Source organism: Pseudomonas sp. NY15437 (assembly GCF_048068435.1).
GTDB lineage: Bacteria > Pseudomonadota > Gammaproteobacteria > Pseudomonadales > Pseudomonadaceae > Pseudomonas > Pseudomonas nitroreducens_B.
This window is the reverse complement of record NZ_JBLUQC010000025.1, coordinates 1-57150: the sequence shown is the minus strand read 5'-3', so window position 1 is coordinate 57150 and position 57150 is coordinate 1. Positions and strand designations below refer to the sequence as shown.

Annotated in this window: 48 protein-coding genes (1 of these 48 only partly in view); 18 read left to right on the top strand and 30 right to left on the bottom strand. The window is 67.4% G+C overall.

Annotated elements, in window-relative coordinates:
• Positions 1-153, top strand: the final stretch of a protein-coding gene (locus ACNFIA_RS31255; protein WP_090268397.1) for an acyl-CoA thioesterase. The gene continues 252 nt to the left of window position 1, outside the view; 153 of the gene's 405 nt are visible here — the last part of the coding sequence; the start codon falls outside the window, past its left edge; its stop codon occupies positions 151-153.
• A 52-nt stretch (positions 154-205) separates the two neighbouring features.
• Here the strand turns inward: ACNFIA_RS31255 and betA are convergent, their stop codons facing one another.
• The 3 genes from betA to betI form a co-directional block, all read right to left on the bottom strand.
• Complete coding sequence (gene betA, locus ACNFIA_RS31250) at positions 206-1888, bottom strand: choline dehydrogenase (protein ID WP_259758118.1); 1683 nt, start codon at positions 1886-1888, stop codon at positions 206-208.
• Positions 1889-2016: 128 nt separating this feature from the next.
• Entirely contained in the window at positions 2017-3489 is a 1473-nt protein-coding gene (gene betB, locus ACNFIA_RS31245; RefSeq protein ID WP_416790912.1) for a betaine-aldehyde dehydrogenase, read from the bottom strand.
• Between the two features lie 46 nt (positions 3490-3535).
• Positions 3536-4129, bottom strand: a complete 594-nt coding sequence (gene betI, locus ACNFIA_RS31240; protein WP_259758120.1) for a transcriptional regulator BetI — start codon at positions 4127-4129, stop codon at positions 3536-3538.
• Between the two features lie 360 nt (positions 4130-4489).
• Here betI and ACNFIA_RS31235 point away from each other — a divergent pair, with 360 nt between their 5' ends.
• From ACNFIA_RS31235 to ACNFIA_RS31225, 3 genes are all read left to right on the top strand, one after another.
• Complete coding sequence (locus ACNFIA_RS31235; RefSeq protein ID WP_259758121.1) at positions 4490-6025, top strand: BCCT family transporter; 1536 nt, start codon at positions 4490-4492, stop codon at positions 6023-6025.
• A gap of 217 nt (positions 6026-6242) precedes the next feature.
• The gene (locus tag ACNFIA_RS31230) at positions 6243-6803 is read left to right on the top strand and encodes an HdeD family acid-resistance protein (RefSeq protein WP_416790911.1); all 561 of its coding nucleotides are present in this window, start codon (positions 6243-6245) and stop codon (positions 6801-6803) included.
• On the top strand, positions 6796-6966 hold the full coding sequence (locus ACNFIA_RS31225; RefSeq protein WP_416790910.1) for a hypothetical protein: 171 nt from the start codon (positions 6796-6798) through the stop codon (positions 6964-6966). The genes ACNFIA_RS31230 and ACNFIA_RS31225 overlap by 8 nt, the downstream gene beginning before the upstream one ends.
• A 1-nt stretch (position 6967) precedes the next feature.
• Here ACNFIA_RS31225 and ACNFIA_RS31220 read toward each other — a convergent pair whose 3' ends face one another.
• Positions 6968-8179, bottom strand: coding sequence for a YeeE/YedE family protein (locus ACNFIA_RS31220; protein WP_416790909.1), 1212 nt, complete (start codon positions 8177-8179; stop codon positions 6968-6970).
• A gap of 303 nt (positions 8180-8482) precedes the next feature.
• The gene (locus ACNFIA_RS31215) at positions 8483-9937 is read right to left on the bottom strand and encodes a PLP-dependent aminotransferase family protein (protein WP_416790908.1); all 1455 of its coding nucleotides are present in this window, start codon (positions 9935-9937) and stop codon (positions 8483-8485) included.
• A 117-nt stretch (positions 9938-10054) separates the two neighbouring features.
• Between ACNFIA_RS31215 and ACNFIA_RS31210 the strand changes: the two genes are divergently transcribed.
• The 3 genes from ACNFIA_RS31210 to ACNFIA_RS31200 all read left to right on the top strand — a co-directional run bounded on the left by ACNFIA_RS31210 (position 10055) and on the right by ACNFIA_RS31200 (position 12190).
• A complete protein-coding gene (locus ACNFIA_RS31210; RefSeq protein WP_416790907.1) occupies positions 10055-10504 on the top strand; it encodes a GNAT family N-acetyltransferase in 450 nt (149 codons plus the stop codon).
• 12 nt (positions 10505-10516) lie between these two features.
• A complete protein-coding gene (locus ACNFIA_RS31205; RefSeq protein WP_416790906.1) occupies positions 10517-11197 on the top strand; it encodes a GNAT family N-acetyltransferase in 681 nt (226 codons plus the stop codon).
• Between the two features lie 81 nt (positions 11198-11278).
• Positions 11279-12190 carry a D-hexose-6-phosphate mutarotase gene (locus ACNFIA_RS31200; protein WP_416790905.1) on the top strand — a complete coding sequence of 304 codons (912 nt, stop codon included), beginning with the start codon at positions 11279-11281 and terminating at the stop codon, positions 12188-12190.
• 530 nt (positions 12191-12720) lie between these two features.
• On the opposite strand, the gene ACNFIA_RS31195 is transcribed toward ACNFIA_RS31200, so the two are convergent.
• From ACNFIA_RS31195 to purE, 4 genes are all read right to left on the bottom strand, one after another.
• Complete coding sequence (locus tag ACNFIA_RS31195) at positions 12721-13263, bottom strand: DUF3299 domain-containing protein (RefSeq protein ID WP_259758131.1); 543 nt, start codon at positions 13261-13263, stop codon at positions 12721-12723.
• Positions 13264-13348: 85 nt separating this feature from the next.
• On the bottom strand, positions 13349-13594 hold the full coding sequence (locus tag ACNFIA_RS31190) for a GlsB/YeaQ/YmgE family stress response membrane protein (protein ID WP_259758133.1): 246 nt from the start codon (positions 13592-13594) through the stop codon (positions 13349-13351).
• A 202-nt stretch (positions 13595-13796) separates the two neighbouring features.
• Positions 13797-14882: a 5-(carboxyamino)imidazole ribonucleotide synthase gene (locus ACNFIA_RS31185; protein WP_259758134.1), complete on the bottom strand. Its 1086-nt coding sequence runs from the start codon at positions 14880-14882 to the stop codon at positions 13797-13799.
• Positions 14883-14890: 8 nt separating this feature from the next.
• Positions 14891-15382: a 5-(carboxyamino)imidazole ribonucleotide mutase gene (purE, locus tag ACNFIA_RS31180; RefSeq protein ID WP_017521570.1), complete on the bottom strand. Its 492-nt coding sequence runs from the start codon at positions 15380-15382 to the stop codon at positions 14891-14893.
• Positions 15383-15711: 329 nt separating this feature from the next.
• On the opposite strand from purE, the gene adhP reads away from it, so the two are divergent.
• Positions 15712-16746: an alcohol dehydrogenase AdhP gene (gene adhP, locus ACNFIA_RS31175; protein WP_416790904.1), complete on the top strand. Its 1035-nt coding sequence runs from the start codon at positions 15712-15714 to the stop codon at positions 16744-16746.
• 346 nt (positions 16747-17092) lie between these two features.
• Here adhP and ACNFIA_RS31170 read toward each other — a convergent pair whose 3' ends face one another.
• From ACNFIA_RS31170 to ACNFIA_RS31155, 4 genes are all read right to left on the bottom strand, one after another.
• Complete coding sequence (locus ACNFIA_RS31170; RefSeq protein ID WP_416790902.1) at positions 17093-19519, bottom strand: TonB-dependent siderophore receptor; 2427 nt, start codon at positions 19517-19519, stop codon at positions 17093-17095.
• A gap of 115 nt (positions 19520-19634) precedes the next feature.
• Complete coding sequence (locus ACNFIA_RS31165; protein ID WP_416790901.1) at positions 19635-20639, bottom strand: FecR family protein; 1005 nt, start codon at positions 20637-20639, stop codon at positions 19635-19637.
• Positions 20636-21223 (bottom strand): RNA polymerase sigma factor, encoded by a 588-nt coding sequence (locus tag ACNFIA_RS31160; RefSeq protein WP_416790900.1) that lies wholly within the window; start codon positions 21221-21223, stop codon positions 20636-20638. Before ACNFIA_RS31160 ends, ACNFIA_RS31165 begins: the two co-directional genes overlap by 4 nt.
• A gap of 126 nt (positions 21224-21349) precedes the next feature.
• Positions 21350-22264: a LysR substrate-binding domain-containing protein gene (locus ACNFIA_RS31155; protein ID WP_259758141.1), complete on the bottom strand. Its 915-nt coding sequence runs from the start codon at positions 22262-22264 to the stop codon at positions 21350-21352.
• 210 nt (positions 22265-22474) lie between these two features.
• Here ACNFIA_RS31155 and ACNFIA_RS31150 point away from each other — a divergent pair, with 210 nt between their 5' ends.
• The gene (locus ACNFIA_RS31150) at positions 22475-23899 is read left to right on the top strand and encodes an aspartate ammonia-lyase (RefSeq protein ID WP_259758142.1); all 1425 of its coding nucleotides are present in this window, start codon (positions 22475-22477) and stop codon (positions 23897-23899) included.
• Between the two features lie 558 nt (positions 23900-24457).
• Here ACNFIA_RS31150 and ACNFIA_RS31145 read toward each other — a convergent pair.
• The 9 genes from ACNFIA_RS31145 to gbcA form a co-directional block, all read right to left on the bottom strand.
• Complete coding sequence (locus tag ACNFIA_RS31145; RefSeq protein WP_259758143.1) at positions 24458-24754, bottom strand: cell division protein ZapA; 297 nt, start codon at positions 24752-24754, stop codon at positions 24458-24460.
• Entirely contained in the window at positions 24751-24981 is a 231-nt protein-coding gene (locus ACNFIA_RS31140; protein ID WP_259758144.1) for a hypothetical protein, read from the bottom strand. Before ACNFIA_RS31140 ends, ACNFIA_RS31145 begins: the two co-directional genes overlap by 4 nt.
• Before the next feature lie 293 nt (positions 24982-25274).
• Entirely contained in the window at positions 25275-26051 is a 777-nt protein-coding gene (locus ACNFIA_RS31135) for an electron transfer flavoprotein subunit beta (RefSeq protein ID WP_416790899.1), read from the bottom strand.
• A gap of 98 nt (positions 26052-26149) precedes the next feature.
• On the bottom strand, positions 26150-27382 hold the full coding sequence (locus tag ACNFIA_RS31130) for an electron transfer flavoprotein subunit alpha/FixB family protein (RefSeq protein ID WP_416790898.1): 1233 nt from the start codon (positions 27380-27382) through the stop codon (positions 26150-26152).
• A 133-nt stretch (positions 27383-27515) separates the two neighbouring features.
• Positions 27516-29483 (bottom strand): dimethylglycine demethylation protein DgcB, encoded by a 1968-nt coding sequence (gene dgcB / locus ACNFIA_RS31125; protein WP_416790897.1) that lies wholly within the window; start codon positions 29481-29483, stop codon positions 27516-27518.
• Positions 29484-29665: 182 nt separating this feature from the next.
• Positions 29666-31726, bottom strand: coding sequence for a dimethylglycine demethylation protein DgcA (gene dgcA, locus ACNFIA_RS31120; RefSeq protein ID WP_207888181.1), 2061 nt, complete (start codon positions 31724-31726; stop codon positions 29666-29668).
• Between the two features lie 73 nt (positions 31727-31799).
• Positions 31800-32330, bottom strand: a complete 531-nt coding sequence (locus ACNFIA_RS31115) for a 4-vinyl reductase (RefSeq protein WP_259758148.1) — start codon at positions 32328-32330, stop codon at positions 31800-31802.
• Between the two features lie 176 nt (positions 32331-32506).
• Positions 32507-33484 (bottom strand): dipeptidase, encoded by a 978-nt coding sequence (locus ACNFIA_RS31110; protein WP_416790896.1) that lies wholly within the window; start codon positions 33482-33484, stop codon positions 32507-32509.
• A 544-nt stretch (positions 33485-34028) separates the two neighbouring features.
• Positions 34029-35318 carry a glycine-betaine demethylase subunit GbcA gene (gene gbcA, locus ACNFIA_RS31105; RefSeq protein ID WP_259758151.1) on the bottom strand — a complete coding sequence of 430 codons (1290 nt, stop codon included), beginning with the start codon at positions 35316-35318 and terminating at the stop codon, positions 34029-34031.
• Between the two features lie 403 nt (positions 35319-35721).
• Here gbcA and gbcB point away from each other — a divergent pair, with 403 nt between their 5' ends.
• Complete coding sequence (gene gbcB, locus ACNFIA_RS31100; RefSeq protein ID WP_259758152.1) at positions 35722-36822, top strand: glycine-betaine demethylase subunit GbcB; 1101 nt, start codon at positions 35722-35724, stop codon at positions 36820-36822.
• Between the two features lie 235 nt (positions 36823-37057).
• Here gbcB and fusA read toward each other — a convergent pair whose 3' ends face one another.
• Together fusA and ACNFIA_RS31090 are read right to left on the bottom strand one after the other, a co-directional pair.
• Positions 37058-39106 (bottom strand): elongation factor G, encoded by a 2049-nt coding sequence (gene fusA / locus ACNFIA_RS31095; RefSeq protein ID WP_416790895.1) that lies wholly within the window; start codon positions 39104-39106, stop codon positions 37058-37060.
• Between the two features lie 470 nt (positions 39107-39576).
• Positions 39577-39753, bottom strand: coding sequence for a hypothetical protein (locus ACNFIA_RS31090; protein WP_416790894.1), 177 nt, complete (start codon positions 39751-39753; stop codon positions 39577-39579).
• 260 nt (positions 39754-40013) lie between these two features.
• Here ACNFIA_RS31090 and ACNFIA_RS31085 point away from each other — a divergent pair, with 260 nt between their 5' ends.
• A complete protein-coding gene (locus ACNFIA_RS31085) occupies positions 40014-40331 on the top strand; it encodes a heavy metal-binding domain-containing protein (protein WP_017521552.1) in 318 nt (105 codons plus the stop codon).
• A gap of 295 nt (positions 40332-40626) precedes the next feature.
• Here the strand turns inward: ACNFIA_RS31085 and ACNFIA_RS31080 are convergent, their stop codons facing one another.
• The 3 genes from ACNFIA_RS31080 to ACNFIA_RS31070 all read right to left on the bottom strand — a co-directional run bounded on the left by ACNFIA_RS31080 (position 40627) and on the right by ACNFIA_RS31070 (position 43050).
• Positions 40627-41670 carry a low specificity L-threonine aldolase gene (locus ACNFIA_RS31080; RefSeq protein ID WP_259758154.1) on the bottom strand — a complete coding sequence of 348 codons (1044 nt, stop codon included), beginning with the start codon at positions 41668-41670 and terminating at the stop codon, positions 40627-40629.
• Between the two features lie 106 nt (positions 41671-41776).
• Complete coding sequence (locus ACNFIA_RS31075; protein ID WP_259758155.1) at positions 41777-42457, bottom strand: hypothetical protein; 681 nt, start codon at positions 42455-42457, stop codon at positions 41777-41779.
• Positions 42458-42522: 65 nt separating this feature from the next.
• Entirely contained in the window at positions 42523-43050 is a 528-nt protein-coding gene (locus ACNFIA_RS31070) for a hypothetical protein (protein ID WP_416790892.1), read from the bottom strand.
• 239 nt (positions 43051-43289) lie between these two features.
• On the opposite strand from ACNFIA_RS31070, the gene glyA reads away from it, so the two are divergent.
• From glyA to fdhA, 7 genes are all read left to right on the top strand, one after another.
• Positions 43290-44543, top strand: a complete 1254-nt coding sequence (gene glyA, locus ACNFIA_RS31065; RefSeq protein WP_416790891.1) for a serine hydroxymethyltransferase — start codon at positions 43290-43292, stop codon at positions 44541-44543.
• 125 nt (positions 44544-44668) lie between these two features.
• Complete coding sequence (locus tag ACNFIA_RS31060; RefSeq protein WP_259758158.1) at positions 44669-45919, top strand: sarcosine oxidase subunit beta; 1251 nt, start codon at positions 44669-44671, stop codon at positions 45917-45919.
• A gap of 196 nt (positions 45920-46115) precedes the next feature.
• A complete protein-coding gene (locus ACNFIA_RS31055; RefSeq protein ID WP_259758159.1) occupies positions 46116-46442 on the top strand; it encodes a sarcosine oxidase subunit delta in 327 nt (108 codons plus the stop codon).
• Positions 46442-49462: a sarcosine oxidase subunit alpha gene (locus ACNFIA_RS31050; protein WP_259758160.1), complete on the top strand. Its 3021-nt coding sequence runs from the start codon at positions 46442-46444 to the stop codon at positions 49460-49462. Before ACNFIA_RS31055 ends, ACNFIA_RS31050 begins: the two co-directional genes overlap by 1 nt.
• A gap of 171 nt (positions 49463-49633) precedes the next feature.
• A complete protein-coding gene (locus ACNFIA_RS31045) occupies positions 49634-50269 on the top strand; it encodes a sarcosine oxidase subunit gamma (protein ID WP_416790890.1) in 636 nt (211 codons plus the stop codon).
• Between the two features lie 95 nt (positions 50270-50364).
• Positions 50365-51222 (top strand): formyltetrahydrofolate deformylase, encoded by an 858-nt coding sequence (locus tag ACNFIA_RS31040; RefSeq protein WP_416790889.1) that lies wholly within the window; start codon positions 50365-50367, stop codon positions 51220-51222.
• 477 nt (positions 51223-51699) lie between these two features.
• Positions 51700-52899: a formaldehyde dehydrogenase, glutathione-independent gene (fdhA, locus tag ACNFIA_RS31035; protein ID WP_259758163.1), complete on the top strand. Its 1200-nt coding sequence runs from the start codon at positions 51700-51702 to the stop codon at positions 52897-52899.
• A 428-nt stretch (positions 52900-53327) separates the two neighbouring features.
• On the opposite strand, the gene ACNFIA_RS31030 is transcribed toward fdhA, so the two are convergent.
• From ACNFIA_RS31030 to ACNFIA_RS31020, 3 genes are all read right to left on the bottom strand, one after another.
• The gene (locus tag ACNFIA_RS31030; RefSeq protein WP_416790888.1) at positions 53328-54440 is read right to left on the bottom strand and encodes a class II histone deacetylase; all 1113 of its coding nucleotides are present in this window, start codon (positions 54438-54440) and stop codon (positions 53328-53330) included.
• Complete coding sequence (locus ACNFIA_RS31025) at positions 54437-55828, bottom strand: purine-cytosine permease family protein (protein ID WP_416790887.1); 1392 nt, start codon at positions 55826-55828, stop codon at positions 54437-54439. Before ACNFIA_RS31025 ends, ACNFIA_RS31030 begins: the two co-directional genes overlap by 4 nt.
• A 66-nt stretch (positions 55829-55894) precedes the next feature.
• Positions 55895-56935: an ABC transporter substrate-binding protein gene (locus ACNFIA_RS31020; RefSeq protein WP_416790913.1), complete on the bottom strand. Its 1041-nt coding sequence runs from the start codon at positions 56933-56935 to the stop codon at positions 55895-55897.
• Positions 56936-57150: the final 215 nt, after the last annotated feature.

Genomic DNA, 57150 nt, shown 5'->3' with positions numbered 1-57150 from the left:
GAAGTCGGCCGCAGCTCGATCCGCATGCTGGTCGAGGTCTGGAGCGACGACCCGCTCTCCAGCGAATGGCGCAAGGTCACCGAGGCAGTGTTCGTCTTCGTGGCCATCGACGGCAGTGGCCGAACCCGCCCGGTTCCTCCGCGTCGTGGCTGATAAATGAAAACGCCGGCTCTCCTGCCGGCGTTTTCGTCTTCGCGTTTGCGAATCAGCGCAGCGGTTTTCCGCGCACCGGCGCACCTTCGGCCTTGTAGTAGGCCGCGGTGCTGCGCGGCAGTGCCGGGCGACCGCGTACCTTATCGGCGAGCTTCTCGGCCATCATGATGGTGGTGGCGTTGAGGTTGCCGGTGATGATCAGCGGCATGATCGACGCATCGATCACCCGCAGCCCTTGCATGCCGTGCACGCGGCCTTCGCCATCGACCACCGCCATGTCGTCCTCGCCCATCTTGCAGGAGCAGGACGGGTGGAACGCGGTTTCCGCATGTTCCCGCACGAACGCGTCGAGCTCGGCGTCGCTCTGCTTGTCCAACCCCGGGCTGATCTCGCGGCCGCGGTAAGGGTCCAGCGCCGGCTGGTTCATGATCTCGCGGGTGATCCGGATGGCGTCGCGGAACTCCTGCCAGTCCTGCTCGCAGGACATGTAGTTGAACAGGATGCTCGGATGCTTGCGCGGATCGCGGGAGGTCAGGTTGATCCGCCCGCGGCTGGGCGAGCGCATGGAGCCGACGTGGGCCTGGAAGCCGTGCTCGCTGACTGCGTTGCTGCCGTTGTAGTTAATGGCGACCGGCAGGAAGTGGTACTGGATGTTCGGCCACTCGAACTCCGGACGGCTGCGAATGAAACCGCCCGCCTCGAACTGGTTGCTCGCGCCCAGGCCGGTACCGAGGAACATCCACTCAGCACCGATCTGCGGCTGGTTCCACCATTGCAGTGCCGGGTACAGCGACACCGGCTGTTTGCAGGCGTACTGCAGGTACATCTCCAGGTGGTCCTGGAGGTTCTGGCCGACGCCAGGCAGGTCATGCACCACGTCGATGCCCAGGTCGCGCAGCAGCGATGCCGGGCCCACGCCGGAGCGTTGCAGCAGTTGCGGCGAGGCGATGGCGCCGGAGCACACCAGGACTTCGCGTCGGGCGCGGACTTCCTTCAGGGCGTTGTCGTTGCCATGCAGGTAGGTCGCCCCGATGGCGCGCTTGCCGCTGAAGAGGATGCGGTCGGTCAGCGCGTGGGTGACGATGGTCAGGTTCGGCCGCTCGCGGGCCTGGTCCAGGTAGCCACGGGCGGTACTGGCGCGGCGACCCTGCGGGGTGACGGTGCGGTCCATCGGACCGAAGCCTTCCTGCTGGTAGCCGTTGAGGTCCTCGGTACGCGGGAAGCCGGCCTGCACGCCGGCCTCGACCATGGCGTGGAACAGCGGGTTGTTGCCGGCCTTGGGCGTGGTGACGCTCACCGGGCCGTTGCCGCCGTGGTAGTCGTTGGGGCCGATGTCGCGGGTCTCGGCCTTGCGGAAGTACGGCAGGCAGTCGAGGTAGGTCCAGTCTTCCAGGCCCTTTTCCTGCGCCCAGCCGTCAAAGTCCATGGCGTTGCCGCGGATGTAGCACATGCCGTTGATCAGCGAGGAGCCGCCCAGGCCCTTGCCGCGCCCGCACTCCATGCGGCGGTTGTTCATGTGCGGCTCGGGGTCGGTCACATAGGCCCAGTTGTAGCGGCGACCCTGCAGCGGGTACGCCAGCGCCGCCGGCATCTGCGTGCGGAAGTCGGCGCGGTAGTCCGGGCCGCCGGCCTCGAGCAGCAGCACGCTGACGTCGGCGTCCTCGGTCAGGCGGGTAGCCAGTACGTTACCGGCGGAACCGGCACCGATGATGATGTAGTCGTATTCCTGGGACATGCAGGCCTTCCTCTTTTTCAGGCACGACACCGCCCGCGACGCGTGCGCGCCGGTGTCTGCGTGTTGGGGATGGCCGGTGGTCAGGGAGTCATGCCTGCGACCGGCCTTTCATGGCTCGATCGCGGCGATCAGAACACCGAGGTGTAGTCGCCCAGCTCTACCTGTACGGATTTGATGCGAGTGTAGTGAGCCAGGGTGGTCAGGCCGTTCTCACGACCGACACCCGATTGCTTGTATCCGCCAACCGGCATCTCGGCCGGCGACTCGCCCCAGGTGTTGATCCAGCAGATGCCCGCTTCCAGGCGGTGGATCGCCCGGTGCGCGCGGGCTAGGTCCTGGGTCACGACGCCGGCGGCGAGGCCGTACTCGGTGTCGTTGGCGCGGCGGATGGCCTCGTCTTCGGTGTCGTAGACGAGGATGCTCATGACCGGCCCGAAGATTTCCTCGCGGACGATGGTCATGTCGTCCGTGCAGTCGGTGAACACGGTCGGCGCCACGTACGCGCCCTTGCCGAACTCGCCGTGGGTGACGCGCTCGCCGCCGCACAGCAGGCGGGCCTTCTGTTCCTTGCCGGACTCGATGTAGGAGAGAACGCTCTCCAGGTGCGGGAAGCTCACCAGCGGGCCGAAGTTGGTGGTTTCGTCCTGCGGGTTGCCCAGGCGGATGCGCTTCACGCGCTCGAGCACCTTGGCCTCGAAGCGCGCCTGCAGGTTGCGCGGGATGAACACGCGGGTGCCGTTGGTGCACACCTGGCCGGAGCTGAAGAAGTTGGCCATGACGGCGATGTCGGCGGCGCGGTCGAGGTGGGCGTCCTCGAAGATGATCAGCGGCGATTTGCCGCCCAGCTCCATGGTGACGTCCTTGAGCGAGGAGCTCGACGCACTGGCCATGACCTTCTTGCCGGTGGAGGTGCCGCCGGTGAAGGAGATCTTCTCGATGACCGGGTGCTCGGTCAGCCACTGGCCGACTTCGCGGCCGCTGCCGGTGAGCACGTTGAACACGCCATCGGGCAGGCCGGCCTCGGTGTAGATCTCGGCGAGCTTCAGGGCGGTCAGCGGGGTGACTTCGCTGGGCTTGAAGATCATCGCGTTGCCGGCGGCCAGGGCCGGGGCGGATTTCCACAGGGCGATCTGGATCGGGTAGTTCCAGGCGCCGATGCCGGCGACCACGCCCAGCGGCTCGCGGCGGGTGTAGACGAAGCTGGTTTCGCGCAGCGGGATCTGTTCGCCCTCGATGGCGGGCACCAGGCCGGCGTAGTACTCGAGCACGTCGGCGCCGGTGACGATGTCGACGAAGCGGGTCTCGGCCAGCGGCTTGCCGGTGTCGAGGGTTTCCAGTTCGGCGAGTTCGTCATTGCGCTCGCGAAGAATCTCCACGGCGCGACGCAGGATGCGCGAACGCTGCATGGCGGTCATCGCCGCCCAGACTTTCTGCCCTTGCACCGCCGCCTGCACGGCGCGCTCGACGTCGTCCTTGGAGGCACGCTGCACCTGGGCGAGGACTTCACCGTTGGCCGGATTGATGGTCTCGAAGGTGGCGCCACTGGTGGCTTCCACGTAGCGACCGCCAATGTAGAGCTTCTGTACTTCGAATCGAGCCATGGTGCAGGTGTCCTCTCTTATAGGTGTCAGCGCAAGGCTGCGCCCGCTATCCGGGGCGCTTGGCCAGTTGTTGGTCGAGATAGTCGTAGGCAATCGCCAACGCCTGCTCGGTGTCGAAGGCGTCGCCCGAAAGCGCGCCCCGCAGCCAGAGTCCGTCGATCAGCGCGGCCAGCCCGCGCGCGGCGCTGCGGGCCTGGTCCAGCGGCAGTTCACGGCGGAACTGGCTGCACAGGTTCGAATACAGCCGGTGGTCGTTGATCCGCTGCAGGCGGCGCAACTGCGGCTGGTGCATGCTGCTGGCCCAGAACGCCAGCCAGGTCTTCATGGCCGGGCCGTTGACCTGGGAGCTGTCGAAGTTGCCGGCGATGATGGCCCGCAGATGCGAGCGCGGTTCGTCGTTGCGCAAGGTAGCGCGACGCTCGGCGACGGCCTTGCTCAAGGCCGACATCAAATGTCGCATCGTGGCGTCCAGCAGCCCGTTCTTGTCCTGGAAGTAGTGGCTGATGATGCCGTTGGAGACCCCCGCCAGGCGGGCGATCAGGGCGATGCTGGCGTCGCCCATGCCCACCTGGTCCACCGCCTCCAAGGTGGCGTGGATCAACTGGGAACGGCGAATCGGCTGCATACCGACCTTGGGCATTTCGTTTCTCCTCTTCGCCTGGACGTACCTGTGCCGTCCGGCGAGTTGTGGGCCAGTCTATTTTGTTTTTATTGAACGTTCAATCAAGTAAGAATAAGCTGCGCTCCGTGAACCTCTCCGAGCCTTGTGTGCAAGCTGGCCCGAGCCGTTCATCGCCGCGCCATTTTCCAACCTTCAAGGATCGCAGAATCCGGCTGGGAAGTGTCGGGTGGCAATGCTGTGTCTGTGGTTTGCGGCCCGTCGCCGTGCCTTAGTCGCGCTCGCCGGCGGCCGCCATGCGTTCACTGTCATGGGGTCATCCTCCAAATGAGTACTGCTTCGCCAATAAAAACAAACGAGCAGGTACGTCTGAATCCGATCGTGTTCTACGGTTCCACCGTACTGATCCTGGTTCTGACCGCCGCCCTCATTCTCTTCCCCGATAGCGCCGGGGCTGTCCTGAACCGTACGCAGGCGTGGCTGTCGCACAGCTTCGGCTGGTACTACATGCTGGCCATCGGGAGCTATCTGTTCTTCGTCCTGTGGATCGCCTTCTCGCGCTACGGCCAGCTGAAGCTCGGCGCCGACCACGAGAAGCCCGACTTCAGCTACGGCGCCTGGGCCGGCATGCTGTTCTCCTCCGGCATCGGCATTTCGTTGCTGTACTTCGCTGCCTCCGAGCCCATCGACCACCTCTACCATCCGCCTGAAGGCGTGGCCGGCACGCCGCAGGCGGCTCGCCAGGCACTGCAGCTGACCTTCCTGCACTGGGGCGTGCACGGCTGGGCGATCTACGCACTGGTGGGCCTGGCCGTGGGCTACTTCGCCTACCGCCACCGCCAGCCGCTGGCCCTGCGCTCGGCCCTGCTGCCGATCCTCGGCGAGCGCTGGGTGAAGGGCGGCGCCGGCCATGCGGTGGACTGCTTCGGCATCTTCGTCACCCTGCTGGGCCTGGTGACCAACCTGGGCATCGGCGCGCTGCAGGTGTCCTCGGGCATCGAGTACCTGACCGGCATGGAGCATTCGAAGACCACCCTGCTGGTCGTGCTGCTGGTGATGAGCCTGGTGGCCACGCTGGCCGCGGTGTCCGGCATCGAGAAAGGCATCCGCCGGCTGTCCAACCTGAACATCGTGCTGTTCAGCTCGCTGCTGCTGTTCGTGCTGGTCTGCGGTTCCACCCTGGAGCTGCTCAACGGCTTCGTGCAGAACCTGGGCGATTACCTCAACGGCCTGGTGCTCAAGACCTTCGACCTCTACGTCTACACCGGCGGCGGCGCGGGCAAGAACGAAGAATGGCTGGGCCTGTGGACCCTGTTCTACTGGGCCTGGTGGATTTCCTGGGCGCCCTTCGTCGGCATGTTCATCGCCCGTATTTCCCGCGGCCGCACCGTGCGCGAACTGGTCATGGGCGTGCTGCTGATCCCGCTCGGCTTCACCCTCGCCTGGCTCTCGGTGTTCGGCAACAGCGCGGTGGACCTGGTGATGAACCAGGGCGCCGTCGACCTGGGCAAGGCCGCGCTGGAGCAGCCGTCGATGTCGATCTACCTGCTGCTGGAGCACTACCCCTTCGCCAAGATCGTGATCGGCATGTCGATCTTCGTCGGCTTCGTGCTGTTCCTCACCCCGGCGGACTCCGGCTCGGTGATGCTGGCCAACCTGTCGCGCCAGGGCGGCGACCTCGACGAAGACGCCCCGCACTGGCTGCGCATCCTCTGGTCGGTGGTGATCACCCTGGTGACCATCGGCCTGCTGTTCGCCGGCAACTTCACCGCCATGCAGACCGTCGTGGTGCTGGCCGGCCTGCCGTTCTCGGCGGTGCTGATCCTGTTCATGTTCGGCCTCTACAAGGCCATGAAGACCGATTACGAAGCGCTGCACGGCCACGCGCCGGCGCCAGCCCTGGCACCTGCTGCCTGATCTCCCCGGCGGCGTCGCCCGACGCCGTCAGCCTGCCCCGGCAGGCCCTTCAGCCCGGCTCTCGTGCCGGGCTTTCTTTTGCCCCGCGCCGGTGCGGGGACGCTCACCCGCCAGGGCCGGCCCCTCGGCCTGATGCAGACGCGCATGATCTCGCTCAAGCACCCACGAGCAGGCGGGGCTATGGTTGCAGCCATACCCCTTCGCGAGGATCGCCGCCATGTCGCAACACCCGCTCTGGCAAGCCCTGGGCCGCCACTGGAAATGGATCGCCCTGCGGGGCGTCGCCGCCGTGCTGTTCGGCATCCTGGCCATGGTCTGGCCGGGGATCGTGCTGACCGTGATGGTGCTGTTCTTCGGCGCCTACGCGTTCGTCGACGGCCTGTTCACCCTGATCGCCGCCGCGCAGATGCGCGAATCCGGGCGGCCGCTGTGGCCCCTGGTGCTGGTGGGCCTGCTGGGGATCGCCGCCGGGCTGTTGGCCTTCTTCTGGCCGCAACTGACCGCGCTGGGCCTGTTGATGCTGATCGCCGGCTGGGCGCTGGTGATCGGTGTGCTGCAGATCATCACCGCGATCCGCCTGCGCAAGGCGCTGCAGAACGAATGGTGGCTGGGGCTTTCCGGCGCGGTGTCGGTGCTGTTCGGCGTGCTGATGATCGCCAACCCGGGAGCCGGCGCGCTCGCCGTGGCCTGGGTGATCGGCGCCTACGCGGTGTTCTTCGGCATCCTGCTGATCCTCCTCGCGCTGCGCCTGCGCAAGACCTCGACCTTCGATGCCTGAGGAGCGCGACTGGTGCCTGCTGCGCCTGGACGACAACGGTAACCGCTTCGTCATGCGCCGCCAGCTGACCCGCGCCGAGGCCGAGGCCCTGGCGCGGGACTACCAGGCCCGCGGCCATAAGCAGACGTATTGGGCAGAGCGGGCAGCGCCCCGCCCGGCCTGACTCAGCAGCCGGTCAGGCGCGCTTCCACGCGCTCGGCGGGGAAGAAGAACGGACGCAGGCGCACGCCCACCGCATTACCGAAGAACGCCGCCACCAGCCACAGCCAGCCGTGCAGGCTGCCGGAGGCGATGCCGCTGAAGTACGCGCCGATGTTGCAGCCGTAGGCCAGGCGCGCGCCGTAGCCCAGCAGCAGGCCACCGATCACCGCCGCGATCAGCGAGCGCGCGGGAATCTTCAGGCTCGGCGCAAAGCGCCCGGCAAGGCCGGCGGCCAGCAGCGCACCGATCATGATGCCGACGTCCATGACGCTGGTGACGTCCTGCCACACCGGCGCGGCCAGCGCCTTGGCGTTGGCGTCGGCCTGCCAGAAGGCCCAGTCGTGCACGGCAATGCCGAGGGTTTCCGCCACCTTCGCCCCCCACAGGGCGAAGGCCGAGGTGACGCCCCACGGGCGCCCGGCCAGCGCCAGGGTGGCGAAGTTCAGCAGCGCCAGCGCCACCGCGCCCCAGACCAGCGGCCAGGGCCCGCGGAAGAACCGGCCGATGCCCTTCTCGCCGTTGCTGGCGATCAGCTCCAGCACGCCATGGCGGCGGCGCTCCAGCACCACGCTGAGCGCGGCGATGGCAGCGAACAGCGCCAGGCTCAGCGCCAGCGCCGGGAACAGGCCCAGGGACTGCACGATGGAGGTCGGCGGCAGGGATGGCAGGGCGAACCACCAACCGATGTGGTGGGTGGCGACGACCGAGCCGACAATGAAGAACAGCAGCGTCACCAGCATCCGCGCATTGCCACCACCCACGGTGAACAGCGTGCCGGAGGCACAGCCACCGCCCAACTGCATGCCGATGCCGAATAGGAAGGCGCCGACGATGACCGAGGTGCCGGCCGGCGACACCAGCCCCTTCACCGGTTCGCCGAACAGGGTGCCGGCGGCCAGCGCCGGGAAGAACAGCAGCACCGCCAGCGCCAGCATCACCATCTGCGCGCGCAGACCGGCACCACGGCGCTCGCGGATGAACACCCGCCACGCGGAGGTGAAGCCGAAGGCCGCGTGATAGAGCGTCAGCCCCAGCGCACCGCCGATCAGGAACAGCAGGGCCTGTCGGCCACTCACTGCCTGGGCGAGGAACAGCGCCCCCGCCAGCAGCAGGAGGAAGGCAACCCAGGGCGCGGTGGACTTGCGCTCGGGGACGGTGGACAGGGCTAGGCTCATGGCGACTCCGGGTGTTTTCGAGAGGGGCGACATTTTAGGGAGCGTAGTGTCTGACGCCAACTTCGTAAGGCAGCTAAGGAAATAGCTGGAGGTTACAAGCAACCGGGAGTTCGTCCCGCCTCTGTGCCCAACGCTGGGTCCATCTCCCTCTCCCTCACCCTGGCTACGCGCCCCACTCCGAAGGGAGAGGGGACTGTCCGGCATGTGCTGAATGCTCGGCGCTCACCGGCTGACGCCGTAAAAAATCCCCTGCGCCGAACGGCTCCCTCTCCCTTTAGGGAGAGGGCTGGGGAGAGGGGCTCTTCATCTCCAGGCCTTGCGCAACGCCCTCAACGCCTCGGCAATCCGCGCCTCCGGCACGGCGGCGAAGCCCAGCACCAATCCGGCGCGTTCATCCGCCGGCTCGGCGGATTCCGGCAGCCAGTAATCGCTCAGGGCATTCACCTCCACCCCGGCGGCCGCCGCTCGCTGCACCAGCTCCAGCTCCCGCTCGCGGCTGTCGACGCGAACGCAGAGGTGCAAGCCCGCGTCCACCGCCGGCATCGGCGCGCAGCCGGCAACCTCCGGCCAGCCGCGCAGCAGCGCATCGCGGCGGCTGCGGGCGGCGCGGCGCATGCGGCGGACGTGGCGCTGGAAATGCCCTTCGGCAATGAAGTCCGCCATCACCCGCTGGGTGCCCACCTCGGAATGGCGCACGTCCAGCGCGCGGCGGCGGGCGAAGGCCTGCGCCAGCGCCCGCGGGACGACCAGGTAGCCCAGGCGCAGCGCCGGGAAGGCGATCTTGCAGAATGTGCCCACGTAGAGCACGCGGTCATGCCGGTCCAGCGCCGCCAGCGGCATCAGGGGTGTTCCGCTGTAGCGGTACTCGCCGTCGTAGTCATCCTCGACGATCCAGCCACCGCTGCGCTCGGCCCACTCCAGCAGCTCCAGGCGCCGCGCCAGCGACAGGGTGACGCCGGTGGGGTACTGGTGCGACGGGGTGACGTAGACCAGCCGGCAGTCCGGCAACTGCGCCAGCCGCGCCGTGCACAGCCCGTCGGCATCCACCGGCACGCCATGCAGGCGCGCGCCCGCCGTGGCGAAGGCATGGCCGGCGGCGCGGTAGCCAGGGTTCTCGATGGCCGCACCGTCGCCCTCGGCCAGCAGCACCTGGGCGCACAGCGCGATGCCCTGCTGGGCGCCGCTGGTGATGATGATCTGCCCCGCGTCGCAGTGCAGGCCGCGGGAGCTGCGCAGGTAGGCGGCGACCAGCTCGCGCAGGCGCTGCTCGCCGGCCGGGTCGCCGTAGCCCAGGCAGTCCAGTGGCGGGTCGCGCCAGAAGCGCGCCTGCAGCCGTGCCCAGGTATCGAAGGGGAACAGGTCGAACGCCGGCACCCCTACACGGAATGCCCGTGGCGCACCGGTGGGCGGCATCGGCAGATGGTGCCGCGCGAGGCGTTCCAGGGACGGCGCGTCCGGGCTGCGCGCTGCACCGCGCAGTGTGTCCACGGCCGGCTGGACGCGTTCCGCGACGTAGGTGCCGTCACCGGTGCGGCCCTCGATGTAGCCCTCCGCGTAGAGCTGCTCATAGGCGCGCACCACGGTATTGCGGGACACGTTCAGCGACGCCGCCAGGTCGCGGCTGGCCGGCAGGCGCGAACGGGCCGCCAGGCGGCCATCGAGAATGCGCTCGCGCAATGCCTGGAACAGCTGCAGCCCGAGCGGGCGCGCTGGGTCGAGGCAGATACCGGACGGGTTGAAGGGCAACGGCACGCTCATGGCGAAAGCTTCCAGGACAGCGACAATGGTTCCTTTGATTTCACCATGAATGGCTCTTTAGCAGAACCAATTCCCGACCTAGGCTGGAGGTATTCCAACGCACACAAGGTCGTCACCATGTCTTCCGCCGTCGAGATCCGCCCGATCAGCGCTGCCGATCATGCCGCCTGGCTGCCGCTCTGGCAGGGCTACCAGCGCTTCTACAAGACCACCATCGAGGAGGCCACCACGGCCGTCACCTGGCGGCGGTTCCTCGATGCCGCCGAACCGATGCACGCCGCCCTCGCCTGGCGCGACGGCGTCGCCATCGGCCTGGTGCACTTCATCTACCACCGCTCCTGCTGGACCCAGGGCGACTACGTCTACCTGCAGGACCTGTACGTCGCCGAAGGCCAGTGCGGCGGCGGCATCGGCGCGGCACTGATCGAGCACGTGTACGCCGACGCCCGTGCCAACGGCGCCTCGCGGGTGCACTGGCTGACCCACGAGAGCAACACCGACGCCATGTTCCTCTACGACCGGATCGCCGACCGTTCCGGGTTCGTCCAGTACCGCAAGATCCTCTGAGCCGGAGCGCCCATGAACGAGCAACCCCTGCTGAACTGGCACCCCGCCGCCAGCCCGGAACGCCGCACCCTCACCGGCCGCTACATCAACCTGGTGCCGCTGGACGCCGCCCTCCACGGCGACGACCTGTGGCAGGCGCTGCAAGGGCCGGACTCTGATCCCGCGCTGTGGGACTACCTGCCCTATGGCCCCTTCCCCGAACGCGCGCCCTTCGACGCCTGGCTGGCGGGCAATGCGGCCAGCAACGACCCGCTGTTCTTCGCCGTGATCGACCGCGAGAGCGGCCGCGCGGTGGGCCTGCTCAGCTACCTGCGGATCTTCCCCAAGGACGGCAGCATCGAGATCGGCCACATCGCCTATGGCCGCGTGATGCAGCGCTCGCCGGCCTCCACCGAGGCGGTGTACCTGCTGGCGAAGTGGGCCTTCGAGATGCGCTACCGCCGCCTGGAATGGAAGTGCAACGCGCTCAACGCCCGCTCCATGCGCGCCGCCGAGCGCCTGGGCTTCGTCTACGAGGGCACCTTCCGCCAGGCCACCGTGGTCAAGGACCGCAACCGCGACACCGCCTGGTTCTCCATCATCGACAGCGAGTGGCCACGCTGCGAGCAAGCCTTCGAGGCCTGGCTGGGCGCTTCCAACTTCGATGGCCAGGGACGACAGCGGACGCAGCTGGCAGACCTGCGCCTGCGCTGATCTTTTCATTCTCCGGGAACTGCCTGCGACGCAAAGGATCGGTGATACTGAAACTTTCGCATCGCAGTCCCGGAGACCACCATGAGCAGCGATATCCAGACTCCCCGCGTCGAGCAGGTACAGATCGATCAACTGTCCTGCTGGCGCATCCACACCGCCCATGGTGAAGCGCTGATCGCCCAGCAGGGCGCGCAACTGCTGAGCTACCAACCCCACGAGCAGCCGCCGCTGGTGTGGCTGAGCGAGACGGCCGAATACCGCCACGGACAATCCGTGCGCGGCGGCGCACCAGTGTGCTGGCCGTGGTTCGGCGTGTTCGAACGCAACCCGGTGGACATCCGTACCGCCTACACCGGCGACAAGCCCCCGGCCCACGGCCTGGTGCGCGCGGTGGACTGGCAACTGGACGACATCGCCGACGAGCAGGGACAACTGGCCGTGCACTTCAGCTTCGACGCGAGCCACGGCCTGCCCGGCTGGCCGCATTCGGCGCGGCTGGAGCTGGTGATGCGCTTCGGCGAGCGCCTGCGCCTGGAGATGACCACCCACAACCTGGGCGACAAGCCGTTGCCGCTGACCCAGGCGCTGCACACCTATTTCGCCGTCAGCGACTGCCGCCAGGTCAGCATCGAAGGCCTGCAGGGCAACCGCTACCTGGACGCCATGGAGAACTGGGAAGAGCGCCAGCAGCACGGCGTGGTACGCTTCACCGGCGAGACCGACCGCGTCTACCTGGACGTGGACAAGACCCTGGTGATCCACGATCCGCTGTGGGAGCGCGGCATCCACGTCAAGGGCGATGGCTCGCGCTCGGCGGTGGTGTGGAACCCGTGGATCGACAAGGCCGCGCGCCTGTCGCAGATGCCCGACGACGCCTGGACCGGGATGCTCTGCATCGAGACCGCACGGGTGATGGACGACGCCATGAGCGTGGCGCCGGGGCGCAGCGAGACGATGAGCGTGGAAATCTGGAGCGAGCCGCTGAGCCAGTAAACACTCGGCGGCCCGAGGTGTTGTAGGAGCGGACTCCGTCCGCGATTCAAAGGGTGCCAGGGCAGTTCGCGAGCAAGCTCGCTCCTACAGAGAGGCACCGGTGCGCTTTGCGTAGGAGCGAGCTTGCTCGCGAACCTGATGCCGTGCCGGCCTTGCCGACGGATCGGGGACGGAGTTCGCTCCTACGAAAGCCCGCTCTTACAGATCGCTCTTTTTCACCGGGCGCGCTTTGGCATCGTCAATGACGTCGGCCAGCCCCGTAGGGCGCATAACGCGCCAGCGTTATCCGCCGCGGACGATCCGGCGCATAACCTGTTCCAGGTTATTATCCCTACGTTCCGAGGCCTGCTACGGGTAGGAGCGGACTCCGTCCGCGATTGAAAGGGTGCCAGCGCGGTTCGCGAGCAAGCTCGCTCCTACAGAGAGGTACCGGTGCGCTTTGCGTAGGAGCGAGCTTGCTCGCGAACCTGATGCCGTACCGGTATTGCCGACGGATCGCGGACGGAGTCCGCTCCTACGAAAGCCCGCTCTTACAGGTCGCTCTCCTCCACCGGCCGCACCTTGGCGTCGTCGATGGCGTAGGCCGCGTCGGCCAGGTCGTTGCTGACCTTCTCGACCTTCAGGGTGCCGCTGACCCAGATCGGGCTGTAGATGTCGTCGATCCGGATGCCCTTGGGGTAGCGCACCAGCACGATCTGGTTCGGCGGCGGCGGCGGCACGTGGATGCAGGCGCCCGGGTAAGGCACCAGGAAGAATTCAGTGACACGGCCCTTGGCGTCGTTCTCCAGCGGCACCGGGTAGCCGCCCAGGCGCAGCGCCTTGCCGTTCAGCGCGGCGACGGTCTTGGTGGAATACATCACCTGCGGCAGCTTCTTGTCGGTCTGTTTCAGGCCGCCCTTGTTGGTGAAGGTGCCGTTGGCCTCGGGGCCGTTGTGGCTGATCTCCGGCATGTCCTCCAGCGCCTTGCGGTCGCTGGGCGGCATCAGGGACAGCCAGTCGGTTTCGGGGAGTTCGGCGGCGGAGGCCAGGGAAGTCAGCAGTATCAGACAGCAGGCGAGCAGTGGTCGGCGCATCGTGGACTCGAAGGGCCCGGTCGGGCACAGGCGGTAAGGGCTTCCTGCGCCCTCCCCCGTGGCGGGAGAGGGGCGGAAATCACCGTCAATTCTTCTTGATCAGCCCGTAAATGACCAGCAGCACGATGGCGCCGATCACCGCGCCGATGAAACCTGCCGCCTGGCCGGCCGCGTAGATGCCCAGTGCCTGGCCGCCATAGGTGGCCAGCAACGAGCCGCCGATGCCGATCAGGATGGTCATGATCCAGCCCATGCTGTCATCGCCCGGCTTGATGAAGCGCGCGATGAGTCCGACGATCAGGCCAATGACGATGGTTCCGATGAAGCCCATGACAGTCCCTCCTTGTGGGTTGAGCGCGGTAAGTGCGCGCCTGTCATGGGACAGTGTAGGAAACGCCAGCGTTCCGTGTATTGCCGCGATCCAGAGCGACCGGGCGTGTTTCGCGGGCCTTACAGGGCCGTTGCTGCGCCCATGAAAAAAGCCGCGTCAGTGAATGACGCGGCTTTCATCGGTCACCTCGATCGTCCCGCCGTCAGGCCTTGGCGATCAGCGCCTCGACCTCGGCGATGCGCGCCTTCAGGGTCGGCAGGTCGGCGCTGCGCAGGGTGGCATGACCGACCTTGCGCCCGGCCTTGAAGGCCTTGCCGTAGTGATGCAGGTGGCAGTCGGCGACGTTCAGCACCTCGGCCACGGGCGGCACTTCGCCGATGAAGTTGAGCATGGCGCTCTCGCCGACTTTGGCGGTCGAGCCCAGCGGCAGGCCGGCGATGGCCCGCACGTGGTTCTCGAACTGGCTGCACTCGGCGCCTTCGATGGTCCAATGCCCGGAGTTGTGTACGCGCGGGGCGATCTCGTTGGCCTTCAGGCCGCCGTCGACCTCGAAGAATTCGAAGGCCAGCACGCCGACATAGTCCAGCTTGTCCAGCACGCGGCCGACGTAGTCCTCGGCCAGCGCCTGCAACGGGTGGTCGGTGCTCGCCACGGAGAGGCGCAGGATGCCGTTCTCGTGGGTGTTGTGCACCAGCGGGTAGAAGCGCGTCTCGCCATCGCGGGCGCGCACCGCCACCAGCGACACTTCGCCGGTGAAGGGCACGAAGCCTTCGAGGATGCAGGGCACGCTGCCCAGTTCGGCAAAGGCGCCGCTGACGTCCTCGGCCTTGCGCAGGACCTTCTGGCCCTTGCCGTCGTAGCCCAGGGTGCGGGTCTTCATCACCGCCGGCAGGCCGATGCTGGCCACCGCGGCGTCGAGGTCGGCCTGGGACTGCACGTCGGCGAAGGCCGGGGTCGGGATGCCCAGGTCCTTGAACATGGACTTCTCGAACCAGCGGTCGCGGGCGATGCGCAGCGACTCGGCGTTCGGGTAGACCGGCACGAACTGCGAGAGGAAGGCCACGGTCTCGGCCGGCACGCTCTCGAATTCGAAGGTCACCAGGTCGACTTCATCGGCCAGCTGGCGCAGATGGTCCTGGTCGCTGTAGTCAGCGCGGATGTGCTCGCCCAGGGCTTGCGCGCAGGCGTCCGGCGCCGGGTCGAGGAAGGCGAAGTTCATGCCCAGCGGAGTGCCCGCCAGGGACAGCATGCGGCCCAGCTGGCCGCCACCGATGACACCGATCTTCATGGTCGTACTCAGGCCTCGCGCGGATCGGGATTGTCCAGCACCGTCTCGGTCTGGGTGGCGCGGAATTGCTTCAGCGCCTCGTGGTATTGGGGGTACTTGGCGCCCAGAATGCTGGCGGACAGCAGGGCGGCGTTGGTCGCGCCGGCCTTGCCGATGGCCAGGGTGGCGACCGGCACGCCCGCGGGCATCTGCACGATGGAGAGCAGCGAATCGACGCCCGAGAGCATGGAGGATTGCACCGGCACGCCGAGCACCGGCAGGTGGGTCTTGGCGGCGCACATGCCCGGCAGGTGGGCGGCACCGCCGGCGCCGGCGATGATCACTTCGATGCCACGGCCATCGGCCTCTTCGGCGTACTGGAAGAGCAGATCCGGCGTGCGGTGGGCGGATACCACCTTCACTTCGTACGGAATGCCGAGCTTGTCCAGCATGTCTGCGGTGTGGCTCAGGGTGCTCCAGTCGGATTTCGACCCCATGATCACGCCAACCAGTGCGCTCATCGTCGTGCCTCTCTCAAGTGCGCTCTTGGGCGCGTCAGAAACCAACAAGCCACGACTCCGTGAGGGCGTGGCTTGTACGTGGCCAAACCGGCGGGCAGTGCCGGCTTGAAGGCGGCGCAGTATACCGCAAAGACCGTGGCGCAGTGCACTGGGCATGACCGTTGGTCCCGATTTCGTCATTCCGGCACCGACGCGCCCGCCGACGGCTTCGGAATCGACCTCGGAAAAGCTTGCCTCAGCTCAAGATGGCCTAGGCTCAGAGGCTCAGACTCGTCTGACACGAACCTGCCCGGACGGGCAGGTCCCTCACCCTTCAAGGAGCGAGCGCAATGTCCACGACCCTGCCCACGACCATGAAAGCCGCCGTCGTCCACGCCTTTGGCGCGCCACTGCGGATCGAGGAAGTCAAAGTCCCCCTGCCCGGCCCCGGGCAGATCCTGGTGAAGATCGAAGCCTCCGGCGTCTGCCACACCGACCTGCACGCCGCCGAAGGCGACTGGCCGGTGAAGCCGAGCCTGCCGTTCATTCCCGGCCATGAGGGCGTCGGTTTCGTCGCCGCCGTCGGCGCCGGCGTCACCCGCGTGAAGGAAGGCGACCGCGTCGGCGTGCCCTGGCTGTACACCGCCTGCGGCTGCTGCGAGCACTGCCTGACCGGCTGGGAAACCCTCTGCGAGAGCCAGCAGAACACCGGCTACTCGGTGAACGGCGGCTACGCCGAATACGTGCTGGCGGACCCGAACTACGTGGGGATATTGCCCAAGGACGTCAGCTTCCTGGCAATCGCGCCGATCCTCTGCGCGGGCGTCACCGTCTACAAGGGCCTGAAGGAAACCGGCGCGCGCCCCGGCCAGTGGGTGGCGATCTCCGGCATTGGCGGCCTGGGCCACGTGGCCGTGCAGTACGCCAAAGCCATGGGCCTGCACGTGGTGGCGGTGGACGTGGATGACGCCAAGCTGGAGCTGGCCCGGCGCCTGGGCGCCAGCCTGACCATCAACGCGAAGACGCAAGACCCGGTCGAGGTGGTGCAGCGCGATATCGGCGGCGCCCACGGCGTGCTGGTCACGGCGGTATCCAACAGCGCCTTCGGCCAGGGCATCGGCATGGCCCGTCGCGGCGGCACCGTGTCGCTGGTCGGCCTGCCGCCGGGCGACTTCCCCACGCCGATCTTCGACGTGGTGCTCAAGGGCCTGCACATCACCGGCTCCATCGTCGGCACCCGCGCCGATCTGCAGGAAGCCCTGGACTTCGCCGGCGAGGGCCTGGTGAAGGCCACCGTGTCCTCCGGCAAGCTGGACGACATCAACGCCATCCTCGACCGCATGCGCGCCGGGCAGATCGAAGGGCGGGTGGTGGTGGAGATGTAAGCCAAGCCCCGGTGCTTCTGTAGGAGCGAGCTTGCTCGCGAAGCAGATTCATCGGGGCACGTTGAAGATCAAAAGCCCCTCTCCCTAACCCTCTCCCGCAAGCGGGAGAGGGGACCGTACGGTACGGGGTGAAACCTTGGCGTCAGCCGGCACATTTGCGGCATCTTCTAGGAGCGGGCCATGCCCGCGAACGCGCCCATGGGCGCTCCCGCACCGCTATCTGCTGCATGGGTATCGCTTCGCTCCATCCATCCTAAAAAGACCACCCTGCAGAAGCGGACTCGTTCCGCGATGCGCCTTTACGCCGGCCTGCCGGCCGCATCGCGGATGAATCCTCTCCTGCACATCAGAACTCCACCGTGGTGGACAACTCGAACTGCCGCGGCTCGCCCACCGCCACGTAGAGGTTGTTCGCCGCCGACGGGTAGTAGGTGCGGTCGAACAGGTTCTTCACGTTGAACTGGAAGCCGACCTTGTGCCCGCCCAGCTGGGTGTCATAGCTGGCGAAGGCGTCGGCGACGGTGTAGGACGGCAGCTCGAAGGAGTTGGCCGGGTCGCCCGCGCGCTTGCCCACGTAGCGGGCGCCACCGCCCAGGCGCAGGTCGTCGCCGCCGAGCAGCGAGCCGGCGTCGTACACCCCCGTCAGCGAGGCGGTTTCCTTGGCCACGTTCTGCAGGCGGTTGCCTTCCAGCTCCGGGTCCTCGGTCACTTGCGCATCCAGCCAGGCGTAGCTGCCCAGCAGGCTCCAGCGGTCGGTCAGTTGGCCGGTGACATCCAGCTCGGCGCCGTAGGAGCGCACCTTGCCGGCGGTGCTGACGCGGCTGTCGCCGTTGGCGTCGAGCTGGGTGACCATCACGTTGCGCTTGCGGATGTCGAACAGCGCCAGGTTGGCGGTCACGCGGCCGGGGATGTCGAGCTTGCCGCCGATCTCCCAGGACGAGGCCTGCTCAGGCTGGATCGCCGAGTCGATCACCTCGCCGGTGGAGAGCGGCGCGATGGTGGAGTTGGGCTTGAACGATTGGGTGTAGCTGCCGTAGAGCGAGACCTCGTCGTTGACCTTGTAGACCACGCCCGCGCGCGGCACCCACTTCTGCCCGCTGATGTCGGTGTTGGCCTTGAACGGCCGGCCGCGCCCGGCGTACTGGTCGTACATCTGGTAGCGCCCGCCGGCCACCAGGATCCAGTGCTCGTCCAGGTGCCAGGAGTCCTGCAGGAACAGCGAGTCGCTGCGCAGCTTGTCGGTCTGGTCACTGTCGGCGGCGCTGACGCGGGTCGCCGGGGAAATCTGCCCGTAGACCGGATCGAGGTAGTTGAAGGTGGTGTTCTTGGTGTCACGGATCAGGTCGGCGCGGTAGATCTTGCGCTTCTCGCTGTCGATGCCGACCACCAGCTCATGGCGAAAGCCGCCCAACTGCAGGTCGCCGTTCAGGCCGGCGGTGGCGAAGCTGTCGCTGCTCACCGCGCCGTGAGTGCCGTCGACGCGGCGGGTCAGGGTGCCATTGCTGTTGACCTTGGTGATGCGCGCCTGGTTGTCGTCGTAGGTCTCGCGGGTCCAGCCGTAGGCGAAGTGCGCCTTCCAGGCATCGTCGAGGCGATGCTCGATGTCCAGGCGGCTGAGGTCGGAGCGGCCTTCGGTGATGTTGAACGGCTCGTCCAGACGGCGCGTGCGCGGGATGTCCAGCGGCCTGTTGGTGCGCGGGTCGATGGCGGTGCCGCGGTCGAACGGCGTCTTGAACTCGCGGTGCTCGTAGCTGAGGTTGACCGTGGTGTCCTCGCCGAACCAGGCCAGGGACGGCGCGACGAGGGTTTCGCGCTGCTGGCCGAAGTTGCGCCAGTAGTTCTCGTCCTGGTGATCGACGATCAGCCGGTAGACCAGGTTGCTCTCGCCCAGCGCGCCGGTGCTGTCGATCTGCGCGCCGCTGCCCTGCTTGCCGTGGGCGAAGGTCGAGCCGCGCAGGGTGAGGGCGTTGTACTGCTGCAACTGCGGCTTCTTGCTGACCACGTTGACCACTCCGCCCGGGTCCTGGATGCCGTAGAGCAGCGAGGCCGGGCCCTTGAGCACTTCGACATGGTCGGCGGTGGCGGTCAGGTTGCGGCCCAGCACCGAGGGTAGGCCGTCGCGCATGATCGAGCCGTCGCGGTTGTCGCCGAAGCCGCGTTTCATCACCGCGTCCTGGGTGCCGCCGAGGGTGTTGGCCTGGGTCACGCCGCTGATGTTGCCCAGCGCGTCGTCGAGGTTGCGCGGCTTCTGGTCGCGCAGCGCCTGGGCCGGGACGGTGACGATGCTTTGCGGGGTTTCCAGCACCGGCGTGTCGGTGCGGCCGATGGAGGCGACCGGCGCCGGCTGGTAGCCGGTGGGCTCGGCCTGGCCGGTGACGGTGGTGTCGGTGAGGCTCAGGGTGTCGTCGGGCAGGCGTTCCAGTGTGAGGGTGCGGCCGTCGAGGACGCGGAACCGGTAGCCGGAACCGGCCAGCAGACGGTTCAGCGCATCGCTGGCGCTGAACTGCCCGGAAAGCGCGGGGCTAGCAAGGTCGTAGGGCGCCTCGTCGGTGTAGGCCACGCTCAGGCCGGTCACCCGGCTGAACGCGCTGAGCGCCTGGGGCAGCGGCTGCGCCGCGATGGCGAAGCCGAATTGCGCCTGCAGCGCGGAATGGGCGGCCGCCTCCTGCGCCAATACGGCCGGCGCCTGCGCGGCAGCCAGGGCGGCGCCGAGGACAAAGGCGGCAAGCGGTTTCAGGGACAGTTCGGGGGCAGCGCGGCGCAACGGGGTCATCGGGAGCTCACTTGCTCGACAGGTCGATTCCATATGCGAATAAATCGCATTCATGACCACTACACGGAGCAGCCGCCTCGATACCTCACGGTTTTTTCGAAAATATTTTCAATGCTCAGCGGATCAGCACGAAACGCCCGAGCAACGCCTGCTGACGGAAACCCACCACGGACTGCAGCGAATCCAGTGCCGCCTGCGGGTCGGCGCTACGGAAGCTGCCAGTGACCCGGCGTTGCGCCAGTGCGTTGTCGAGCAGTACGAGGCGGCCCGGGTAGTAGGTGCCCAGGCGTTCCAGCACTTCACCCAGCGGCGCGCGGTAGAAGGTCAGCCAGCCCTGGCGCCAGGCCAGCGTGGCCTGTGCATCCGCGGGTTGGGCGTCGCCCAGCCGGGCGCCGTCGATACCGACGCGTTCGCCCGCACCCAGTACCACTTCCGGCGCGCCGGCCGCGCGGTTGCCGCGCACCGCGACGCGCCCTTCGGCGACGGTGACGCGGGTCTGCTCGCCCAGGCGGCGGACTTCGAATTCGGTGCCCAGCACCCGCGCTTCGGCCTCGCCGGCACGTACGACGAAGGGGGTGGGCAGATGCTTCACGGCGAAGAACGCGGCCCCGCGCAGCAGATCGACGCGGCGCTGCTCGCCCTCCAGGGACACGGCCACGGCGCTGTCGGCATCCAGCGTCAGGCGCGAGCCGTCGGCCAGGGCGATCTCCCGCACTTCGCCCGGCGCACTGACGTAGTCGGCGGACAGGTCGGTGAGCCAGTGGCCCGGCGACCACCAGCCGCCGGCCCAGAGCGTCACCAGCAGGCAGGCGGCGCTGGCCAGCGGATAGCTCCAGCGTCGGTGCTTGCCTTGGGCGCGGCGGGTCGCGGGGCGATCCATCTGCGCCAGATAGGCGTTCAAGGCATCGCCCTCCTCCGCGGCCAGGCGTTGCGCCGGCGCGGCGCTGGCCTGCCACAGCGCATCGACCTCGGCATAGGCGCGGGCATGTTGCGGGTCTGCCGCCAGCCACGCCTGGAACGCCGCCAGCCACGCTTCGCCGTCACGGTCCTGCAATCGCAGCAGCCACTGGCGCGCCTGACGCTGGGCGTCCTCGGGCGAGGGGGCGATGTCGGGCTTCATCGGTCGGCGGCTCCACGGCGAGTGGCCGGCGCGGCGGCCGTCAGGCTCGCCTTGCAGGCATCGAGGGCGCGCATCATATGTTTTTCCACCGCGCTCCGGGAAAGTCCCATGGCCGTGGCGATCTCGCCGTAGGTGCGGCCGTGCACGCGGCTGAGCAGGAAGATATGGCGGGTGCGCTCGGGCAACTGGCGCAGGGCGTCTTCGATCAGGTCCAGCTCGGCGCCGGCCTGCACCGCCTGTTCCGGCGACGGTTGCGCGTCGTCGTCATCGGGCAGCAGCGCGCTCAGGGTGCGGCCGCGCGAATCCTCGCCGCGCAGGTGGTCGATGGCCAGGTTGCGCGCGCTGCGCAGCAGGTAGCTGCCGAGTTCTTCCACCGGCGCCTGGGGGCGCTTCCAGAAGCGCAGGAACAGCTCCTGCACCAGGTCCGCCGCCGTGGCGCGGCAGCCGACGCGGCGCTGCACCAGGGCTTCCATGCGCGGGCGCTGGGAGAGGAAGACCCGCAGGAAATCCTCGCGCGGCAGCGCCTCGGCGGACGCGGGGGCGTCTGCCGAGCGGGAGTCGGCCGGGCGCTCGGGATGGGACATGGTCGGGTGCAGGCTCGCCAGCGGTCCGCGCCGACGCCGGCGCGAGGGAAAGACCCTGGAAAGCCGCAAATGATAATGCTTATCAAATAAACGGAACAGCCCCGATCGTCCGCCGCCCGCAGTGGATCAGGGCGTCTCGTCCAGCCCCAGGCCGCCTTCCAGCTTGCGCCACAGCAGGCGGATCTGCGCCTTGCGCACCAGGGCGCAGCGGTACAGGCGGATCTCCTGCGGCACGATCCAGTGCGGGCCGCCGCACAGCGCCAGTTCGCCGCGGGCCAGCTCGGACTCCATGCTCAGGCGCGGCACCCAGGCCACGCCCATGCCCTGCAGCGCCATGCTCTTGAGGCTGTCGGCCATCGCCGTTTCATAGACGGTGGTGTAGCGCAGGTTGCGCTGGCGCAGCAGCAGGTTGACCCCGCGTCCGAGGAAGGCGCCAGCGCTGTAGGCCAGCAGCGGCACGCTCTGGCCGCTGTCGAGGTCGTAGAGCGGCACGCCGGCGGAGTTCACCGCGCACACCGGCAGCATCTCGGTGCGGCCCAGGTGCAGCGAGGGGAAGACGTCCGGGTCCATCTGCAGGGCCGCGTCCGGGTCATAGAAGGCCATCATCAGGTCGCAGCCGCCTTCGCGCAGCAGGTGCACCGCCTCGCCCACGTTGGTCGCCACCAGGCGGCTGGCAATGTTCAAGCCCTCGGAGCGCAGGCGCGCGATCCACGCCGGGAAGAAGCCCAGCGCCAGGGAGTGCGCGGCGGCGAACTGCAGTACCTCGCCCTGCCCGCCCTCCAGGTGATGCAGGTGGCGCACCACCTGGCCGAGCTGTTCGACCACCGCGCGGGCGGTGACCAGGAACAGCTGGCCGGCCTCGGTCAGCTCGATGGGCGTGCGCTGGCGATTCACCAGGGTCAGACCCAAGGCGTCTTCCAGGCTGCGGATGCGCCGGCTGAAGGCGGGCTGGGTGACGAAGCGCTTTTCAGCGGCCTGGGAAAAACTGCGGGTGGTGGCCAGGGTGCTGAAGTCTTCCAGCCATTTGGTTTCGAGGTTCACATCCACTCCAACGCTCGAGGCGCTGATCGATTGGTCAGGAGCCGGGCGCGCGTAACACAGTCACACGCTCGCCGTCATCTATTCGTCACAGGGTACATTATGCCGTTCGTGCATGAGATAGCCTTTAACAGCATTGGCCGACGAAAGGCGAAATCCTTAGTCTACCGGGCATCGCGGCACTGGCCGTGTTCCTTTGAGACAATCTCTGTCATGTCCCCTGTTGCATCGTTCCGCATCGAGAAAGACCTCCTCGGCACCCTCGAAGTACCTTCTGACGCCTACTACGGCATTCAGACCCTGCGCGCTGTGAACAACTTCCGCCTCTCGGGCGTGCCGCTGTCGCACTACCCGAAGCTGGTCGTCGCCCTGGCGATGGTCAAGCAGGCGGCTGCCGATGCCAACCACAAGCTCGGCCACCTGCCGGCGGACAAGCACGCCGCCATCAGCGAAGCCTGTGCCCGTCTGATCCGTGGCGACTTCCACGACCAGTTCGTGGTGGACATGATCCAGGGTGGCGCTGGCACCTCGACCAACATGAACGCGAACGAAGTGATCGCGAACATCGCGCTCGAAGCCATGGGCCACGCCAAGGGTGAGTACAAGTACCTGCACCCGAACAACGACGTGAACATGGCGCAGTCGACCAACGACGCCTACCCGACCGCCATCCGCCTGGGCCTGCTGCTGGGCCACGACACCCTGCTGGCCAGCCTCGACAGCCTGATCCAGGCCTTCGCCGCCAAGGGCGTCGAGTTCGCCGGCGTGCTGAAGATGGGCCGTACCCAGCTGCAGGACGCGGTGCCGATGACCCTCGGCCAGGAATTCCACGCCTTCGCCACCACCCTGGGCGAAGACCTCGACCGCCTGCGTCGCCTGGCGCCGGAACTGCTGACCGAAGTGAACCTGGGTGGCACCGCGATCGGCACCGGCATCAACGCCGACCCCGGCTACCAGAAGCTGGCCGTCGAGCGCCTGGCTGAAATCAGCGGCCAGCCGGTCGTCCCGGCCGCCGACCTGATCGAAGCCACCTCCGACATGGGCGCCTTCGTGCTGTTCTCCGGCATGCTCAAGCGCACCGCGGTCAAGCTGTCGAAGATCTGCAACGACCTGCGCCTGCTGTCCAGCGGCCCGCGCACCGGCATCAACGAGATCAACCTGCCGCCGCGTCAGCCGGGCAGCTCGATCATGCCGGGCAAGGTCAACCCGGTGATCCCGGAGGCGGTGAACATGTGCGCCTTCGAAATCATGGGCAACGACCTGGCGCTGACCATCGCGGCCGAAGGCGGCCAGCTGCAGCTCAACGTGATGGAGCCGCTGATCGCCTACAAGATCTTCGACTCGATCCGCCTGCTCCAGCGCGCCATGGACATGCTGCGCGAGCATTGCATCACCGGCATCACCGCCAACGTCGAGCGCTGCCACCAGCTGGTGGAGCACAGCATCGGCCTGGTCACCGCGCTGAACCCGTACATCGGCTACGAGAACTCCACCCGCATCGCCAAGATCGCGCTGGAAACCGGCCGCGGCGTACTGGAACTGGTTCGCGAGGAACAACTGCTGGACGAAGCCACCCTGGCCGACATCCTGCTGCCGGAAAACATGATCGCCCCGCGCCTGATTCCGCTGCGCGCCTGATCATCCGCCCGGCGCGAGCCGGGCACGTCTCACCGGTTGAGGGGGAGTATTCCTCCCTCACCTTTCAGGGATTGGTTACCCCCGATCCCTTCTTTTATGCCCGGCGCGGCGGACCTGTCCGAAGCGCCACGTCTCACCGGTTGAGGGGCCCCTGGGCCCACTCTCCTTTAGAAGGGACACCGCTTACCCCGGTGTCCCCTTTTTTTTGCCTGGGATTTGGATACGACGAGAAGCCTCGCGGACGATTGGCTCCGGGCTCGGATCAGCCCTCACCCTAACCCTCTCCCAGAGGGAGAGGGGACCGTTCGGCGCAGATGAAACCATGGCGTCAGCCAGCGCAATCGGCTCCCTCTCCCTCCGGGAGAGGGCTGGGGTGAGGGGAAGCGCCGGCACGGACTCCCCGGCGACAAGACGACAGCGACTCAGGCCAGCAACCAGCTGTAGGAGCGAGCTTGCTCGCGAACTCGATCGCCTGCGGCAATACCGGTGCAGGGAGGTTCGCGAGCAATAACGAGGGCGTCCCCCTCGCTCCTACGAAAAGCAGAGACGCGCCAGGGCTCAATCCTGCCGTTGCAGGTGATCGAGAATCCGGCGGTTGAGAGCGGCGATACGCTCCACGGCGTCCGCCTCGTCGCACTCCTCGCCCTGCGCGCCGAGCTGGCGGGCGCAGAGGTTGAGCGCGGAGAGCACCATCAGTTCATTGCTGGTGACGTAGGGGAATTTCTTCTTGCTGGCGGTGATTTCCGCCTGCAGCAGCGCGGCCGCGTCCTGCAACCGGCGCTCTTCACCGGCCGGCGCCCGGACGCTGTATTCGCGCCCGAGAATGCGCAGGACGCGGACGCCGTCGCCACTCATGCGTGGGCGCGGCTGTCGCTGACGCGGCGGATCAGCGCCTGCAGGCGGGTGGCCGTGGCGTTGTGCTTCTCTTCCTGTTCCATCAGGGCCAGCTGCAGGCTGTCGTTTTCCTCACGGGCCTTGAGCAGCTCTTCACGCACGGCGGCGTTGTCCTGCACCAGCACGTCGTTCTGTTGCAGCAGTTCGGCGACCAGCTGTTCAAGTTGTTCGAGGGTGGAATCGAGCATGGGAGCCTCCGCAAAGCCTTTCAAAGGGTGCGGAGGATAAAGAAAGGGGCGCGGCGGGGCCAGCAGAAACGGGAATCTTCTGACAAGCCGTATGCTGTCAATTCAATAGCTTACGAGATAATTCTCGTGTTATTTCAATTATTTCCGGCTGCCAGTGTAGAAAATCGGCCGCAAGGTTCGCTAGCACACCGATGGTGAAGCAAATCGGTAGGAGCGAGCTTGCTCGCGAACCGCTTGACGCCGGAGCGGCCGGGTAATCCATTCGCGAGCAAGCTCGCTCCTACAAAGAGCTGTCAGATTCGAATCACGCCCTCTTCGCGCAGCAGCTTGAAGATCGCCTCGGCGCCCGCTTCGGGAGTGACGTCCTTGAGCACCTGCCCGGTACCGCCGGCGGCCTTGGCCGTGGCAGCCTTCATGCGCTCGGCGCCGGTCTTCGCCTTGATCACCTTCAGCCGCTTGGGCCGCGGGCGCGCCGGTTGCAGGTTGCCGTCGGCAATCAGCGGGTCGTCCACCACCTCCACCTCGTGGGCCTCCAGGTAGCCACGGCGGGCCGGGCCGAAGGCACTCTGGCGCGCCACAGGCGCGGCATTGTCGACGCTGGCAACGAAGGGCAGACGCACCTTCAGCCGGCGGCGCTGGCCGCGAGGCAGGGCTTGCAGCACCTGGGCGCTGCCGCCTTCCACCTTCTCCACTTCCGCCAGGCCGACCACCAGCGGCCAGCCCAGGCGCTCGGCCAGCAGGAACGGCAGCATGCCGGAACCTTCGCCGGTCTCCGCCTGGGTGCCGGTGAGCACCAGTTGCGCGTCGCTGTCGCCCAGGTAGGCCGCCAGTGCCGGCAGGGCGTCGGCGCCCGCGGGCTGTTCCAGCACGGCCAGTTCGTCCAGGCCCATGCCCAGGTAGCCGCGCAGCGCTTCTTCCCCGGCGTCGCCGGCATGCACCACGCGCAGGCGCTTGCCGGCCAGGCTCATGCCCAGCTCCACCGCGCGGGCGTCCTGGTCGGCGCGGCGCGCACGACCGGAAGCCGGGTGGGCACCGATGGAAACCAGGGCGACGATGTTCAGGTCATTCATCAGACACCTCAGAATCGGTGTAGGAGCGAGCTTGCTCGCGAAGCTTTGGGCTTGGCAGGTTCGCGAGCAAGCTCGCTCCTACGAAGGGCATTCCGGACTCAGGCCGCATCGCGCGCCGCTCCGTTGCGGTGGGCGTCGGCCAGGTCCATCAGCGCCTCGAGGATCGCGCTGGAGTCGCCGATCACCGAGAGATCGGCGCGTTTGATCATGTCGCAACCCGGGTCCAGGTTGATCGCCACCACCTTGTCGCAGGAACCGATGCCTTGCAGGTGCTGGATCGCCCCGGAAATACCAACCGCCAGATAGACCCGCGCGGTGACCCAGGTGCCGGTGGCGCCGACCTGGCGGGCGCGCGGCATGTGGCCGTCGTCCACCGCCACGCGGGAGGCGCCCTCGGTGGCGCCCAGGGCGACGGCGGCGCGGTGGAACAGTTCCCAGTCCTTCACGCCGTTGCCGCCGGAGAGGATGAACTCCGCCTCGGCCATGGGAATCTGCGCCGGGTCCACGGCCACCGGGCCGAGGTCCTCGATACGCGGCAGGTTGCGCGCGACGCTGGTTTCCAGCTCGACGACGCGGGCTTCGTGGCGGGTCTCGCTGACCGGCTCGGCGCACTCGGCGGCGGCCAGGATCAGCCGCGGCAGTTCGCGGTGCAGGTCCTGCTGGCCGGCGCCGGCGCGACCGACGCAGCGCTCGCCTTCGGCCTGCCAGACGCGGGTCGCCGGGCGTTCGCCCAGGCTGGCGGCCAGGCGGCGGCCCAGTTCGCCGCCACCGCTGCGGCTGTCGGGCAGCAGCCAGTGGCGCGGGGCGAACTGGCTGTTGACCGAGCGCAGCGCCAGCACCCGTTGTTCCGGGGCGTAGCCGTCGTATTCGTTGCCTTCGATCTGCAGCAGGCGGTCGACGCCGGCGGTATCGAAGGTGCTTTCCTTGTGCTCGCCGAACACCACGGCCAGCACGGCGCCGTCGCTGCCGGCGAGCTTGCGGGCCAGGCCCAGCAGGTCGCGGTCGTGGCTGGAAAGACGGCCGCCGACCATGTCCGGCACCACGGCAATGAGGAAGGCCGGCTGCTCGATCGCCACCAGCGGCAGCTGCACCACCTCCGGCGCACTGCTGCGCCTGCCGCCTGTGCCCTGCTGGCCACCGGAGCGGTCGATGCGCTTGATGCCGTTGGGGCCGATGAAGCCGACCGCGTGGGGGTTCTTGCGCACCACGCCGTGGGGGCCCATCCAGCGGCTCTCGCCACCCTGGGCGGACTGCATGGCCGCGTGCAGCGGGTGCAGGCGGTTGCGGGCGATCCACTCGGCGCGCGGGTCGCGGCGGATGATGTCGCTCATGCTCGTGCCTCCAGCGCGAAGGTGCTTTTCGTAGGAGCGAGGGGGACGCCCTCGTTATTGCTCGCGAACGGATCAGCACCGAAGTTTGGACGGTTCGCGAGCAAGCTCGCTCCTACAGGTTCACGGCTGTTCATCAGTGCACCTCCGCCGCTTCTTCACGGCGTACCAGCGAGGGCTTTTTTGCCGGCACCTCGGTGGCCTCGATGAGGACCTCGGCGACCAGTTCGGCAATGTCCTTGATCTCCGGGCGCGGCGCGACCACGCCTTCGAGCATCGCGGTGCACTGCGGGCAGCCCACGGCCACCAGCTCGGCGCCGGTTTCCTTGATGTCCGCCATGCGCATGTCGGGAATCCGCTGCTTGCCGGGGATGTCGGTGATCGGCGCACCGCCGCCACCGCCGCAGCAGCGCGAACGGAAGCCGGAGCGGGCCATTTCCTTCACCTCGATGCCGATGGCCTTGAGCACGTTGCGCGGGGCTTCGTACTCGCCGTTGTAGCGGCCGAGGTAGCAGGGGTCGTGGTAGGTCACGCTGTCGGCCTTGCTCTGGCCGAGGTTCAGCGCGCCCTTGCGCACCAGCTCGTCGATGAAGGTGGTGTGGTGCAGCACTTCGTAGTGGCCGCCAAGGGCGCCGTATTCGTTCTTCAGCACATGGAAGCTGTGCGGGTCGCAGCTGACGATGCGCTTGAAGCGGTACTTGGCCAGGGTGGCGATGTTGCGCTGGGCCAGGCTCTGGAAGGTGGCTTCGTCACCCAGGCGACGGGCCACGTCGCCGCTGTCGCGCTCCTCCAGGCCGAGCACGGCGAAGTCGACGTGGGCGGCCTTGAGGATTTTCACGAAGGACCGCAGGGTGCGCTGGTTGCGCATGTCGAAGGCGCCGTCGCCGACCCAGAACAGCACGTCGGCCTGCTGCTTGTCGGCCAGCAGCGGCAGATTCAGGTCCGCCGCCCAGTTCAGCCGGCCGCCGGGGGCGAAGCCGCCGGGGTTGTCGGTGGCGATGAGGTTTTCCAGCACCTCGGCACCCTTGTTCGGGGTCGCGCCCTTTTCCAGGGTGAGGTGGCGGCGCATGTCGACGATGGCGTCGACGTGCTCGATCATCATCGGGCATTCCTCGACGCAGGCCCGGCAGGTGGTGCAGGACCACAGGGTCTCGGCGTCCACCAGGGCCTTGCCGCCCAGCGCGACGATGGGCTGGTGCGGGCCGCCGCTGTGCTCGCCCAGGGGCTTGCCGGGGTAGGGGCTGCCGGCGAAGTTGGCGTCATTGCCGCCCGCCAGGCCGATGACCATGTCCTGGATGAGCTTCTTCGGGTTCAGCGGCTGGCCAGCGGCGAAGGCCGGGCACATGGCCTCGCACTTGCCGCACTGCACGCAGGCGTCGAAGCCGAGCAGCTGGTTCCAGGTGAAATCGGTGGGCTTCTCGACGCCCAGCGGCGCCATGGGGTCGTTCAGGTCCAGCGGCTTGAGGCCGGTGGAGCGGCCGCCGCCGAAGCGTTCGGAACGGCGGTGCCAGGCCAGGTGCAGGGCGCCGGCGAAGGCGTGCTTCATCGGCCCGCCCCAGGTCATGCCGAAGAACAGCTCGGACACGCCCCAGGCCACGCCGACGGCGAGGATGGCAGCGAGGAACCAACCGCCGAAGCCTTCCGGCAGGATGCCCGCCACCGGCAGGGTGGCGATGAAGAAGCTCGCCGAGAACATCAGCAGGCTTTTCGGCAGGCGCATCCACGGGCCTTTGGACAGGCGCGACGGCGGGTCGAGGCGGCGCTTGGCGACGAACAGCGCGCCGCAGAACATCAGCGCGGTGGCGGCCAGCAGGGCGAAGCCGAGGATGCGGTTGTGCAGGCCAAAACCGTGCACCAGGATCGCCAGCAGCGCGGCGGCGACGAAGCCGCCGGCGGTGGCCACGTGGGTCTTGGACATGTATTTGTCGCGCTCGACCACGTGGTGCAGGTCCAACAGGTAGCGGCGCGGCATTTTCAGCAGGCCGCCGACCCAGTCGACCTGGGCGGGCCGGCCACGACGCCACATCGCGAAGCGCTTCACGGCGCCCAGCACGGCAAGGCCGAGGGCGGCGAAGAGCAGGATGGGGAGGATGATGTTGAGCATTTCTGGTCTCCCTACGGGACCTCAGGGGGCACTGGGCAAGCTCCCTCTCCCGCTTGCGGGAGAGGGCGGAGGGAGAGGGTCTTCCCGGTCGGCTCGGTCACTCGGCCCACCGCCCTCTCCCCAACCCTCTCCCTGAAGGGAGAGGGGGCTGTCCGTGCCTGCCGGACATCACAAGGCGTGTCTTAGAAGTCCTTGCACAGACGCAGTGCGTCATAGATCGCCGCGTGGGTGTTGCGCTGGGCCACGCAGTCGCCGATGCGGAACAGCAGATACCCGTCGCCTGGCTCGCTGAGGCACGGCTGCGGCTTGATCGCGAACAGCGCCTCGACGTCGATCTGGCCCTTGTTGCGCGAGCCCTGCTTGAGCGCGTAGTACAGGCTCTCGTCCGGACGCACGCCGTTCTCCACGACGATCTGGTCGACCACCCGCTCTTCCTTCGCGCCGGTGTATTCGTTCTCCAGCACGGCCACCAGCTTGTCGCCCTCGCGGTAGACCTTCTCCAGCATCAGGTCGCCGGTCATGATCACTTCCTTGGGGTACATGCTGCGGTAGTAGGTCGGGAAGGTGGTGCCGCCGATGGCCACGCCCGGCTTGATGTCGTCGGTGACGATCTCGACCTGGGCGCCCTTGTCGGCGAGGAAATCCGCCACCGACATGCCGCTGAATTCGCAGATGGTGTCGTAGACCAGCACGTTCTTGCCCGGCGCGACCTTGCCGTCGAGGATGTCCCAGCTGCTGACCACCAGCCCTTCGGCGGCGCCCCAGTGCTCGTTCTGCTCCAGGAACGGATGGCCGCCGTTGGCCAGCACCACCACGTCGGGACGCAGGTCCAGGATGGTGTCGGCGTCCGCGCCGGTGCCCAGGCGCAGGTCGACGTTCAGCCGCGCCAGCTCCAGCTGGTACCAGCGGGTGATGCCGGCGATCTGGTCGCGCTGCGGGGCTTTCGAGGCGGTAGTGATCTGCCCGCCGAGCTGGTCCTTCTTCTCGAACAGGGTGACGTCGTGGCCACGCTCGGCGGCGACGCGCGCCGCTTCCATGCCGGCCGGGCCGCCACCGACGACCACGACCTTGCGCTTCACGCCGGTGGTCTTCTCGATGATGTGCGGCACGCCCATGTATTCACGGGAGGTGGCGGCGTTCTGGATGCACAGCACGTCCAGGCCCTGGTACTGGCGGTCGATGCAGTAGTTGGCGCCGACGCACTGCTTGATCTGGTCGACCTGGCCCATCTTGATCTTGGCGATCAGGTGCGGGTCGGCGATGTGCGCGCGGGTCATGCCGACCATGTCCACGTAGCCGCCTTCGAGGATGCGCGTGGCCTGGTTCGGGTCCTTGATGTTCTGCGCGTGCAGCACCGGTACGTTGACCACTTCCTTGATGCCGGCCGCCAGGTGCAGGAACGGCTCCGGCGGGTAGGTCATGTTCGGGATGACGTTGGCCAGGGTGTTGTGGGTGTCGCAGCCCGAACCGACCACGCCGATGAAGTCGATCATGCCGGTGTCGCTGTAGTACTTGGCGATCTGCTTCATGTCGTCGTGGGTGAGGCCGTCCGGGTGGAACTCGTCACCGCAGATGCGCATGCCGACGCAGAAGTCGTCGCCGACTTCCTTGCGCACGGCCTTGAGCACTTCCAGGCCGAACTTCATGCGGCCTTCGAAGGTGCCGCCCCATTCGTCGGTACGCTTGTTGACGCGCGGGCTCCAGAACTGATCGATCATGTGCTGGTGCACGGCGGACAGCTCGACGCCGTCCAGGCCGCCTTCCTTCGCCCGGCGCGCCGCCTGGGCGTAGTTGCCGATCACGCGCCAGATCTCTTCCGGCTCGATGGTCTTGCAGGTGGCGCGGTGCACGGGTTCGCGGATGCCCGACGGCGACATCAGGGTCGGCCAGTTGAAGCCGTCCCAGCGTGAGCGGCGGCCCATGTGGGTAATCTGGATCATGATCTTGGCCCCATGCTTGTGCATGGCGTCGGCCAGGTTCTGGAAGTGCGGGATGATGCGGTCGGTGGAGAGGTTCACCGAGCTCCACCATTCCTGCGGGCTGTCGATGGCGACCACGGAGGAACCGCCGCAGATGGCCAGGCCGATGCCGCCCTTGGCCTTCTCCTCGTAGTACTTCACGTAGCGCTCGGTGGTCATGCCGCCGTCGGTGGCATACACCTCGGCGTGAGCGGTGGAGAGTACGCGGTTGCGGATGGTCAGTTTGCCGATCTGGATCGGCTGGAACATTGCCTCGAAAGCCATTGCGGCATCCTCACGGGATCAGAGGTTTCTTGTTGTCTGGCGGCCCGCGGGCCGCCGGTGCCGAAGTCGCGGGTCAGAGCGGTTTGACGACGAACAGGCCGTCGTCGTGGCCTTCCTCGGCGCCGCTGTAGACCTGCTCGGCGACGGTGCGGATGTCGCTGCCGCGCGCCTGGAGGATCTGGTCCATGGCGCCGGCGAACCAGCCGGTGAACATGTAGTCGACCTTGCGGTTGACCTTGCCGTAGACGTACACGAAGGCCGAATGCTTCAGGCGTACCTGGGCGGTGCCCGCGTCGAGGTCGATCTGTTCGATCTGGAACAGGCCCCAGCCACGCTGCGACAGGCGCTTCATGTAGTGCTCGAAGACTTCCACGCCGACCAGGCCGTGGCACTCGGCTTCCTTCTCGCACCAGTGCCAGGCGGACTTGTAGCCGGCCTTGTAGAGGATCTGCGCATAGCGCTCGGCGCCCAGCTCTTCCTCGATGCCCATGTGGTTGTTGACGAAGAAGTGCCGCGGTACGTAGAGCATCGGCAGGGCGTCGGTGGTCCAGACGCCGGTTTCGCTGTCGACTTCGATGGGCAGTTCGGGGGCGTGTTTGGCCATGTGTGCAGACTCCGGAATTCGTGTGTGCGGTTGCCCTCTCCCCAACCCTCTCCCTGAAGGGAGAGGGAGCTGGCCGTGCATGCGGAAGGTCAGGTGCATGCCGGTGGCTCTGCTCCCCTCTCCCGCTGGCGGGAGAGGGGCTGGGGGACAGGGCGCTGTTCGATGGAAAGTCGGTGTTATTCGCCCCAGACGTCTTTCAGGACGCGCACCCAGTTCTCGCCCATGACCTTGCGCACCACGCGCTCGGGCATGCCGCGCTTGAGCAGGGTCTCGGTGAGGTTGGGGAATTCGCCCACGGTGCGGATGCCCAGCGGGTTGACGATCTTGCCGAAGTTGGTGAGGCGGCGGGCGTACCCCTTGTCGTGGGTCAGCCACTCGAAGAAGTCCTGGCCGTGGCCCTGGGTGAAGTCGGTGCCGATGCCGATGGCGTCCTCGCCGACGATGTTCATCACGTACTCGATGGCTTCGGCGTAGTCGTCGATGGTCGAATCGATGCCCTTGGCCAGGAACGGCGCGAACATGGTCACGCCGACGAAGCCGCCGTGGTCGGCGATGAACTTCAGCTCGGCGTCGGACTTGTTGCGCGGGTGCTCTTTCAGACCCGACGGCAGGCAGTGGGAATAGGTGACGGGCCTCGATGACTCGAGGATGACTTCCTCCGAGGTCTTGGAGCCGACGTGGGACAGGTCGCACATGATGCCGACGCGGTTCATCTCCGCGACGATCTCGCGGCCGAAGCCGGAGAGGCCGCCGTCGCGCTCGTAGCAACCGGTGCCGACCAGGTTCTGGGTGTTGTAGCACATCTGCACGATGCCCACGCCCAGCTGCTTGAAGATCTCCACGTAGCCGATCTGGTCCTCGAACGCATGGGCGTTCTGGAAGCCGAAGAGGATGCCGGTCTTGCCCTGCTCCTTGGCCTTGCGGATGTCGGCGGTGGTGCGCACCGGAATGACCAGGTCGCTGTTCTCGCGGATCAGCTTCTGGCTGGCGACGATGTTGTTCACCGTGGCCTGGAAACCTTCCCAGACGGAGACGGTGCAGTTGGCGGCAGTCAGGCCGCCCTTGCGCATGTCCTCGAACAGCTCGCGGTTCCACTTGGCGATGATCAGGCCATCGATGACGATGCTGTCGGCGTGAAGTTCGGCTGGGCTCATCTTGGCGTCTCTCTATTCAGGCAAGGCTGGTGCGGCGGGACTTGTGCCGACGCTTTGCAGGCAGGATATCCCTGCACCCCGAGGCGACCCGGTTCGAAAACGACCAGGGTCGAACCGAAAGCGTCAAACCGACGACATGGGCGACAGCGTTTGCGTCGCGTGGGGGATGCGGGGGATAGAGGCGGTGAGTTGCGGGGTGCGCTGGGGGATGTAGGAGCGAGCTTGCTCGCGAACGGTCTTCGCTGCGGGGCACGGCGCAGGCGGGAAGCGCCCTCTCCCTGAAGGGAGAGGGCTGGGGAGAGGGTGATACGGCGGCGGCACCGAGCCCGCCGGGGAGAGGTTCGCGAGCAAGCTCGCTCCTACGAAAAGCGCAGCTCTCAGACGACTTCAGCGCTTGCGCCAGCAGGCAAAGAGGTTCCACGCCACCAGGCCGGTGACGAAGGCGGAGCTGCTGTAGAAGAGCATCGCGTCCACGTGGCGTCCTCACTAACGACAGCAGGTAACGACAACGCCCCCGAAAACGGGGGCGCTGGGAGGGTGGGGCTTACTTCTCGCCGACCAGGCGGGCGTGGGCGGACTCCTCGCCCAGGTTGTTCAGCATGCGCTCGCTGTACCAGTCGAGGAAGTTGATCACGCCGAACTCGTAGGTCTTGGAGTACGGCCCCGGCTGGTAGGCGGTGGAGTTGATGCCGCGCTGGTTCTCTTCGGCCAGGCGACGGTCCTGGTCGTTGGTGGCGTCCCAGACTTCACGCAGGCGCGCCACGTCGTAGTCGACGCCTTCCACCGCGTCCTTGTGCACCAGCCACTTGGTGGTGACCATGGTTTCCTGCGCGCTGATCGGCCACACGGTGAACACGATCATGTGGTCGCCCATGCAGTGGTTCCACGAGTGCGGCAGGTGCAGGATGCGCATCGAGCCCAGGTCCGGGTTCTGGATGCGGCCCATGAGCTTCTTGCTGCCCTGCTTGCCGTCCATGGTCATGGACACGGTGCCCTGCAGCAGCGGCATGCGCACGATGCGGTTGCGAAGGCCGAAGCTGGCATGGGCGTAGGGGATCTTCTCGGCATCCCAGGCGGTGGTGCAGGCCGCGACCTGGTCCTTGAAGGCCTGGCTGGCGCGCGGGTCGGTGACGTCGTCCCACTCCAGCAGGGTGTTCAGCAGCTCCGGGTGCGAACCGTTGCAGTGGTAGCACTCGCGGTTGTTCTCCAGCACCAGCTTCCAGTTGGCCTTCTCCATCAGCGTGGTCTGCACCGCGACCTTGGTGTTCTCCATGTCGTACGGCTCCATGTAGTGCTCGAGCGTACGCAGGAAGTCGTCGATGGCCGGCGGGTTCTCCGCCAGCGAGATGAAGATGTAGCCGCCGGCGGTCTTCACGTTCACCGGCTTGAGGCTGTAGTCCTTCATGTCGAAGTCGGCGCCCATCTCGGTGCCGGCGAACAGCAGGCGGCCGTCCAGTTCGTAGGTCCACTGGTGGTAGGGGCAGACCAGCTTGGCGACCTTGCCCTTGTCGCTGACGCACAGGCGCGAGCCGCGGTGGCGGCAGACGTTGTGGAAGGCGTGGATCTTGCCTTCGGCGCCGCGCAGGACGATCACCGGGTTGTCGCCGATCTGCAGGGTGAGGAAGTTGCCCTTGGCGGGAATCTCGCAGGTCATGCCGGCGATCAGCCACTCCTTGTGGAAGATCTCCTGCATGTCCAGCTGGAACAGGCGCTCGTCGTTGTAGAAGGGCTGCGGCAGCGAGAAGCTGTGGTCGCGGCTGCGCAGCATCTCGGCGGTGGCCTTGCGGGCCGGTTCCAGCGGGTCGCCCAGACTCAGGGTAGTGGTGACGTCCATTGCTCGGTCCTCATGCCGCAGCGCGCTCGGCTGCCGGCGGAAATAAGTGGCTGATACGGTGTGCCACGCAGGGCAGTGGCGGCAGGTGCGCAGCGCGCCGAGTGCGCTTTCCCGCCGTCCTCGTTCAACCGGAAGGGGTTGCTCGGCATGGAGCTGAGTGTGGGGCCGCAGCACGGCAATACCCTTATCCATGGGCGACACGGCCACATCATTTCCCGACGCGCAACGGCGCGCGCCAGGCGGCAGGTCGCGATAAGCATGCAAATGTCGCTGGCAGGTAAATGCAGCGGCCATCCTCGTGCACACAATCGGTTCCATCAGGCATGCCGGAAGGCCCCGTCTCGCACGGGTCCCGGCGCTGCCCCATCAGGCCCAGCACGGCCCGCGTGCGCGGAGAGACAGCATGTCGAACAATTTCCTCAATCCGGTGAACACCCAGACCTGGGCCAACGGGCGCCACCTGGTGCGCTGCGTGAAGGCCATCCAGGAAACCTGGGATGTGCGCACCTTCTGCTTCATGGCCGACGCACCGATCATGTTCTTCTTCAAGCCGGGGCAGTTCGTCACCCTGGAGCTGGAGATCGACGGCCAGCCGATCATGCGCTCCTACACCATCTCCAGCTCGCCCTCGGTGCCCTACAGCTTCTCCATCACCATCAAGCGCGTGCCCGGTGGCAAGGTCTCGAACTGGCTGCACGACAACCTCAAGGAAGGCGACCAGATCCCGGTGCACGGGCCGGTGGGCAACTTCAACGCCATCGACTTCCCCGCCGAGAAGGTGCTGTTCCTCTCCGGGGGCGTGGGCATCACCCCGGTGATGTCCATGTCGCGCTGGTTCTTCGACACCAATGGCAACGTCGACATGGTGTTCGTGCACAGCGCGCGCACGCCCAAGGACATCATCTACCACCGCGAGCTGGACCACATGGCCTCGCGCATCGCCAACTTCAAGCTGCACCTGATCTGCGAGAAGTACGAGATGGGCGAGACCTGGGCCGGCTACCGGGGCTTCCTGAACAAGGCCATGCTGCAGCTGATGGCGCCGGACTTCCTCGAACGCGAAGTGTTCTGCTGCGGCCCGACGCCCTACATGCACGCCGTCCGCCGCCTGCTGGAGGCCGAGGGCTACGACATGTCGCGCTACCACGAGGAGGCCTTCGGCCCGACCCCGCCGGAAGTGCGCGCCGACGTGAAGGAGCTGGCCGCCGAAGCCGCCGAGGCGCCGGCCGTGCCCCTGGCGGAGCAGAACCTGGTGGAATTCTGCGACACCGGCAAGAGCATCCGTGTGGCGCCGGGCGAGACCGTCCACGCCGCCGCCGCCAAGCTCGGCCTGCACATTCCCAAGGCCTGCGGCATGGGCATCTGCGGCACCTGCAAGGTGATGAAGCGCTCCGGCGAGGTGGACATGGAGCACAACGGGGGGATCACCGACGAAGATGTCGCCGAAGGCTACATCCTGTCCTGCTGCAGCGTGCCCAAGGGCGACGTGGTGATCGAGTACTGATCACAGCCTGCCCCCACCTGCCCCACACGTTACCCACCAAGTTATCCACAGGCTGAGGGTGTCCCGGCGCGACGTCGGAGACACCTGCGGCCTCACCGCCTGGCCGCCTCGATCCCGTCTGCAACCCGCATGCCATCTGGCTTCCGGCCTTTCGCCCGGCCTCGCGTTCCGTCGCGCGTGAGCGCGCAGCCATGGGGCTTCGCGGCGCCCGGCTGCGACAACTATCCACATTCGTTCAGTCTTCTTCCGGGGCCGCTTTGTAGCCGCTGGACAGGCGTTGCTGCACGTCATGTGGGACGGCGCTGTAATGACTGGCAGAAAGGCTGTAGAGGCCCTGGCCGGCGGTGATGGATTTCAACCGGTTGGCATAGCCATCCAGCTCCGCCAGCGGTACCTGGCCCCGCACCAGGGCGACGCTGGCCGACAGCGATTCGGTGCCCAGCACCTGGCCGCGGCGCCCGGTGAGATCGGCGGTGATGTCGCCCAGGTGGGATTCCGGCGTCGTCACCTCGATCTGCATCACCGGCTCCAGCACGATGCCGCCGGCATTGCGCAGCGCATCGAGCATCGCCTTGCGCCCCGCGGCCTGGAAGGCGATGTCCTTGGAGTCCACGGAGTGGCTCTTGCCGTCGTACAGCGTGACCTTCACGTCCTCCACCGGGAACCCGGCCAGCGGCCCGGCCGCCAGGGCCGAGCGCACGCCCTTCTCCACGGAGGGGATGAAGTTGCCGGGAATCACCCCGCCCTTGATCGCATCGACGAAGGCAAAACCCGCGCCGCGAGGCAACGGCTCGACGCGCAGGAACACCTCGCCGAACTGCCCCGCCCCGCCGGTCTGCTTCTTGTGCCGGCTGTGGCCTTCGGCGCTGCGGGTTGCCGTTTCGCGGTAGGGCACGCTGGGCGCGCGGGTCTGCACCTCCAGCTTGTACTGCCCGGCCATGCGCTCCAGCAGGTAACGCAGGTGCAGCTCGCCCATGCCGCGCAGCACGGTCTCCTGGGTGGACGCGTTGTAGTCCAGGCGCACGCACGGGTCCTCGGCCTGCAGGCGCTGGAGGATTTCCGCCAGGCGCTGCTCGTCGCCGCGCCGGCTCGCCTCGATGGCCAGGCCCTGCATGGGCGTGGGGAAGTCCAGAGGCTTGAGGCGGATGTGGTCCTCGTCATGGGAGTCGTGCAGCACCACGCCGTATTCCAGTTCGTCGACCTTGCTCAGCGCGCCGAAGTCACCGGGTATCAGCCACGGCGCCTCCTCGTGCTTCTTGCCCTGCAAACGCAACAGATGGCCCACCTTTAACGGCTTGCGCCCGTCGCCGGCGAACAGCTGCATCTCCCGGCGGATCGTGCCCTGGTGCACGCGGAACACCGCCAGACGGCCGACGAAGGGGTCGATCACCACCTTGAACACATGGGCCAGCACGTGGGCGGCCGGGTCGGGACGGGACATCACCGGGTGTTCGACACCTTTCTCGTCGGTGCGCAGGAACAGCGGCGGGTTACCCTCGGCGGGGTTCGGCGCCAGGCGCGCCAGGATATCCGCCAGCTCCGCGACGCCGGCGCCGGTGCGCGCGGAAACGAAGCACAACGGGATCAGGTGGCCTTCGCGCAGCGCACGCTCGAAGGGTTCGTGCAGCGCCTCGGGCGTTACCTCGCCCTCCTCCAGGTACTGCGCCATCAGCGCCTCGTCCACCTCCACCACCTGGTCCACCAGGGCCTGGTGCGCCTCGGCCACGGAAGAGAAATCCGCCTCGCCCTCGGGATTGAAGAAACAGTCCACCACCCGGGCGCCACCGCCGGCAGGCAGGTTGATGGGCAACACCTCCTTGCCGAACGACTCGCGCAACTGCGCCAGCAGTGCCGGCAGGTCGATGCGCTCGGCGTCGATCTTGTTCACCACCAGCAGGCGGCACAGCCCGCGCTCGCCGGCCCAGCGCATCATGCGGCGGGTGCTCAGCTCGATGCCGTTCTGCGCATTCACCACCACCAGCGCGGTCTCCACCGCCGCCAGCGCCGGCAGCGCGTGGCCGATGAAGTCGGGATAACCGGGGGTGTCGATCAGGCGGACATGGGCGCCCTCGTGCTCGAAGTGCACCAGGGCCGCGGCCAGGGAGTGATGGTAGTCGCGCTCCATGGGGTCGGAGTCGCACAGGGTGTCGCCGCGCTCCAGCGAGCCCATGCTGGCAATGGCGCCGCTGTGCTGCAGCAGCGCTTCGGCAAGCAGGGTCTTGCCGCTGTCGCAGTGGCCGACCAGGGCCACGGTGCGGATCTGTTCCACCGAGTAACTGGACATGCTGAATCTCCCGCCCCCAGGGTGCTTGAAGTATAGGCAGCGCGACCTGCACCCCTGGACAAATATTGACCAGCCCGACGCACGCCAGGCCCCCTGCGGCGCGCAGCGATCCATCCACAACCCACCCACACCTTGCGGGCAGAACGCTGCACAGCCGATGTGGAAAACCCACCGCGAAATTCGCTACAGGCCAGTCGCGGCGGGACTTCCGGCATTTGGTCAAAAAATGTACTGAAGGATCGGAAGCACGCCCGGCGCGGCCTGCAGCGCTCTGGATACAGGTTGTCCACATCTTCTGCGAGGTTCGCCCCACAGGCATTGTGGAAAGTTTCCCGCAGCCCCTGCCGTTGGGGAAAAGTCGCTGTGGATCAGTCGCTTGCACGCCAGGCTGGTCATTCCTTGAGCAGCCCCCTGGACGCCCCGCCATCCGTGGCGCGGGCAGTGTTTTCCACAGGCGGCGCACAGGTGGGTCAACATAAACCGGGGATAGCGGTGGAAAGATCGTGCACAGAAAACCGGCCCGATTCCGTACACAGCCACGCAAGTGGTTGAAAATCCTGATTGATCAGAAAACGACCAGCTTCAGCGAAGCCGCGCGCCATGAGGCGTACAGGCGCCTCCCAACAGTTTTTCCACAGGTTGGACACGTGCGCCTCCACAGCGCCTGTGGAGATCTTCCGCACCCCCGCCGAAATGCCTGAAAGCCACGGGATACGGGCATTGCGCGAAAACACCCCGTGGCCGGAGGCGGTTCACGCAGCCGCCAGCGCGGCGTCATTTTCCACCAGGTTGTCCACAGCTTTATCACAAGGTTGCCCCCGGATTTCGCCAAATGCTGAAACACAGCCGCCGCGGACGTCGAGGGCGCGCAGGCTATGCTGGATTTCCCGGACAGAGGAGCCACGCCATGATTCTCACCACCACGCCCACCATCGAGGGCAAGACCATCCAGGAATACCGCGGCATCGTCGTGGGTGAGGCGATCCTCGGCGCCAATGTGTTCCGCGACCTGTTCGCCGGGCTGCGCGACATCATCGGCGGCCGCTCCGGCGCGTACGAGAAGGAGCTGGGCCGGGCGCGGGAGATCGCCTTCGAGGAACTGCAGGAACGTGCCCAGGAGCTGGGCGCCAACGCCGTGGTCGGCATCGACCTGGACTACGAGGTGGTGGGGCAGAACGGCAGCATGCTGATGGTCAGCGTGAGCGGGACGGCGGTGCGCATATAGTGTGTAGGAGCGGACCTTGTCCGCGAAATCCGCCGCGGCGGAAGGTATTCCTGCAGGGAGCTCTCAAGCGCTGCGCCCGCTTTGAGCGTGTTCACCCTTCAACTCAGGAGCGACAGCGGAGATTCGCGGACAAGGTCCGCTCCTACGAGGGCACACCCGTGCTTGCCGGTTCTGACAGCTATTGTTCAACGTTTGAGCAGACCGACGTAAGCCGCTCCACCCGTGGCCTGCAGCCATTCACCCACAGGTTGGCGACAGGTTGCGCGAGCAACCGTCCCCAGCGCCTGGGGACAACTCAGGCGCCCATGACCCGGCGAATATCGGCGGCCAGCGCCTCGACGCGGGCGATCTCGGTGTCCCACGAACACATGAAGCGTGCGCCGCCGGCACCGATGAAGGTGTAGAAGCGCCAGCCCAGTTGGCGCAGGGCCTCCAGCGCGGGTTCGGACATCTGCAGGAACACGCCGTTGGCCTCCACCGGGAACATCAGCTGCACGCCGGGGATGTCCGCGACCCGCTCGGCCAGCAGCTGTGCACAGCGATTGGCGTGGCTGGCGTAATGCAGCCAGGCGTCGTCCTGCAACACACCCACCCAGGGCGCTGCGAGGAAGCGCATCTTCGACGCCAGTTGGCCGGCCTGCTTGCAGCGGTAGTCGAAGCCTTCGGCCAGCTCGCGGTTGAAGAACAGGATGGCCTCGCCCACCGCCATGCCGTTCTTGGTGCCGCCGAAGCAGAGCACCTCGACGCCGGCCTTCCAGGTCAGCTCGGCCGGGGTGGCGCCGAGGAAGGCGCAGGCATTGGAGAAGCGCGCGCCGTCCATGTGCAGGTGCAGGCCCAGCTCGCGGCAGGTAGCGCTCAGCGCCTGCAGCTCGTCCGGGCGGTAGCAGGTGCCCACCTCGGTGGCCTGGGTGATGGTCACCACGCGGGGCTTGGGATAGTGGATGTCCTGGCGCTTGAGGGCGATCTCGCGGATCGCATCGGGCGTCAGCTTGCCCTGGGCGTCGGTGCGCGCCAGCAGCAGCTTGGAGCCGTTGGAGAAGAACTCCGGCGCGCCGCATTCGTCGGTCTCGACGTGGGCGGTCTCGGCGCAGATCACGCTGTGGTAGCTCTGGCACAGCGCGGCCAGGGCCAGGGAGTTGGCCGCGGTGCCGTTGAAGGCGAAGAAGACTTCGCAGTCGGTCTCGAACAGCTCGCGGAAGTAGTCGGACGCGCGGGCGGTCCACTGGTCGTCGCCGTAGGCGCGTTCGTGGCCGCGGTTGGCTTCGGCCATGGCTGCCCAGGCTTCGGGGCAGATGCCGGAATAGTTGTCGCTGGCGAACTGCTGGGTGTTGTCGGTCATGGTGCGGCCTCGAAAAACGTTGTACGTCAGGCAGCAGCGTAGCAACGGATAGTCGCTCGCCGCCGGAGGGCGCAGGCCTCCCGCTGACGGGAGGCCGCGGGATGGATCAGGGCAGCTTGGTCAGCGCCATCTGTTCGGAGATGGGCACGAACAGCTCGCGCAGGGATTGCGCGGTGCCGCCGTTGGGCTTGTCCGGGGAGGTCATGTTGAGCACGTAGCGGCCCTTGATCAGGCCGGTCAGGCTGGACTCGCCGGCCTTGTCGTCCGGACCCGGCACGCTGATGGCCAGCGGGTCGCCCATGCGCGTGCTGTCGATCACCGGCAGGTACTGCTCGCCACCGAACTGCGCGGCGGTGCCGTTCTGCAGCGCGGCCTGGCGGGCCTGGTTGAGCAGCGAGACGTTCTTGGCGGTGGTCTCGCGCAACTTGGCCTGGGCGGCCAGGTACTGCTTGGCGGCCTCGCCCTGCTGGTCGGCGCCCGGCGCCGGCAGGCCGGTGTCGGTCAGGGTCACGACCAGTTGCTGGCTGCCGTCGGCCTTGCCGTAGACGATGGTCGCGCTGTCGTAACCGCACTCGCGGGAGAGATAGGGATAGCCGTACACGGCCTTGGTCGGCGGCAGTGCGCGTTCCAGTTCGTGGCCGGTGCAGCTGTCGCCGGCCGGCGTGGCGGCGGCGCTGCTCGCGGCGGCGGCCGGCGCATCGGCCTTGGCGGGTTTGCTGTCGTCACCACAGCCCTGCAGGGTGGCGCTGAGCAGCAGGGCGGAAAGCAGAGTCAGGGAGCGGTTCATGGCGTCCTCGCGTTTCGTGAGAGGCGCAGTTTAGTCCCTTGGCCAGACGCTTCCTATCGGCAGCTTCATGGCGACAGTTTGCAGGCCCAGCGCCCTTGTCTGTCGTCGTAGACGGCCTCGACCACCGCCACCCCGCCGCCGCGGGCCTCCAGGCAGAAGGTTTTCATGAAGGTCGCCCGCGCACCGTCGCCCGCGCTGTCGCGGCCGCCGACCGTCACGCTGTACAGGCCAGGCTGCAAGGGCCGCGCCGGCGTCTTCTCGCTGAAGCCGGGGATCGCCTGGCCGTAGGCCAGGCAGGTGTCGCTGCGCAGCGACACGCCCCGGTTCGGCTCGTTGCTGACCGCCGACCAGAACGGCTCGTAGGGTTCGCGCGCCACGTCGATGAAATACACCGCCACCTGCCGTTCATCCACCTGCAGGGTGCGGTTGAAGAACAGGCCGGGCGACTTGAACGCCGCGCCGCCGAAGCACAGCGTCCGGCCCTGCACCCAGACGCGGGCGTCGCCATCGAACAGGCGCGACATGCCCCAGGCCGACGTCTGCGCCGTCAGCAGGGCCAGGCCCAGGCAACCCCATGCAAAGAAACGCTTCATCGCACCGCTCCTCCGGCCGCGCCGTCCTGGCGCGGGCATGTCGCATTCTGACCAGCCGTTACGCGCAATTCCACGCACCCGGTCGCTTTTACGCCCATCGCGGCATGTCGCAAACGCACCTACCCGCGGCGTGCGCAGGCATCTGGTCCGACGGGGCCAGTCATACCATCGCTTCCAAGGGGGCGAGTTCGCGTCCCGCACCAGCCATGGCGCTCCACCGCGCCGCAGGGAGACCAGCGATGTTCAGCAAGCAAGACCAGATCCAGGGCTATGACGACGAACTGCTCGCGGCGATGGATGCCGAGGAAGCGCGCCAGGAGGACCACCTCGAGCTGATCGCTTCGGAGAACTACACCAGCAAGCGCGTCATGCAGGCCCAGGGCAGCGGGCTGACCAACAAGTACGCCGAAGGCTATCCGGGCAAGCGTTACTATGGCGGCTGCGAGCATGTGGACAAGGTCGAGCAACTGGCCATCGATCGCGCCAAGCAGCTGTTCGGCGCCGACTACGCCAACGTCCAGCCGCACTCGGGCTCCTCGGCCAACGCCGCTGTCTACCTGGCCCTGCTCAACGCCGGCGACACCCTCCTGGGCATGAGCCTGGCCCACGGCGGCCACCTGACCCACGGCGCCAAGGTGTCGTCCTCGGGCAAGCTGTACAACGCCGTGCAGTACGGCCTGAACACCGACACCGGGCTGATCGACTACGACGAGGTCGAGCGCCTGGCCGTGGAGCACAAACCGAAGATGATCGTCGCCGGCTTCTCCGCCTACTCCAAGACCCTCGACTTCCCGCGCTTCCGCGCCATCGCCGACAAGGTCGGGGCGCTGCTGTTCGTCGACATGGCCCACGTAGCCGGCCTGGTTGCCGCCGGCCTGTACCCGAACCCGCTGCCCTACGCCGACGTGGTCACCACCACCACCCACAAGACCCTGCGCGGCCCGCGCGGCGGCCTGATCCTGGCGAAAGCCAACGAAGAGATCGAGAAGAAGCTCAACTCCGCGGTCTTCCCCGGCGCCCAGGGCGGCCCGCTGATGCACGTGATCGCCGCCAAGGCGGTGTGCTTCAAGGAAGCGCTGGAGCCCGGCTTCAAGGACTACCAGGCCCAGGTGATCAAGAACGCCCAGGCCATGGCGCAGGTGTTCATTGAGCGCGGCTATGACGTGGTCTCCGGCGGCACCGACAACCACCTGATGCTGATCAGCCTGGTGAAGCAGGGCCTGACCGGCAAGGAAGCGGACGCCGCCCTGGGCCGCGTCGGCATCACCGTGAACAAGAACGCCGTGCCGAACGACCCGCAGAGCCCGTTCGTCACCTCCGGCATCCGCATCGGCACCCCGGCGGTGACCACCCGCGGGCTGAAGGAAGCCCAGTGCCGCGAGCTGGCCGGCTGGATCAGCGACGTGCTGGACCACCTGGGCGACGCCGATGTGGAAGCCAAGGTGGCTACCCAGGTGGCGGGCCTGTGCGCGGACTTCCCGGTCTACCGCTAAGTCTTCCGGCCACGCTTTTGTAGGAGCGAGCTTGCTCGCGAACCAGCCCCGCCGCGAGGCCATTCGCGAGCAAGCTCGCTCCTACGAAGAGCGACACCGCGACAAGAGATATTCAGGAGCACCCCATGCAACGCTACTCCGGCTTCGGCCTGTTCAAGCACTCCCTGAGCCACCACGAGAACTGGCAGCGCATGTGGCGCACGCCCACGCCCAAGCCGGTGTATGACGTGGTCATCGTCGGCGGCGGCGGGCACGGCCTGGCCACTGCCTATTACCTGGCCAAGGAGCACGGCATCACCAACGTCGCGGTGATCGAGAAGGGCTGGCTGGGCGGCGGCAACACCGCGCGCAACACCACCATCGTGCGCTCCAACTACCTGTGGGACGAGTCGGCGCTGCTCTACGAACACGCCATGAAGCTGTGGGAAGGCCTGTCCCAGGACCTGAACTACAACGTCATGTTCTCCCAGCGCGGGGTCTACAACCTCTGCCACACCCTGCAGGACATGCGTGACGGCGAGCGCCGCGTGAGCGCCAACCGCCTGAACGGCGTGGACGGCGAACTGCTCAACGCGCAGCAGGTGGCCGAAGAGATTCCGTACCTGAACTGCACCAAGAGCGCCCGCTACCCGATCATGGGTTCCACCGTGCAGCGTCGTGGCGGCGTGGCCCGTCACGATGCCGTGGCCTGGGGCTTCGCCCGCGCGGCCGATGCCCTGGGCGTGGACCTGATCCAGCAGACCGAAGTGATCGGCTTCCGCAAGCAGGACGGCGCGGTGATCGGCGTCGAGACCAACCGCGGCTTCATCGGCGCCAAGCGCGTCGGCGTGGTCACCGCCGGCAACTCCGGGCACATGGCCAAGCTCGCCGGCTTCCGCCTGCCGCTGGAATCGCACCCGCTGCAGGCGCTGGTTTCCGAACCGCTCAAACCCATCATCGACAGCGTGATCATGTCCAACGCCGTGCACGGCTACATCAGCCAGTCGGACAAGGGCGACCTGGTCATCGGCGCCGGCATCGACGGCTACAACGGCTATGGCCAGCGCGGCTCCTACCCGGTGATCGAACACACCCTGCAGGCCATCGTCGAGATGTTCCCGGTGCTCTCGCGGGTGCGCATGAACCGCCAGTGGGGCGGCATCGTCGACACCACCCCGGACGCCTGCCCGATCATCGGCAAGACCCCGGTGAAGAACCTGTTCTTCAACTGCGGCTGGGGCACCGGCGGCTTCAAGGCAACGCCCGGCTCGGGCAACGTCTTCGCCGCCACCCTCGCCAAGGGCGAGCCGCATCCGCTGGCCGCGCCCTTCTCCATCGAACGCTTCCACACCGGCGCGCTGATCGACGAACACGGCGCTGCCGCCGTCGCGCATTAAAAGCCGCCCGAAGGGCGAAATCTGATGACCCTCTCCCTTCAGGGAGAGGGTGCCCGAAGGGCGGGAGAGGGTGTTGAAGGCGCGAGCCAACCCTCGACTGAAACGAAACAACGGGAGAGCGACCCTCTCCCCAACCCTCTCCCTGAAGGGAGAGGGGGCCGGTCAGCCGGCAAGATCAGTTTCCGGAGGCTACAAAATGCTGAATATCTTCTGCCCCCATTGCGGCGAGCTGCGTTCCGAAGAGGAATTCCACGCCAAGGGCCAGGCGCACATCCCGCGCCCGCTCGACCCGTCCGCCTGCACCGACGCCGAGTGGGGCGAGTACATGTTCTTCCGCGACAACCCGCGCGGCATCCACCACGAGCTGTGGGTGCACGCCGCCGGTTGCCGCCAGTACTTCAACGTCACCCGCCACACCGTGACCTACGAAATCCTGGAAACCTACAAGATCGGCGAAAAACCGAGCATCAGCGCCGATTCCGAGAAGAAACCCGCCGTCCAGCCCGCCGTGGAGAAGGCCTAATGAGCCAGATCAATCGCCTGTCCCGTGGCGGTCGCATCGACCGCACCAAGCCGCTCACCTTCAGCTTCAACGGCCAGAGCTACCAGGGCTTCGCCGGTGACACCCTGGCCGCCGCCCTGCTGGCCAATGGCGTCGACATCCTCGGCCGCAGCTTCAAGTACTCGCGCCCGCGCGGCATCGTCGCCGCCGGCGCCGAAGAGCCCAACGCCATCCTGCAGATCGGCTCGCGCGAATCCACCCAGGTGCCCAACGTGCGCGCCACCCAGCAGGCCCTGTACAACGGCCTGGTGGCCAGCGCCACCAACGGCTGGCCGAACGTGCAGAACGACCTCATGGGGATCTTCGGCAAGGTCGGCGGCAAGATGATGCCGCCCGGCTTCTACTACAAGACCTTCATGTATCCGCAGTCCATGTGGCTGACCTACGAGAAGTACATCCGCAAGGCCGCGGGCCTGGGCCGCGCGCCCACCGAAGTCGACCCGGACAGCTACGACTGGATGAACCACCACGCCGACGTGCTGATCGTCGGCGCCGGCCCCGCGGGCCTCGCCGCCGCCCTGGCCGCCTCGCGCAGCGGTGCGCGGGTGATCCTCGCCGACGAGCAGGAAGAGTTCGGCGGCAGCCTGCTCGACACCCGCGAGACCCTCGACGGCAAGCCGGCCGAGGAGTGGGTGGCCAAGGCCATCGCCGAGCTGCAAGGCAACCCGGACGTGATCCTGCTGCCGCGCTCCACGGTCAACGGCTACCACGACCACAACTTCCTCACCATCCACGAGCGCCGTACCGACCACCTGGGCGAAACCGCTCCGCTGGGCCAGGTGCGCATGCGCGTGCACCGCGTGCGCGCCAACCGCGTGGTGCTCGCCGCCGGTGCCCACGAGCGCCCGCTGGTGTACGCGAACAACGACGTGCCGGGCAACATGCTCGCCGGCGCCGTCTCCACCTACGTGCGCCGCTACGGCGTGGCGCCGGGCAAGAAGCTGGTGCTGTCCACCAACAACGACTACGCCTACCGCGTCGCCCTGGACTGGCAGGAAGCCGGTCTGCAGGTGGTCGCCATCGCCGACGCCCGCCCCAATCCGCGCGGCGAGTGGGTCGAGGAAGCGCGCAAGCGCGGTATGCGCGTCATCACCGGCAGCGCGGTGATCGAGGCACGCGGCAGCAAGCGCGTGAGCGGCGCGAAGATCGCCCCCATCGACACCTTCCGCCTGAAGGTGACCGCGCCCGGCGAGTGGCTGGACTGCGACCTCATCGCCAGCTCCGGCGGCTACAGCCCGGTGGTGCACCTGGCCTCCCACCTGGGCGGCAAGCCTGAATGGCGCGAGGACATCCTCGCCTTCGTACCGGGCCTGGCGTTCCAGAAGCGCATCTGCGCCGGCGCGGTGAACGGCGTGTTCCGTCTCGCCGATGCCCTGGCCGACGGCTACAAGGCCGGCACCCAGGCGGCGATCGACGGCGGCTTCAAGGCTGTCGAGGGCGAGCTGCCGGTGGTTGCCGAGCGCGCCGAGGACGCCACCCTGGCGCTGTTCCAGGTGCCCCACGAGAAGTCCACCGCCCGCGCGCCCAAGCAGTTCGTCGACACCCAGAACGACGTCACCGCCGCCGCCATCGAACTGGCCTGCCGCGAGGGCTTCGAGTCCATCGAGCACGTCAAGCGCTACACCGCGCTGGGCTTCGGCACCGACCAGGGCAAGCTGGGCAACATCAACGGCCTGGCCATCGCCGCCCGAGCGCAGGGCAAGAGCATCGCCGACACCGGCACCACCATGTTCCGCCCGAACTACACCCCGGTGACCTTCGGCGCCGTCGCCGGCCGTCACTGCGGCCACCTGTTCGAGCCGGTGCGCTTCACCGCCCTGCACGCCTGGCACGTGAAGAACGGCGCCGAGTTCGAGGACGTCGGCCAGTGGAAGCGCCCGTGGTACTTCCCCAAGCGCGGCGAAGACATGCACGCCGCGGTGGCCCGCGAGTGCCGCGCCGTGCGTGAGTCGGTCGGCCTGCTGGACGCCTCGACCCTGGGCAAGATCGACATCCAGGGCCCGGACGCCCGCGAGTTCCTCAACCGCGTCTACACCAACGCCTGGACCAAGCTGGACGTGGGCAAGGCCCGCTACGGCCTGATGTGCAAGGAAGACGGCATGGTCTTCGACGACGGCGTGACCGCGTGCCTGGCGGACAACCACTTCGTCATGACCACCACCACCGGCGGCGCCGCCCGCGTCATGGAGTGGCTGGAGCTGTACCACCAGACCGAATGGCCGGAGCTGAAGGTGTATTTCACCTCGGTCACCGACCACTGGGCCACCCTCACCCTGTCCGGCCCCAACAGCCGCAAGCTGCTGGCCGAGGTCACCGACATCGACCTGGACAAGGACGCCTTCCCCTTCATGACCTGGAAGGAAGGCAAGGTCGCCGGCGTGCCGGCGCGGGTGTTCCGCATCTCCTTCACCGGCGAGCTGTCGTACGAGGTGAACATCCAGGCCAACTACGCCATGGGTGTGCTGGAGGCCATCGTCGCCGCCGGCGCCAAGTACAACCTGACGCCGTACGGCACCGAGACCATGCACGTCCTGCGCGCCGAGAAGGGCTTCATCATCGTCGGCCAGGACACCGACGCCTCGGTCACCCCGGACGACCTGAACATGGGGTGGGCGGTGGGTCGCACCAAGCCGTTCTCCTGGATCGGCTGGCGCGGCATGAACCGCGCCGACTGCCAGCGCGAGGACCGCAAGCAGCTGGTCGGCCTGAAACCCACCAACCCGATGGATGTGCTGCCCGAGGGCGCGCAGCTGCTGTTCACCCCGCAGCACACGGTCCCGGCGACCATGGTCGGCCACGTCACCTCCAGCTACATGAGCAGCACCCTGGGCTACAGCTTTGCCCTGGCGGTGGTGAAGGGCGGCATCAAGCGCCTGGGCGAGAAGGTCTACGCCCCGCTGGCGGACGGCCGCGTGATCGAGGCGGAGATCTGCAGCTCGGTGTTCTACGACCCGAAAGGCGAGCGGCAGAACGTGGATTGATTCGGAGCTGCCGGCTGCCCTCACCCTAACCCTCTCCCAGGGGGAGAGGGGACAGGTCGGAGCCGTCGGCGAGCACGACACTCACAGCACACTCAGCTCGGCCCCCTCTCCCTCGGGAGAGGGCTGGGGTGAGGGGAAACAGGCGATAAGCGCCCCCAAGGTGAACAGAACATGAGCAAAGCCAATCTCTACCAGCAACGCCCCGCAGACGGCATCCAGGCCGAATCGCCCCTGCACCACGCCGAGCTGGACAAGCTCGCCGCGCGCAAGGTGGCCAACGCCGGCGTGACCCTGCGCGAGAAGAAATTCCTCGGCCACCTGACCCTGCGCGGCGACGCCCACGACCCGGCCTTCGCCGGCGGCGTGCACAAGGCGCTGGGCCTGGAGCTGCCGGTGGCCCTGGGCCTGGTGGCCAAGGGCGAGACCTCGCTGCAATGGCTCGGCCCGGACGAATGGCTGCTGATCGTCCCCGGCGGAGAGGAATTCGCCGTCGAGCAGCGCCTGCGCGAAGCGCTGGGCGAGGACCTGCACTATGCCGTGGTCAACGTCAGCGGCGGCCAGACCCTGCTGCAGCTCGAAGGCGCCAAGGTCCGCGAAGTCCTGATGAAGTCCACCGGCTACGACGTACACCCGAGCAACTTCCCGGTGGGCAAGGCGGTGGGCACCCACTTCGCCAAGTCCCAGCTGGTGATCCGCCATACCGGCGAGCACACCTGGGAGCTGGTGGTGCGCCGCAGCTTCTCCGACTACTTCTGGCTGTGGCTGCAGGATGCCTGCGCCGAGTACGGCCTGCAGGTCGCCGCGTAAGCGGTGCTTCCTCCCCTCTCCCGCTGGGAGAGGGCCGGGGTGAGGCAAGCCCCACCCCAACCTCTTGGACAAGAGGAAACCTCCGGAGCCAGACCATGAGCCGCACCCCCGATACCTGGATCCTCACCGCCGACAGCCCGAGCCTGCTGGGCACGGTGGACGTGGTGACGCGCTACCTGTTCGAGCAGCGCTGCTACGTCACCGAGCACCACTCCTTCGACGACCGCCTGGCGCAGCGTTTCTTCATCCGCATCGAATTCCGCGCCGGCGACGGCTTCGACGAGGCGGCCTTCCGCGCCGGCCTCGCCGACCGCGTCTCGCCCTTCCAGATGAACTTCGAGCTGACCCCGCCGGGCTACCGCAGCAAGGTGGTGATCATGGTCTCCAAGGCCGACCACTGCCTGAACGACCTGCTCTACCGCCAGCGCATCGGCCAGCTGCCGATGGACGTGGTGGCGGTGGTCTCCAACCACCCGGACCTGGAACCCCTGGCGCGCTGGCATGGCATCCCCTACCACCACTTCGCCCTGGACCCCAACGACAAGGGCGCGCAGGAGACGAAGGTCTGGCAGGTGATCGAGCAGACCGGCGCCGAGCTGGTGATCCTCGCCCGCTACATGCAGGTGCTGTCCCCCGAGCTGTGCCGCCGCCTGGACGGCTGGGCGATCAACATCCACCACTCGCTGCTGCCCGGCTTCAAGGGCGCCAAGCCCTACCACCAGGCCTACCAGAAGGGCGTGAAGCTGGTCGGCGCCACCGCCCACTACATCAACAACGACCTCGACGAGGGGCCGATCATCGCCCAGGGCGTCGAGCCGGTGGACCACTCCCACTACCCCGAGGACCTGATCGCCAAGGGCCGCGACGTGGAATGCCTGACCCTGGCCAAGGCCGTGGGCTACCACATCGAGAAGCGCGTGTTCCTGAATGCCAACCGGACGGTGGTGCTGTAAGAGCAGCCCCAGGCTGCAAGCCACAAGCTGCACGCGGAGCCGCCGACAAACGGGGCGCTCAGCCGAGACACCGAACAGCAAGTAGGGCGCATAACGCCACAGGCGTTATCCGCCATCACACACCGAACGGCGGATGGATGGAGCTCATCCGCCCTACGTTTCCATAGGGAATGGGCGCTCGCCGAAGGGCGCCCTCTCCCCAGCCCTCTCCCTGAAGGGAGAGGGAGCAAGAGCAGTGCGGAGTCGCCGGATGTCACGGTATTCCCTCCACACACGGATATCCCCTCTCCCGCTTGCGGGAGAGGGTTAGGGAGAGGGGCTTTTGAAAGCCCCCACTCCCAACCACCGAGCAACACCGACAGACCCGCCGGCTGCCAGCAGTACTTCCGGCCCTGTCGCGCAACACACGACATCCCAGTGCAAAACCGCGAGCCGCAAGGCCCGCCTTTGTACCCACAAACACAATGAGGAATGCGTATGTCTGGCAATCGTGGTGTGGTTTATCTCGGCCCGGGCAAGGTCGAAGTTCAGAACATCCCCTATCCGAAAATGCAGGACCCGCAGGGCAAGCAGATCGACCACGGTGTGATCCTGCGCGTGGTGTCCACCAACATCTGCGGCTCCGACCAGCACATGGTCCGCGGCCGCACCACCGCGCCGGAAGGCCTGGTGCTGGGCCACGAGATCACCGGCGAGGTGGTGGAGATCGGCCGTGGCGTGGAAACCATGAAGATCGGCGACCTGGTCTCGGTGCCGTTCAACGTCGCCTGCGGCCACTGCCGCACCTGCAAGGAGCAGCACACCGGCGTCTGCCTGACGGTCAACCCGGCGCGCGCCGGCGGCGCCTACGGCTATGTCGACATGGGCGGCTGGGTCGGCGGCCAGGCCGAGTACGTGATGGTCCCCTACGCCGACTTCAACCTGCTGAAGCTGCCCAACCGCGAACTGGCGATGGAGAAGATCCGCGACCTGACCTGCCTCTCCGACATCCTGCCCACCGGCTACCACGGCGCCGTCACCGCGGGCGTCGGCCCGGGCAGCACCGTCTACATCGCCGGCGCCGGTCCCGTCGGCCTCGCCGCTGCCGCCTCGGCCCGCCTGCTGGGCGCCGCCGTGGTGATCGTCGGTGACGTCAACCCGACCCGCCTGGCCCACGCCAAGGCCCAGGGCTTCGAGATCGCCGACCTGTCCAAGGACACCCCGCTGCACGAGCAGATCGCCGATCTGCTGGGCGAGCCGGAAGTGGACTGCGCGGTGGACGCGGTGGGCTTCGAGGCCCGTGGCCACGGCCACTCGGGGTCGCAGCACGAGGCGCCGGCCACCGTGCTGAACTCGCTGATGGGCGTGGTGCGGGTCGCCGGCAAGATCGGCATCCCGGGCCTGTACGTCACCGAGGACCCGGGCGCGGTGGACGCGGCCGCCAAGCAGGGCTCGCTGAGCATCCGCTTCGGCCTGGGCTGGGCCAAGTCGCACAGCTTCCACACCGGCCAGACCCCGGTGATGAAGTACAACCGCCAGCTGATGCAGGCCATCATGTGGGATCGCATCAAGATCGCCGACGTCGTCGGGGTGGAAGTCATCACCCTGGACGACGCGCCCAAGGGCTACGGCGAGTTCGATGCCGGCGTGCCGAAGAAATTCGTCATCGACCCGCACAACCTGTTCCGCGCCGCCTGACGGCGCACCCGCCCCCCGGCCGCGGCTCCACTTCCGCGGCCGTCTCTCCAGGGGAGCCGCAAGGCTCCCTTTTTTTCTGCCCCGCCAATTGGCACGGCCTACCCCCGTAGGAGCGGACCTTGTCCGCGAATTCCATCGCGGCGGAGTCTGTCTCTGCAGGGGGGCGCCAGGCGCTGCGCCCGTTCTGAAAATATTCATCCGGCAACGACTGAGCAATGGCGAAGATTCGCGGACAAGGTCCGCTCCTACGAGAGCCGAGCCCTCCGGGGACGACGCCCGAGGGTTCGCACCGAGATCAGTTCGTAGGATGGGTGGAGCGCAGCGATACCCATGCGGAGGGTCGAGGATTGATGGGTATCGCTTCGCTCCACGCCATCCTACAAATGCAATCAGCCCGTCGGGCGGAAACCGCCGTGACTTGGCGGGCTTCAGCCCAGCAGCTTCGCCGCCATCCGCGCCAGCGCCTGACGCTGGAAGGCGCGGAAGTCCGCGTCGGGCTGCTGGCCTTCGAGCATCGGCAGGAAGGGATCGACCACGTCGGTGCGCACGCCGGCCATTTCCTCGATCACCGCGTGGCCGCAGAACGGCACGTAGGCTTCGGCGTAACCGCCTTCGTGCACCACCACCAGCCGGCCATCGCACAGGCGCTCGGCAGCAGCGCGCACGGCGGCGGTCATGAAGCGGAAGGTCTCGCTGTGGGCGAGCATGCGCGCCAGCGGGTCCACGCCGTTGGCGTCGAAGCCGCTGGCGACCACGATCAGCTCGGGGCCAAAGCGCTCCAGCGCCGGCACGATGATGGTCTCCATGGCCACGCGGTAGGCGTCGTCGCCGCTGCCCGGATAGAGCGGCACGTTGAGGTTGTAGCCCTTGCCCGCGCCCTCGCCGATGTCGTCCACCGCACCGGTGCCGGTGGGGTAGCAGTCGGCCTGGTGGACCGACAGGGTCAGCACGTCGTCGCGGCCGTAGAAGATCGCCTCGGTGCCGTTGCCGTGGTGTACGTCCCAGTCCAGCACCGCGACGCGCCGGATGCCGTGGCGCGCCTTGGCCGTCTCCACCGCCACGGCGATGTTCGCCAGGTAGCAGAAGCCCATGCCGCGATCCGGCAGGCAATGGTGGCCCGGCGGCCGGGACAGCGCGTAGGCGTTGTCCAGCTCGCCGCGCAGCACCGCCTCCACGGCGGCGATGGTCAGGCCCGCGGACTGCCGGGCGATGTCGTAGGTGCCATGGCTGACCATGGTCTCCTCGCCCATGTCGCCGTGGCCCGCTTCGCTGTAGGCCTTGAAGCGCTCCAGGTAGCTGGCCGGGTGCACCCGCAGCAGGTCTTCCTCGCTGGCCAGCGGCGCGCTGGAGAGGTGCAGCCGGCTGCTCAGGCCGGAGACGTCCATCAGGCTTTTCAGCCGGCGCTTGCTCTCCGGCGACTCGGCGTGGCCGGCGCCCGCCGGCGGCTGCAGCCAGCCACCGACGGGCAGGATCAGCGCGTGCAGCCCGGTCGCGTGCCAGAAGCAGCGTTCGTCGAAGAAGAACCCGGTACGGCGGCTCATGCGCGGGCCGCCTTCAGGCTGCGCTGGCGGTTGCGGCTGAACAGCCAGTAGATCGGCGAGACCACGCCCAGGCCGACGACCCAGGAGATGTCCGCGCCGTTCATGGCCTGCGCGGCGGCGCCGGTGTAGAGCGCGGTGGACATAAACGGCACCTGCACCAGGATGCCGAGGATGTAGCAGTTCACCGCGGTCCAGTTGAAGGTGCCGTAGATGCCGCCGTCGCGGCGGAAGAACGACAGCACGTCGTACTCGCCGTGGGCCACCAGGTAGTAGTCGACCAGGTTGATCGCGCTCCAGGGCACCAGCACGTAGAGCAGCAGCAGGATGAAGTTGGTGTAGTTGGCCATGAAGTTGTCCTGGCCGAGCAGCGCGATGGCCAGCGAACCGCCGAACAGCACCAGGGCGATCACTGCGCGCCAGCCGGCCTTGGCCGACCACGCCGGGATCAGCGTCTGGCCCACGGTGATGGCCGACAGGGTGCCGCAGTACAGGTTCATCGAGTTGGTGGCGGCGATACCGATGGAGAACACCGCGACCATGATGGCGCTGAAGCCGCCGGTCATCTCGATCAGGCCGGCGATGACGTCGCCCTCGCCCACCGACAGGCCGACCAGCACACCCAGCAGCATCGGCAGGATGGAGCCCAGGCAGCAGCCCCAGTAACTCGACCAGAACGCCGTGCGCGCGCCGGTGCCCTGCGGCATGTAGCGCGAGTAGTCGGAGACGTAGGGCGCATAGGCCAGCTGCCAGAGCGCGGCGATCGACAGCGCGCCGAGGAAGCCGGGGATGTTGTTCTCGTTGCGCTGCAGCAGGTCCGCCGGCAGGCCGTGGACGAACACCAGCCAGACGAAGCTGACCAGCAGCACCGCGCCGGAGAGCCAGGACATGAGGCGGGTGTAACCGTGGATCAGGCGGTAGCCGAATACCGTGGCGATGACGCTGATGGCGCCCACCAACAGGATGCCGGTGTTGGTGCCGATCGCCGCGAAGCGCGCGTGCAGCGCCTGGCCGCCGAGCACCAGGTTGGAGGCGAAGAAGCCCAGGTACATGATCACCACCAGGGCGACCACCAGCAGGGAGCCGAAGGAGCCGAACTGGCCGCGGGTCTGCACCATCTGCGGTACGCCCAGTTGCGGGCCCTGGGCCGAGTGCAGGGCCATGAACACGCCACCCACCAGGTTGCCGAGCACCAGCGCCAGCACGGCGGCGAAGAACGGCAGCTTGAACACGGTGACCGCCAGGGCGCCGGTGACCACGGTCAGCAGCATGATGTTGCTGCCGAACCAGATGGTGAAGAGGTCGCGGGCGCGGCCGTGTCGTTCGTGCGCAGCGATGGGCTGGATGGTGCTCAGCTCCAGCGTCGCCGCCTGGTTTTGCGTCGTTGTCATTGTGTTTCTCACGCGTCGTTGGCAAGGCAGGCCCGGCGCGAACGCCGGGCGTGGATCAGAAGCGGATCAGCGGGCGGCCCAGGCGTTGAAGCGCTGCTCGAGCTCTTCGCCGTGGTCGACCCAGAAGGCCGCGTCCACCGAGCGGGCGCCGTCGAGGTTGGCCGGCGCGGTGGGCAGTGCGTCGCGCACGTCCGCCGGCAGCAGCTCCAGCGTGCCCTTGTGCACCGGGCCGTAGGGGATGTTCTCGGAGAAGGTCTTCTGGGTTTGCGGCTGGCTGGCGAAGGCGATGAACTTCTCGGCCAGCGCCTTGTTCGGCGTGCCCTTCACCACGGCCCAGTATTCCGGGTCGTACAGGCTGCCCGGCCAGACGATGCCCAGCTTCACGCCTTCCTTCTGCGCGGCGGCGATGCGGCCGTTGTAGGCGGCGCTCATCACCACGTCGCCGGCGGCCAGCCACTGCGGCGGCTGCGCGCCGGCTTCCCACCACTGGATGTTGGCCTTGAGCTGGTCGAGCTTGGCGAAGGCGCGGTCGACGCCCTCCTTCGTACCCAGCACCGTGTAGAGGTCGGCGGGCTTCACGCCGTCGGCCAGCAGGGCGATTTCCAGGGTGTACTTGGCGCCCTTGCGCAGCCCGCGCTTGCCCGGGTATTCGGCGGTGTTCCAGAAGTCGGCCCAGGACTGCGGGGCCTTGGCGACCTTGGCGCCGTTGTAGGCCATGACCATGGACCAGACATAGGTGGCCACGCCGCATTCGTTCAGGGTGCCGGGGACGAAGTTCTTCTCCTCGCCGATGGCCGCCGGGTCGATGCGCTCGAACAGGCCTTCCTCGCAGCCGCGCAGCAGCTCGGGGCTTTCCACCTCGACCACGTCCCAGGTGACCTTGCCGACGTCGACCATGGCCTTCACCTTGGCCATTTCGCCATTGTATTCGCCGGCGACGATCTTGCCGGCGCCGCTGGCCTCGAAGGGCTTGAAGTAGGCCTGCTCCTGGGCCGCCTTGGTGGCGCCGCCGAAGGAGATGACGGTGATGCTTTGGGACTGTGCATTCGCGCTGCCGACAGCGGCGGCCAGGGCACAGGTGATGGAGATGCGCGTGAGCAAGGACACTTTCATGGAACGACTCCCACAGCCGGATTGGCGTTGTTGTGTTGCTGGGCAGTACCCCCGGCCAGAAGCCGGGCAAAAGGGTTCCATCGCGCGGGCGTCTTCGCGCTCGCGGCGTTGTTGTGGAGCTTGAGCGGTGTAGGAGCGGGGCCCTCCCCCCGCCGCCCCATGGGGGGGGGGCCCGGGCCCCCCCCCCCCGGGCCACCGCGGCCACCGCC

Bases quoted from the DNA above. Each gene is read 5' to 3' on its own strand.
- betA (WP_259758118.1), bottom strand. From the start codon at position 1,888: ATGTCCCAGGAATACGACTACATCATCATCGGTGCCGGTTCCGCCGGT.
- betB (WP_416790912.1), bottom strand. From the start codon at position 3,489: ATGGCTCGATTCGAAGTACAGAAGCTCTACATTGGCGGTCGCTACGTG.
- betI (WP_259758120.1), bottom strand. From the start codon at position 4,129: ATGCCCAAGGTCGGTATGCAGCCGATTCGCCGTTCCCAGTTGATCCAC.
- ACNFIA_RS31230 (WP_416790911.1), top strand. From the start codon at position 6,243: ATGTCGCAACACCCGCTCTGGCAAGCCCTGGGCCGCCACTGGAAATGG.
- ACNFIA_RS31225 (WP_416790910.1), top strand. From the start codon at position 6,796: ATGCCTGAGGAGCGCGACTGGTGCCTGCTGCGCCTGGACGACAACGGT.
- ACNFIA_RS31220 (WP_416790909.1), bottom strand. From the start codon at position 8,179: ATGAGCCTAGCCCTGTCCACCGTCCCCGAGCGCAAGTCCACCGCGCCC.
- ACNFIA_RS31215 (WP_416790908.1), bottom strand. From the start codon at position 9,937: ATGAGCGTGCCGTTGCCCTTCAACCCGTCCGGTATCTGCCTCGACCCA.
- ACNFIA_RS31210 (WP_416790907.1), top strand. From the start codon at position 10,055: ATGTCTTCCGCCGTCGAGATCCGCCCGATCAGCGCTGCCGATCATGCC.
- ACNFIA_RS31205 (WP_416790906.1), top strand. From the start codon at position 10,517: ATGAACGAGCAACCCCTGCTGAACTGGCACCCCGCCGCCAGCCCGGAA.
- ACNFIA_RS31200 (WP_416790905.1), top strand. From the start codon at position 11,279: ATGAGCAGCGATATCCAGACTCCCCGCGTCGAGCAGGTACAGATCGAT.
- ACNFIA_RS31195 (WP_259758131.1), bottom strand. From the start codon at position 13,263: ATGCGCCGACCACTGCTCGCCTGCTGTCTGATACTGCTGACTTCCCTG.
- ACNFIA_RS31190 (WP_259758133.1), bottom strand. From the start codon at position 13,594: ATGGGCTTCATCGGAACCATCGTCATTGGCCTGATCGTCGGACTCATC.
- ACNFIA_RS31185 (WP_259758134.1), bottom strand. From the start codon at position 14,882: ATGAAGATCGGTGTCATCGGTGGCGGCCAGCTGGGCCGCATGCTGTCC.
- purE (WP_017521570.1), bottom strand. From the start codon at position 15,382: ATGAGCGCACTGGTTGGCGTGATCATGGGGTCGAAATCCGACTGGAGC.
- adhP (WP_416790904.1), top strand. From the start codon at position 15,712: ATGTCCACGACCCTGCCCACGACCATGAAAGCCGCCGTCGTCCACGCC.
- ACNFIA_RS31170 (WP_416790902.1), bottom strand. From the start codon at position 19,519: ATGACCCCGTTGCGCCGCGCTGCCCCCGAACTGTCCCTGAAACCGCTT.
- ACNFIA_RS31165 (WP_416790901.1), bottom strand. From the start codon at position 20,639: ATGAAGCCCGACATCGCCCCCTCGCCCGAGGACGCCCAGCGTCAGGCG.
- ACNFIA_RS31160 (WP_416790900.1), bottom strand. From the start codon at position 21,223: ATGTCCCATCCCGAGCGCCCGGCCGACTCCCGCTCGGCAGACGCCCCC.
- ACNFIA_RS31150 (WP_259758142.1), top strand. From the start codon at position 22,475: ATGTCCCCTGTTGCATCGTTCCGCATCGAGAAAGACCTCCTCGGCACC.
- ACNFIA_RS31145 (WP_259758143.1), bottom strand. From the start codon at position 24,754: ATGAGTGGCGACGGCGTCCGCGTCCTGCGCATTCTCGGGCGCGAATAC.
- ACNFIA_RS31140 (WP_259758144.1), bottom strand. From the start codon at position 24,981: ATGCTCGATTCCACCCTCGAACAACTTGAACAGCTGGTCGCCGAACTG.
- ACNFIA_RS31135 (WP_416790899.1), bottom strand. From the start codon at position 26,051: ATGAATGACCTGAACATCGTCGCCCTGGTTTCCATCGGTGCCCACCCG.
- ACNFIA_RS31130 (WP_416790898.1), bottom strand. From the start codon at position 27,382: ATGAGCGACATCATCCGCCGCGACCCGCGCGCCGAGTGGATCGCCCGC.
- dgcB (WP_416790897.1), bottom strand. From the start codon at position 29,483: ATGCTCAACATCATCCTCCCCATCCTGCTCTTCGCCGCCCTCGGCCTT.
- dgcA (WP_207888181.1), bottom strand. From the start codon at position 31,726: ATGGCTTTCGAGGCAATGTTCCAGCCGATCCAGATCGGCAAACTGACC.
- ACNFIA_RS31115 (WP_259758148.1), bottom strand. From the start codon at position 32,330: ATGGCCAAACACGCCCCCGAACTGCCCATCGAAGTCGACAGCGAAACC.
- ACNFIA_RS31110 (WP_416790896.1), bottom strand. From the start codon at position 33,484: ATGAGCCCAGCCGAACTTCACGCCGACAGCATCGTCATCGATGGCCTG.
- gbcA (WP_259758151.1), bottom strand. From the start codon at position 35,318: ATGGACGTCACCACTACCCTGAGTCTGGGCGACCCGCTGGAACCGGCC.
- gbcB (WP_259758152.1), top strand. From the start codon at position 35,722: ATGTCGAACAATTTCCTCAATCCGGTGAACACCCAGACCTGGGCCAAC.
- fusA (WP_416790895.1), bottom strand. From the start codon at position 39,106: ATGTCCAGTTACTCGGTGGAACAGATCCGCACCGTGGCCCTGGTCGGC.
- ACNFIA_RS31085 (WP_017521552.1), top strand. From the start codon at position 40,014: ATGATTCTCACCACCACGCCCACCATCGAGGGCAAGACCATCCAGGAA.
- ACNFIA_RS31080 (WP_259758154.1), bottom strand. From the start codon at position 41,670: ATGACCGACAACACCCAGCAGTTCGCCAGCGACAACTATTCCGGCATC.
- ACNFIA_RS31075 (WP_259758155.1), bottom strand. From the start codon at position 42,457: ATGAACCGCTCCCTGACTCTGCTTTCCGCCCTGCTGCTCAGCGCCACC.
- ACNFIA_RS31070 (WP_416790892.1), bottom strand. From the start codon at position 43,050: ATGAAGCGTTTCTTTGCATGGGGTTGCCTGGGCCTGGCCCTGCTGACG.
- glyA (WP_416790891.1), top strand. From the start codon at position 43,290: ATGTTCAGCAAGCAAGACCAGATCCAGGGCTATGACGACGAACTGCTC.
- ACNFIA_RS31060 (WP_259758158.1), top strand. From the start codon at position 44,669: ATGCAACGCTACTCCGGCTTCGGCCTGTTCAAGCACTCCCTGAGCCAC.
- ACNFIA_RS31055 (WP_259758159.1), top strand. From the start codon at position 46,116: ATGCTGAATATCTTCTGCCCCCATTGCGGCGAGCTGCGTTCCGAAGAG.
- ACNFIA_RS31050 (WP_259758160.1), top strand. From the start codon at position 46,442: ATGAGCCAGATCAATCGCCTGTCCCGTGGCGGTCGCATCGACCGCACC.
- ACNFIA_RS31045 (WP_416790890.1), top strand. From the start codon at position 49,634: ATGAGCAAAGCCAATCTCTACCAGCAACGCCCCGCAGACGGCATCCAG.
- ACNFIA_RS31040 (WP_416790889.1), top strand. From the start codon at position 50,365: ATGAGCCGCACCCCCGATACCTGGATCCTCACCGCCGACAGCCCGAGC.
- fdhA (WP_259758163.1), top strand. From the start codon at position 51,700: ATGTCTGGCAATCGTGGTGTGGTTTATCTCGGCCCGGGCAAGGTCGAA.
- ACNFIA_RS31030 (WP_416790888.1), bottom strand. From the start codon at position 54,440: ATGAGCCGCCGTACCGGGTTCTTCTTCGACGAACGCTGCTTCTGGCAC.
- ACNFIA_RS31025 (WP_416790887.1), bottom strand. From the start codon at position 55,828: ATGACAACGACGCAAAACCAGGCGGCGACGCTGGAGCTGAGCACCATC.